This window comes from Mariniflexile ostreae (assembly GCF_042427585.1).
GTDB lineage: Bacteria > Bacteroidota > Bacteroidia > Flavobacteriales > Flavobacteriaceae > Pseudalgibacter > Pseudalgibacter ostreae.
Genome location: NZ_JBHMFC010000077.1, coordinates 57,672 through 115,342 on the forward strand (window position 1 = coordinate 57,672; position 57,671 = coordinate 115,342).

General features: G+C 37.2%; 42 protein-coding genes and 2 tRNA genes (1 of these 44 only partly in view). 32 read left to right on the forward strand and 12 right to left on the reverse strand.

Annotated features, from left to right (window positions below; translation table 11 throughout):
- The 5 genes from ACFFU9_RS12065 to ACFFU9_RS12085 form a co-directional block, all read left to right on the forward strand.
- Nucleotides 1-1,114, forward strand: the 3' portion of a protein-coding gene (locus ACFFU9_RS12065; RefSeq protein WP_379861707.1) for a 3-hydroxyacyl-CoA dehydrogenase/enoyl-CoA hydratase family protein. 1,295 nt of this gene lie to the left of the window's left edge; the window shows 1,114 of its 2,409 coding nt (coding positions 1,296-2,409); the start codon falls outside the window, past its left edge; the stop codon is at nucleotides 1,112-1,114.
- A gap of 108 nt (nucleotides 1,115-1,222) precedes the next feature.
- Nucleotides 1,223-2,413, forward strand: coding sequence for an acetyl-CoA C-acyltransferase (locus ACFFU9_RS12070; RefSeq protein WP_379861708.1), 1,191 nt, complete (start codon nucleotides 1,223-1,225; stop codon nucleotides 2,411-2,413).
- 129 nt (nucleotides 2,414-2,542) lie between these two features.
- The gene (locus ACFFU9_RS12075; protein WP_379861709.1) at nucleotides 2,543-4,345 is read left to right on the forward strand and encodes an acyl-CoA dehydrogenase FadE; all 1,803 of its coding nucleotides are present in this window, start codon (nucleotides 2,543-2,545) and stop codon (nucleotides 4,343-4,345) included.
- 108 nt (nucleotides 4,346-4,453) lie between these two features.
- Nucleotides 4,454-5,581, forward strand: a complete 1,128-nt coding sequence (locus tag ACFFU9_RS12080; protein ID WP_379861710.1) for a GNAT family N-acetyltransferase — start codon at nucleotides 4,454-4,456, stop codon at nucleotides 5,579-5,581.
- A 149-nt stretch (nucleotides 5,582-5,730) separates the two neighbouring features.
- A complete protein-coding gene (locus ACFFU9_RS12085) occupies nucleotides 5,731-7,377 on the forward strand; it encodes a M1 family metallopeptidase (RefSeq protein WP_379861711.1) in 1,647 nt (548 codons plus the stop codon).
- Between the two features lie 106 nt (nucleotides 7,378-7,483).
- On the opposite strand, the gene ACFFU9_RS12090 is transcribed toward ACFFU9_RS12085, so the two are convergent.
- From ACFFU9_RS12090 to ACFFU9_RS12100, 3 genes are all read right to left on the reverse strand, one after another.
- On the reverse strand, nucleotides 7,484-8,950 hold the full coding sequence (locus ACFFU9_RS12090; RefSeq protein ID WP_379861712.1) for a MoxR family ATPase: 1,467 nt from the start codon (nucleotides 8,948-8,950) through the stop codon (nucleotides 7,484-7,486).
- A 115-nt stretch (nucleotides 8,951-9,065) separates the two neighbouring features.
- Complete coding sequence (locus tag ACFFU9_RS12095) at nucleotides 9,066-10,196, reverse strand: vWA domain-containing protein (protein WP_379861713.1); 1,131 nt, start codon at nucleotides 10,194-10,196, stop codon at nucleotides 9,066-9,068.
- An 88-nt stretch (nucleotides 10,197-10,284) separates the two neighbouring features.
- Nucleotides 10,285-10,962, reverse strand: a complete 678-nt coding sequence (locus tag ACFFU9_RS12100; protein ID WP_379861715.1) for a Crp/Fnr family transcriptional regulator — start codon at nucleotides 10,960-10,962, stop codon at nucleotides 10,285-10,287.
- 107 nt (nucleotides 10,963-11,069) lie between these two features.
- On the opposite strand from ACFFU9_RS12100, the gene ACFFU9_RS12105 reads away from it, so the two are divergent.
- From ACFFU9_RS12105 to ACFFU9_RS12140, 8 genes are all read left to right on the forward strand, one after another.
- On the forward strand, nucleotides 11,070-13,463 hold the full coding sequence (locus tag ACFFU9_RS12105; RefSeq protein ID WP_379861716.1) for a heavy metal translocating P-type ATPase: 2,394 nt from the start codon (nucleotides 11,070-11,072) through the stop codon (nucleotides 13,461-13,463).
- A 123-nt stretch (nucleotides 13,464-13,586) separates the two neighbouring features.
- Nucleotides 13,587-13,772, forward strand: a complete 186-nt coding sequence (gene ccoS / locus ACFFU9_RS12110) for a cbb3-type cytochrome oxidase assembly protein CcoS (protein ID WP_379861717.1) — start codon at nucleotides 13,587-13,589, stop codon at nucleotides 13,770-13,772.
- 11 nt (nucleotides 13,773-13,783) lie between these two features.
- The gene (gene ccoN, locus ACFFU9_RS12115; RefSeq protein WP_379861718.1) at nucleotides 13,784-15,976 is read left to right on the forward strand and encodes a cytochrome-c oxidase, cbb3-type subunit I; all 2,193 of its coding nucleotides are present in this window, start codon (nucleotides 13,784-13,786) and stop codon (nucleotides 15,974-15,976) included.
- Nucleotides 15,977-15,995: 19 nt separating this feature from the next.
- On the forward strand, nucleotides 15,996-16,181 hold the full coding sequence (locus tag ACFFU9_RS12120; RefSeq protein WP_379861719.1) for a CcoQ/FixQ family Cbb3-type cytochrome c oxidase assembly chaperone: 186 nt from the start codon (nucleotides 15,996-15,998) through the stop codon (nucleotides 16,179-16,181).
- Entirely contained in the window at nucleotides 16,178-17,062 is an 885-nt protein-coding gene (locus tag ACFFU9_RS12125; RefSeq protein ID WP_379861720.1) for a cbb3-type cytochrome c oxidase N-terminal domain-containing protein, read from the forward strand. Before ACFFU9_RS12120 ends, ACFFU9_RS12125 begins: the two co-directional genes overlap by 4 nt.
- A 40-nt stretch (nucleotides 17,063-17,102) precedes the next feature.
- Nucleotides 17,103-18,527, forward strand: a complete 1,425-nt coding sequence (gene ccoG / locus ACFFU9_RS12130) for a cytochrome c oxidase accessory protein CcoG (protein ID WP_379861721.1) — start codon at nucleotides 17,103-17,105, stop codon at nucleotides 18,525-18,527.
- 161 nt (nucleotides 18,528-18,688) lie between these two features.
- A complete protein-coding gene (locus ACFFU9_RS12135) occupies nucleotides 18,689-19,135 on the forward strand; it encodes a FixH family protein (protein ID WP_379861722.1) in 447 nt (148 codons plus the stop codon).
- 1 nt (nucleotide 19,136) lies between these two features.
- Nucleotides 19,137-19,838 carry a sulfite exporter TauE/SafE family protein gene (locus tag ACFFU9_RS12140; RefSeq protein WP_379861723.1) on the forward strand — a complete coding sequence of 234 codons (702 nt, stop codon included), beginning with the start codon at nucleotides 19,137-19,139 and terminating at the stop codon, nucleotides 19,836-19,838.
- A gap of 67 nt (nucleotides 19,839-19,905) precedes the next feature.
- On the opposite strand, the gene ACFFU9_RS12145 is transcribed toward ACFFU9_RS12140, so the two are convergent.
- Nucleotides 19,906-20,739 carry a universal stress protein gene (locus tag ACFFU9_RS12145; protein WP_379861724.1) on the reverse strand — a complete coding sequence of 278 codons (834 nt, stop codon included), beginning with the start codon at nucleotides 20,737-20,739 and terminating at the stop codon, nucleotides 19,906-19,908.
- 14 nt (nucleotides 20,740-20,753) lie between these two features.
- Nucleotides 20,754-22,118 (reverse strand): oxygen-independent coproporphyrinogen III oxidase, encoded by a 1,365-nt coding sequence (hemN, locus tag ACFFU9_RS12150; RefSeq protein WP_379861725.1) that lies wholly within the window; start codon nucleotides 22,116-22,118, stop codon nucleotides 20,754-20,756.
- Nucleotides 22,119-22,338: 220 nt separating this feature from the next.
- On the opposite strand from hemN, the gene ACFFU9_RS12155 reads away from it, so the two are divergent.
- Together ACFFU9_RS12155 and ACFFU9_RS12160 are read left to right on the forward strand one after the other, a co-directional pair.
- Nucleotides 22,339-22,908: a superoxide dismutase family protein gene (locus tag ACFFU9_RS12155; protein ID WP_379861726.1), complete on the forward strand. Its 570-nt coding sequence runs from the start codon at nucleotides 22,339-22,341 to the stop codon at nucleotides 22,906-22,908.
- A 536-nt stretch (nucleotides 22,909-23,444) separates the two neighbouring features.
- On the forward strand, nucleotides 23,445-24,176 hold the full coding sequence (locus tag ACFFU9_RS12160; RefSeq protein WP_379861727.1) for a YoaK family protein: 732 nt from the start codon (nucleotides 23,445-23,447) through the stop codon (nucleotides 24,174-24,176).
- 137 nt (nucleotides 24,177-24,313) lie between these two features.
- Here ACFFU9_RS12160 and ACFFU9_RS12165 read toward each other — a convergent pair whose 3' ends face one another.
- The 5 genes from ACFFU9_RS12165 to ACFFU9_RS12185 form a co-directional block, all read right to left on the reverse strand.
- Nucleotides 24,314-25,237 carry a mechanosensitive ion channel family protein gene (locus ACFFU9_RS12165; protein WP_379861728.1) on the reverse strand — a complete coding sequence of 308 codons (924 nt, stop codon included), beginning with the start codon at nucleotides 25,235-25,237 and terminating at the stop codon, nucleotides 24,314-24,316.
- Between the two features lie 377 nt (nucleotides 25,238-25,614).
- Nucleotides 25,615-27,279, reverse strand: a complete 1,665-nt coding sequence (locus tag ACFFU9_RS12170) for a pyruvate dehydrogenase complex dihydrolipoamide acetyltransferase (RefSeq protein WP_379861729.1) — start codon at nucleotides 27,277-27,279, stop codon at nucleotides 25,615-25,617.
- A gap of 3 nt (nucleotides 27,280-27,282) precedes the next feature.
- The gene (gene pdhA, locus ACFFU9_RS12175; protein ID WP_379861730.1) at nucleotides 27,283-28,281 is read right to left on the reverse strand and encodes a pyruvate dehydrogenase (acetyl-transferring) E1 component subunit alpha; all 999 of its coding nucleotides are present in this window, start codon (nucleotides 28,279-28,281) and stop codon (nucleotides 27,283-27,285) included.
- Nucleotides 28,282-28,374: 93 nt separating this feature from the next.
- Complete coding sequence (gene cdd, locus ACFFU9_RS12180) at nucleotides 28,375-28,857, reverse strand: cytidine deaminase (protein WP_379861732.1); 483 nt, start codon at nucleotides 28,855-28,857, stop codon at nucleotides 28,375-28,377.
- A 108-nt stretch (nucleotides 28,858-28,965) separates the two neighbouring features.
- Nucleotides 28,966-30,108 carry an acyl-CoA dehydrogenase gene (locus ACFFU9_RS12185; protein ID WP_379861733.1) on the reverse strand — a complete coding sequence of 381 codons (1,143 nt, stop codon included), beginning with the start codon at nucleotides 30,106-30,108 and terminating at the stop codon, nucleotides 28,966-28,968.
- A gap of 84 nt (nucleotides 30,109-30,192) precedes the next feature.
- On the opposite strand from ACFFU9_RS12185, the gene ACFFU9_RS12190 reads away from it, so the two are divergent.
- The 7 genes from ACFFU9_RS12190 (at nucleotide 30,193) to ACFFU9_RS12220 (ending at nucleotide 35,135) form a co-directional block, all read left to right on the forward strand.
- Nucleotides 30,193-31,257, forward strand: a complete 1,065-nt coding sequence (locus tag ACFFU9_RS12190; RefSeq protein WP_379861734.1) for an anhydro-N-acetylmuramic acid kinase — start codon at nucleotides 30,193-30,195, stop codon at nucleotides 31,255-31,257.
- Between the two features lie 187 nt (nucleotides 31,258-31,444).
- The gene (locus ACFFU9_RS12195) at nucleotides 31,445-32,146 is read left to right on the forward strand and encodes a MotA/TolQ/ExbB proton channel family protein (protein WP_379861735.1); all 702 of its coding nucleotides are present in this window, start codon (nucleotides 31,445-31,447) and stop codon (nucleotides 32,144-32,146) included.
- Nucleotide 32,147: 1 nt separating this feature from the next.
- Nucleotides 32,148-32,543: an ExbD/TolR family protein gene (locus ACFFU9_RS12200; RefSeq protein WP_379861736.1), complete on the forward strand. Its 396-nt coding sequence runs from the start codon at nucleotides 32,148-32,150 to the stop codon at nucleotides 32,541-32,543.
- Between the two features lie 19 nt (nucleotides 32,544-32,562).
- Complete coding sequence (locus ACFFU9_RS12205) at nucleotides 32,563-33,411, forward strand: energy transducer TonB (protein WP_379861737.1); 849 nt, start codon at nucleotides 32,563-32,565, stop codon at nucleotides 33,409-33,411.
- A 3-nt stretch (nucleotides 33,412-33,414) separates the two neighbouring features.
- Nucleotides 33,415-34,635, forward strand: coding sequence for a bifunctional folylpolyglutamate synthase/dihydrofolate synthase (locus tag ACFFU9_RS12210; protein WP_379861738.1), 1,221 nt, complete (start codon nucleotides 33,415-33,417; stop codon nucleotides 34,633-34,635).
- 142 nt (nucleotides 34,636-34,777) lie between these two features.
- Nucleotides 34,778-34,852, forward strand: a tRNA-Val gene (locus ACFFU9_RS12215).
- 208 nt (nucleotides 34,853-35,060) lie between these two features.
- Nucleotides 35,061-35,135 (forward strand) — tRNA-Val (locus ACFFU9_RS12220).
- Between the two features lie 53 nt (nucleotides 35,136-35,188).
- Here ACFFU9_RS12220 and ACFFU9_RS12225 read toward each other — a convergent pair.
- Nucleotides 35,189-36,178 carry a DNA topoisomerase IB gene (locus tag ACFFU9_RS12225; protein ID WP_379861739.1) on the reverse strand — a complete coding sequence of 330 codons (990 nt, stop codon included), beginning with the start codon at nucleotides 36,176-36,178 and terminating at the stop codon, nucleotides 35,189-35,191.
- A 160-nt stretch (nucleotides 36,179-36,338) separates the two neighbouring features.
- Nucleotides 36,339-38,471 (reverse strand): catalase, encoded by a 2,133-nt coding sequence (locus ACFFU9_RS12230; protein WP_379861741.1) that lies wholly within the window; start codon nucleotides 38,469-38,471, stop codon nucleotides 36,339-36,341.
- A gap of 294 nt (nucleotides 38,472-38,765) precedes the next feature.
- Here ACFFU9_RS12230 and ACFFU9_RS12235 point away from each other — a divergent pair, with 294 nt between their 5' ends.
- The 10 genes from ACFFU9_RS12235 (at nucleotide 38,766) to ACFFU9_RS12280 (ending at nucleotide 56,847) form a co-directional block, all read left to right on the forward strand.
- The gene (locus ACFFU9_RS12235) at nucleotides 38,766-39,164 is read left to right on the forward strand and encodes a VOC family protein (RefSeq protein WP_379861742.1); all 399 of its coding nucleotides are present in this window, start codon (nucleotides 38,766-38,768) and stop codon (nucleotides 39,162-39,164) included.
- Nucleotides 39,165-39,828: 664 nt separating this feature from the next.
- Complete coding sequence (locus tag ACFFU9_RS12240; protein WP_379861743.1) at nucleotides 39,829-40,530, forward strand: outer membrane beta-barrel protein; 702 nt, start codon at nucleotides 39,829-39,831, stop codon at nucleotides 40,528-40,530.
- Nucleotides 40,531-40,544: 14 nt separating this feature from the next.
- Nucleotides 40,545-41,276 carry an outer membrane beta-barrel protein gene (locus ACFFU9_RS12245; RefSeq protein ID WP_379861744.1) on the forward strand — a complete coding sequence of 244 codons (732 nt, stop codon included), beginning with the start codon at nucleotides 40,545-40,547 and terminating at the stop codon, nucleotides 41,274-41,276.
- A 31-nt stretch (nucleotides 41,277-41,307) separates the two neighbouring features.
- A complete protein-coding gene (locus tag ACFFU9_RS12250; RefSeq protein WP_379861745.1) occupies nucleotides 41,308-43,269 on the forward strand; it encodes a T9SS type A sorting domain-containing protein in 1,962 nt (653 codons plus the stop codon).
- Nucleotides 43,270-43,311: 42 nt separating this feature from the next.
- Nucleotides 43,312-53,049 carry a toxin TcdB middle/N-terminal domain-containing protein gene (locus tag ACFFU9_RS12255; RefSeq protein ID WP_379861746.1) on the forward strand — a complete coding sequence of 3,246 codons (9,738 nt, stop codon included), beginning with the start codon at nucleotides 43,312-43,314 and terminating at the stop codon, nucleotides 53,047-53,049.
- Nucleotides 53,049-53,498: a hypothetical protein gene (locus ACFFU9_RS12260; protein ID WP_379861747.1), complete on the forward strand. Its 450-nt coding sequence runs from the start codon at nucleotides 53,049-53,051 to the stop codon at nucleotides 53,496-53,498. The genes ACFFU9_RS12255 and ACFFU9_RS12260 overlap by 1 nt, the downstream gene beginning before the upstream one ends.
- A 312-nt stretch (nucleotides 53,499-53,810) precedes the next feature.
- Nucleotides 53,811-54,368 carry a hypothetical protein gene (locus tag ACFFU9_RS12265; protein ID WP_379861748.1) on the forward strand — a complete coding sequence of 186 codons (558 nt, stop codon included), beginning with the start codon at nucleotides 53,811-53,813 and terminating at the stop codon, nucleotides 54,366-54,368.
- The gene (locus ACFFU9_RS12270; RefSeq protein ID WP_379861749.1) at nucleotides 54,332-55,486 is read left to right on the forward strand and encodes an RHS repeat domain-containing protein; all 1,155 of its coding nucleotides are present in this window, start codon (nucleotides 54,332-54,334) and stop codon (nucleotides 55,484-55,486) included. The genes ACFFU9_RS12265 and ACFFU9_RS12270 overlap by 37 nt, the downstream gene beginning before the upstream one ends.
- A gap of 7 nt (nucleotides 55,487-55,493) precedes the next feature.
- Nucleotides 55,494-55,823, forward strand: coding sequence for a hypothetical protein (locus ACFFU9_RS12275; RefSeq protein ID WP_379861750.1), 330 nt, complete (start codon nucleotides 55,494-55,496; stop codon nucleotides 55,821-55,823).
- Between the two features lie 184 nt (nucleotides 55,824-56,007).
- On the forward strand, nucleotides 56,008-56,847 hold the full coding sequence (locus tag ACFFU9_RS12280; protein WP_379861751.1) for an RHS repeat-associated core domain-containing protein: 840 nt from the start codon (nucleotides 56,008-56,010) through the stop codon (nucleotides 56,845-56,847).
- The last annotated feature ends 824 nt before the right edge of the window (nucleotides 56,848-57,671 follow it).

The following is a 57,671-nucleotide window of genomic DNA, read 5'->3' on the forward strand; positions in this document are numbered from 1 at the left end:
GGTAAACGAAATGCTAGCAGCGGGTAGCACATCATTTTATACCGTAAAGCACGGTGCTACGTATGCCTATGATGTTAAAAACGAAACTCAAGAAAAAGTTCCTGGACAAGATGCTTTTATCATCTTAGATAATATAAGAACATCAAATAAGGTTTGGCAAAACGCTGGTGTTGTTATTGAAGATTTAGGTGATGGAGTTTTAAACTGTGAGTTTCGGTCTAAAATGAACACAATTGGGGGTGATGTTTTAGCAGGATTAAATAAAGCTATTGATTTAGCTGAAAAAGATTTTCAAGGCTTGATAGTAGGAAATCAAGGTGCAAACTTCTCAGTAGGAGCGAATATCGGCATGATTTTTATGATGGCCGTAGAGCAAGAATACGATGAATTAAACGCCTCTATAAGATATTTCCAAAATACCATGATGCGTATGCGATATTCATCTATACCAACCATTTCGGCGCCCCACGGCATGTCATTGGGCGGGGCTTGCGAACTATCCATGCATGCAGATAAAGTAGTAGCAGCTGCAGAAACATATATGGGATTGGTGGAATTTGGAGTAGGCGTTATCCCTGGTGGTGCGGGCTCTAAGGAAATGGCTTTAAGAGCTTCTGATCTGTTTAAAAAAGATGACGTAGAATTGAACACATTAAGAGAATACTTTTTAACCATAGCTATGGCAAAGGTCTCCACTTCAGCTTACGAAGCCTTTGATTTAGGTGTGCTCCAAAAAGGCAAAGACCTTGTAGTGGTTAATAAAGACCGACAAATAGCAACAGCCAAAGCACATGCAATACTTATGGCAGAAGCAGGTTACACCCAACCTCCTACACGCCATAACGTAAAAGTATTGGGCAAACAAGCATTGGGCATGTTTCTAGTAGGCACAGACGCCATGCAAGATAGCAATTACATTAGCAAACACGACCAAAAAATTGCCGATAAGCTGGCCTATGTTATGGCTGGAGGCGATTTATCTGAACCGACTTTAGTATCAGAACAATATTTACTCGACTTAGAACGGGAAGCCTTTCTGAGCTTAGCTACAGAACGCAAAACATTGGAAAGGATCCAACATATGTTGAAGACAGGGAAACCTTTAAGAAATTAAATCTATCTAACCTCCCAAAAAGAGGTGTTGAAGATTAAAAAAAAATGTATAACTAATAATTTACCCGTAACAGCCCCCTTTTTTTAGAGAGGGTTCAGGGAGAGGAAAATGAAACAAGCCTATATAGTCAAAGCATACAGAACCGCCGTTGGCAAAGCGCCAAAAGGCGTATTCCGATTTAAACGAACCGATGAATTGGCTGCTGAAACCATTCAGCATATGATGAAGGAATTGCCGAATTTAGACGTTAAAAAAATTGATGATGTTATGGTAGGCAATGCCATGCCCGAAGGTGCCCAAGGACTGAATATGGCACGTTTTATTTCTTTAATTGGATTAAAATCTATAGAAGTTCCAGGGGTTACGGTTAACCGGTTTTGTTCATCGGGAATAGAAACCATTGCTATGGCTACCGCTAAGATCCAATCTGGCATGGCAGATTGTATTATTGCCGGTGGTGCAGAAAGCATGAGCTCCGTACCCATGTCTGGTTATAAGCCCGAATTAAATTATGATATCGTTACCTCTGGACACCCCGACTATTATTGGGGAATGGGCAATACGGCAGAAGCGGTTGCAAAACAATTTAAAGTATCTCGTAACGATCAAGATGAGTTTGCATATAACTCCCATATGAAAGCTTTAAAGGCACAAGCCGAAAACCGTTTTCAAGACCAAATAGTACCTATTAAGGTTGAACAAATTTATGTGGATGCTAATGGAAAGAAAATCACAAAAAAATACACCGTTACCAAGGATGAAGGTCCTCGAGCAGGAACAAATGTAGAGGTATTAGCAAAATTACGTCCTGTTTTTGCTCAAGGCGGAAGTGTTACAGCTGGTAACTCCTCACAAATGAGCGATGGCGCAGCGTTTGTAATCGTTATGAGTGAAGCCATGGTGAAAGAATTGAATTTAGAACCTATTGCCCGTTTAGTGAATTATGCTGCAGCTGGAGTAGAACCCCGAATTATGGGCATTGGTCCCGTAAAAGCCATTCCTAAAGCATTAAAATTAGCAGGCTTAAAACAAACCGATTTAGAATTGATCGAGTTAAATGAGGCCTTCGCATCGCAATCTATAGCGGTAATGCGGGAACTAAACCTCAACCCCGATATTGTAAATGTAAATGGTGGCGCCATTGCCTTAGGCCATCCTTTAGGCTGTACTGGCGCAAAACTATCCGTACAACTATTTGACGAAATGCGAAAACGAGATATGGTAGGAAAATATGGAGCAGTAACCATGTGTGTAGGCACAGGACAAGGGGCTTGCGGTATTTTCGAATTTCTTAAATAAGAAAAGCCCCACCTAACCTCCCCGAAGGGGAGGAACAATTGTGAAAACAAAAAATTTAAAATAAATGTATAATTAAAAATCTACCCGTAACAGTGCTCCCCCCTTTGGGGGAGTTAGGGGGGGCTTATCATGGAAAAATCAAACAAAGACCTTCTAAGAGGCGGTCAATTTATAGTAAAAGAAACCCAGTGCAAAGACGTGTTTACTCCAGAAGATTTTTCTGAGGAACAAAAAATGATGAAAGAAGCGGTTATTGAATTTAACGACCGAGAAATCATACCTAATAGAGCTAAGTTTGAAGCTAAAGACTATGCTTTAACCGAAACCTGCATGAAAAAAGCTGGAGAGCTAGGATTCTTAGGCGTATCTGTTCCGGAAACCTACGGCGGATTAGGGATGGACTTTGTCTCTACAATGCTTACTTGCGATTATATTTCAAGCGGGACAGGCTCTTTTAGCACTGCTTTTGGGGCGCATACGGGAATTGGCACGATGCCCATTACCTTATACGGAACAGAAGAGCAGAAACAAAAATACGTACCTAAACTGGCCACTGGCGAATGGTTTGGAGCCTATGCGCTTACAGAACCTGGTGCTGGTAGTGATGCCAATTCGGGAAAAACTACGGCAACACTTTCTGAAGATGGTAAAAGCTATAAGATTAACGGACAGAAAATGTGGATTTCAAACGCTGGTTTCTGTCAATTGTTTATCGTTTTTGCCCGTATCGAAGATGATAAAAACATAACAGGATTCATTCTTGAAAACGACCCTAATAATGGCATCACTTTAGGTGAAGAAGAACACAAGTTAGGAATTCGTGCCTCTTCTACACGACAAGTGTTTTTTAACGATACCATTATACCTATCGAGAATATGTTATCGGAAAGAGGAAATGGTTTTAAAATTGCCATGAATTCTTTAAATATTGGACGAATTAAATTGGCTGCAGCCTGTTTGGACTCCCAAAGACGTATTACTACAACAGGTGTACAATATGCCTTAGAGCGCAAGCAGTTTAAAACACCTATTGCAGATTTCGGAGCTATTAAAGTGAAATTAGCAGAAATGGCTACCAACACCTATGCTGGAGAATCGGCTACTTATAGAGCTGCCAAAGATATTGAAGACCGTATTGCTTTACGGAAGGCTGCTGGCAATACAGACCAAGAAGCAGAACTTAAAGCTGTAGAAGAATATGCTATAGAATGCTCTATTTTAAAAGTAGCTGTTTCTGAAGATGTACAAAAGTGTGCCGATGAAGGCATTCAGATATTTGGTGGCATGGGCTTCTCTGAAGACACTCCCATGGAAGCCGCATGGCGAGATGCTCGAATTACAAGAATTTACGAAGGCACAAACGAGATAAATCGTATGCATTGTGTGGGCATGTTAGTAAAAAAAGCGATGAAAGGCCATGTAGATTTACTTGGCCCTGCCACAGCAGTAGGGAATGAACTGATGAGCATCCCCTCTTTTGATACACCGGATTATTCTGAATTATTTTCAGAAGAAAAAGAAATGATTGCCAAGCTTAAAAAAGTCTTTTTATTAGTTGCTGGTGCTGCGGTTCAAAAATTTGGGACAGAAATTGATAAAGAACAACAATTATTATTAGCAGCGTCGGATATTTTAATTGAAATCTATATGGCAGAATCTACCATATTACGAACAGAAAAAAATGCAAAACGTTTTGGAGAAGACACCCAGAAAACACAAATTGCGATGGCTAAATTATATTTATACCACACCGTAGATATTGTTGAGAAAAACGGAAAAGAAAGTATTATTTCTTTTGCTGAAGGTGACGAACAACGTATGATGCTTATGGGCTTAAGACGCTTTACTAAATACGTAAACTATCCTGATATTGTAGATATAAGAAGAGAAATTGCAGAAAAAGTAAAGGCAGAAAAACAATATTGCTTTTAAAAATTAAAAAAACGTAATTCTAACTCCAAAAACGCTTTGAAATGTTCGAAGCGTTTTTATATTTGACGAGGCCTAGTCATGCTTAAAGTTAAATAATAACATTGTTTTATGAACGCAATACATCGCGTGGAGTTTATATGGAACTTCACAAGAAAAAACAAACCAGATGATTGTTTCGATAAAATTTATTTTAACAATTCACCTTTACACATCCATTATAAGACGAACCATTTAGCTCCAAAAGTTATAGCCATCAGTCTATTCCCTTCTTATTTAACACATAAAGTAATTAAACATGATGCGTATCATTTAAAAAAAATAAAGCAATTCAATCTTAAGGGCGCCGGAATAACATTTGATAACTCCTTCAAATTAAAAAAATTAATTCCAAGACTTGAACATGCTTTTAATATTTCATATGAATATAATTTCGGGCATATAACAGAAAAAAAATGTGCATTTTTGTTAAATACATTACATGAAATGCTTAAGAAACGTTTTGACCAAAAAGAAGAACAAAACAATTATCTTCTATTCTGGGATACCTTTACCAAAGACATCTTTAATTCTATAAACCAAGGAAAAACCTCATTATTTGTTGCTTATGACGACAAAAAACCTATAAGCATTTCTTTGAATTACCATATAGCAGACTGCATGATGCATAGTGAAATTAATGCTTTTGATGTCGATTACAGTAAATATGGATTAGGACATCTAGGCAATAAGCTACTCATAAATTGGTGCATCCATAATAAATATCGTTTTTTAGATATGGGCAATGGACTTATGGGCTACAAACAGCATATATGTAATACCTTCTATGATTTTGAATACTACATTTACTATAAAAAAAAATCAGTTTTTGCTTTTGTTTTAGCGCATAAAGAGGTTTTAAAACTCCATACAAAAAATCTAATAAAACTATTAATACTAAAATTAAACACCATAAAACAAAAGATCACTAAAATAAGAATAACAAAAAAACCTAATACTAAAAACTTAAATTACACTAGGGAAACCCTCCATGCGAAACCTCAGATAAGAGCCCATGATTTAAAATCTATCCATATAGACGATTATAAATATTCCTTTTTAAGAAAACCGATTTACGATTATCTGTATGACACTAAACAGCACATTAACACTATTTCAGTATACGAAATAACCTCAAATAAAAATAGTTTCTTAATAAAAGGAAGTACTGGCGATTTAATACTTAATTTCGAATACTAACTATTACAGAAAACAACATGTTTTGTTAAGCCGTCCATTTAGAATACACATGCTTTTTAAGCTGACAATTTAGTAAGTTTAAAAAAAATGGTACATGCATATAAAAACACTGATAAAAAATTTGGTTTAAATCTGCTAACAAGACCATCATGATATTTAAAATTTACGTTTTAATCGCTTCTCTTCTATGCGCTACCTTCAGTGCCCAAGGACAATCCTTTTCAAGAAAAGAAAATTTCACCAGACAAGACACTCTAAGAGGAAGCATTACACCAGAGCGGTCGTGGTGGGACTTAACTTACTATCATTTAGATATACAGGTAAAACCTGAGCTGAAATTTATTTCAGGAAAAAACACCATTCAATATAAAGTTTTAAAAACCAACTCGGTCATGCAAATTGATTTGCAAGCCCCTTTAAAGATCACAAAAGCGATTCAAAACAATAAGGTCTTGAAAATAAAACAAGATGGAAATGCCCATTTTATAACACTAATTAAAAACCAAAACATAAACGACATCAACACTCTTGATATTTACTATGAAGGCCACCCAAAAGAAGCCATTAACGCCCCATGGGATGGCGGTATCTCTTGGAAAAAAGACCATAAAGGCAACCCGTTTATAGCCTCATCATGCCAAGGTTTGGGCGCTAGTGTTTGGTGGCCTTGTAAAGACCATATGTATGATGAAGTAGATAGCATGTTAATAAGTGTTAATGTACCAAAAAGTCTCATAAATATTTCTAATGGGAAGTTAAGACGTGTAGAACAATATGGAGATACAAAAACTTACCATTGGTTTGTAGGAAATCCAATAAATAATTACGGCGTAAATATAAATATAGGAGATTATGCCCATTTTTCTGAAACGTATAATGGTATCGCTGGGAACTTGACCATGGATTACTACGTACTACAAGATCATTTAAAAAAGGCCAAAACGCATTTTAAACAAGCTCCAAAAATGATGGAAGCTTTTGAACATTGGTTCGGTCCATATCCTTTTTATAAAGATGGCTATAAGTTAGTAGAAGTACCCTATCTAGGAATGGAGCACCAAAGCTCTGTAACCTACGGCAATCAATTTAAAAATGGCTATTTAGGAGCAGACTTATCTGGCACTGGTTGGGGATTAAAATTCGATTTTATAATTATCCACGAATCTGGGCACGAATGGTTTGCAAACAGCATCACGAACAAAGATATTGCCGATATGTGGATTCATGAAAGCTTTACAACTTATTCTGAAAATCTGTACTTAGAGTATTATTACGGTAAAGAAGCGTCTTCCGCCTACGTTGTGGGCACACGTAAAAATATTAAAAATGACACACCCATTATAGGGTTCTACAATGTGAATAAAGAAGGCTCCACAGATATGTATTACAAAGGAGCCAATATGCTGCACACACTGCGCCTATGGATTAATGATGATGAAAAGTGGCGTCATATTTTACGTGGACTAAATGCCCGTTTTTATCACCAAACCGTTACTACACAAGAAATCGAACATTATATTAGTGAGGCATCTGGCATAGACCTTGAAGCTTTTTTCAATCAGTATTTAAGAACTGTAAATATTCCAACTTTAGAATATAGTATTGAAAAAAAACTATTAAAATACCGGTGGACACAAACTGTTGAGAATTTTGAAATGCCTGTTAAAATGACCGTAGATGGTGTAGAGCACTGGATCCTCCCAAAACCAGCATGGCAAACATTAAAACTTCCGTCCCCTATACCGTCCATTATCTTTGATGAGGGTTTTTACATAAAAAAAAATAGATCCCGATAGTCTGCTCTTTAAAACGTTTAAAAAGAATCACAAAACGCAAATAAAAAACGCATAATCCAAAAACTTTGAATTATGCGTAAATAGTTTGATATTGAGTTGTTATTATCTAAATACCACTTATAAAACGACCATAAGGATCTTTAAACTGTATGCCTTCGGTAAATCGAGACTTACTTAATTGCTTAAATTCCACTAAAGCCCAAAGCACAAACTCCTTAAGAAAATAGGAATCTGCCTTTGCTAGATTGGGCTGATATTTTCCTAATAAGTCATCTAATGGTGTTATGGCCTCTAAAATGGCTTTATATTCTTTGTCGCGTAAATCATCTAAAAGCTCAAATCCTTCTTTCTGATTAAAAAACCAAGATACAATAGCATCATAAGGCCCTTCATCCTCTTGCTTCATCAACTTGTCCAACTTCGGAAAAAACTCTTCAAACAAACGTCCTACAGCCTGACCTATTAGATTATAGGCTACCATGGCCGCTCCTTCCTGTTCGCCTTCATAAACCAATTCCACTTTACCTGTTATAGATGGTATAATCCCAATAAAATCACTTAACCTTAGAGTTGTTTTCTCATCACCGCTCAATAAAGCACGACGTTCGGCAGTACTCAACAGGTTTTCTAAAGCAGTGATACTTAAACGCGCGCTTACCCCACTTTTAGCATCTATCCACTCACTCTCTCGGGCTTCGAAAACAATTTGTTCTAATAAATCTCGTGCTAGGTCCGGTATGCTTACGGCTTGGCTTTGCCCTTCCATCACTCTCGCCTCTTGCTCGGTTATTAATCTAGCAGTTTCAATATCTGTTGGATAATGCGTTAATATTTGCGATCCAATCCTATCTTTCAAGGGAGTTACAATACTACCTCTATTGGTATAATCTTCTGGGTTTGCCGTAAATAAAAACTGAATATCCAAAGGCAAGCGAAGTTTAAAACCTCTAATTTGAATATCCCCTTCCTGCAAAATATTAAATAAAGCCACTTGAATTCTGGCCTGCAAATCGGGAAGCTCATTAATAACGAAAATACACCGATTTGCCCTGGGAATCATACCATAATGGATTACACGATCATCGGCATAGCTCAATTTTAAATTAGCCGCTTTAATAGGATCCACATCTCCTATAATATCGGCAACCGTTACATCGGGAGTGGCTAGTTTTTCGGCAAAGCGCTCGCTTCTGTGCAGCCAGCCTACAGGAGTATCATCACCCTTTTCATTAATCAATTCTTTGGCATATCGCGAAATCGGATTTAGCGGATCATCGTTAATTTCAGAGCCTTCAACTACAGGAATATAATCATCTAGCAAATTGAGCATTAAGCGTGCTAAACGTGTTTTTGCCTGTCCTCGAAGACCTAGTAAATTGATATTATGCCGAGATAAGATAGCTCGCTCCAGTTCTGGGATTACGGTATTTTCATAACCGTGCACCCCTTCAAAAGTGACTTCTTTGTTTTTTAATTTCTGAATTAAATTTTCTCTTAATTCATCTTTTATAGATCTGCTTATATAACCTGCCTTTTTAAGTTCACCTAATGTTTGTATGTTTTCTGTATTCATATATTATTTTTCCTCGTGCTTTTCGCTCTCCAATGAAGAGAGAACCACTATGGATATGTTTTTAGTTATTCCATTCATTTTAATGAGCCTTCCTTTTCGGAAAGCTGTATACGGATTAACCTCTAATCCGTTTTCTTCTATTCGTTTCATAATCCTCAAAAATCATCTCGCCCAAGCCCTTAAGTCCGGTATAAAACGCCTTTCCTTGATTAGCATAGGTAAACGCCTTTACAAATTGCATTAAATATGGATCTTGCGCTATCATAAAAGTGGTAATGGGAATGTGCAGTTTTTGTGCTTGTTGCGCCATCATATAACATTTGTTCACGATATGCGTATCTAGTCCGTTACTGTTTTTATAATACGCACCGTCTGGTAAGCGCAAACAACTCGGTTTTCCATCTGTTATCATAAAAATTTGTTTATTGGTGTTGCGTTTTCTTCGAAGCAAATCCATGGCCAACTGTAAGCCCGCAACGGTATTGGTATGATAAGGCCCCACTTTTAAATAAGGAAGATCTTTGATTTCTATCTGCCAAGCATCGTTACCAAAAACCAAGATATCCAAGGTGTCTTTGGGATAACGCGTCGTGATTAACTCGGCCAATGCCATAGCTACTTTTTTAGCAGGCGTAATACGGTCTTCACCATAGAGAATCATACTATGGCTGATATCAATCATTAACACGGTACTCATTTGCGATTTGTGAAGGGTTTCTTCTATCACTAAATCATCTTCTGAAAGCATAAAATCAGAAATACCATGATTAATTTGTGCGTTTTTAAGACTTTCAGTCATCGAGACTTTATCTAAAGCATCACCAAATTGGTAATTTCTAAAATCACCCGTATGTTCATCCCCCAAACCTGGGCTTTTACTTTTATGATGGCCTTGACCGCTACGTTTAATTTTTCCAAAAATATGATCTAATGCCTGTTGCCTTATAGCCCGTTCGGTTTTTCCTGTTATGGCCATACCGTTACCGGTTCCGTCATCATCAATCTCCTGCTTTATATACCCTTTTTTAGTTAGGTCTTCAATAAAGTCATCAATGGTATAGTCTGGTGTGGTGAGCTTATATTCTTGATCTAATTGCCGAAGCCAATCTATAGCTTCGTCAAAATCACCCGAAGTATGGGTAATGAGCTCTTTAAATATTTCAAAAAGCTTATCAAATGGTGATTGAAGGGGTGTTTCATAGTTCCTAAACACAAAACCCTTTCTAAAAGTCGATTTGTTTTTCATAGCATTATAAAAATACTATTTTTTTAATGATAAATCCGCGATGCCCCATTGGATTTATCTATACTTAGAGAAGGATAACCAATACCGGCTATTCGACTCGTTTTAAACCCTCTATATCTAGAATTTTTATTTGTTTACCAAGGATAGCGATAAGACTTTCTTTTTTAAATTGAGAAAGCACACGGATTGCAGACTCTGTGGCTGTTCCAACAATGTTAGCAAAATCCTCTCTAGAAAGCATAACACTTAACGTTCCATCTGGGTTCGCCCCGAAATTATCCTGAATGTAAATTAAAGTCTCTGCTAAACGTTGGCGCACCGTTTTTTGTGCCATATTAACAATAACATCATCGGCTTCCTTTAAATCTTGTGCCATATCTTTCAGCACATCAAATGTAAAATCGGGATTTCTGCGCAAGTTATTCAAAATCTCATTTTTAGGGATAAAACAAACTTCCATATCATTTAATGCAACAGCTTGAAGATTCGATCTTTCGTCACTTATAATGGACCGCTGCCCCAGCAAATCGCCTTTAACAACCATTTTAACAATTTGATCTTTCCCATTTGCACTTAATTTAGTAAGCTTACAAATACCATCTTTGATACAGTAAACACCATTAAGCACTTCTCCTTCCTCAAAAATAACTTCGCCCTTTTTTATGATCCTTGATGTTTTACAGCCCGAAATACGCACCAACTCGTCTTTAGTCAGCGCTTTTAGCGAATTAAACTGCTTTATAATACATTGTTCGCACTTGCTCATACCTAACATTTGAATAAGTCACAAAAGTACAGAAAACATGACAATTATCATATTTTAAAACCAGTTGTTTTCATACTTTTGCACTAGGTATAAATGAGCAAATTATAATGGGCAATAACACGTGTTTTCACTGTGGTTTAGATGCTTCATCTTCTGGTATTATATTTGACGATAAGTCATTTTGTTGTAACGGCTGTAAAACTGTTTACGAGATATTTTCTGTAAACGATCTAACCTGTTATTATGACTTACAGCAAGCACCCGGTGCAACACCAAAAGAAATTGAAGGTAAATATAACTTTTTGGACAATACCAAGATTGTTGAAAAGCTTTTAGAATTTAACGATGGCAAAACACAAATCATCACGCTTTACATTCCACACATCCATTGCAGTTCTTGTATTTGGATTCTGGAAAACTTAAGCAAATTAATGCCTGGAGTAGGCGCCTCTATCGTTAATTTTGGAAAGAAGACCGTTCGTATTACTTTTAATAGCGAAACTGTTACTTTAAAACAATTAGTAAAGCTACTAAGCAGTATTGGCTATGAACCATTTATAAGTTTGGATGATTTTAGTGTTGGAAAGAAAAATACCGACCGATCCTTAATTTACAAACTGGCTGTGGCTGGTTTCGCTTTTGGAAATATTATGTTTTTATCGTTTCCAGAGTATTTCCCTATTAAAGACGTATGGCTAGAAGAGTTTAAACACCTTTTTAGATGGCTCATGTTTGCCTTCTCCCTTCCTGTTGTTTTTTATTCGGCACAAGATTATTTTATATCCGCGTACAAAGGCCTTCGTTCTGGCATATTAAATATTGATGTCCCCATTGCACTGGGCATTGTCGTTTTGTTTTTACGAAGTACTACAGAAATTGTTTTTAATCTTGGTGCTGGTTTTTTCGATAGTCTAGCTGGGTTACTTTTTTTCTTGCTCCTTGGCAGGTTCTTTCAATTAAAAACGTATAATTTCTTATCCTTTGAACGCGATTACAAATCATATTTTCCTATTGGGGTCACCAAAATTAATGCAGATGGCACTGAAACATCCATACAAGTTTACGACATCCAAAAAGGAGACCGTCTGCTCATTAGAAATGAAGAGCTTATTCCCGTAGATTGCATTCTTATAAAAGGAGATGCCCATATCGATTACAGTTTTGTAACGGGCGAATCTGAAGCAGTTACAAAAACATCTGGAGATAAATTATTTGCTGGCGGCAAACAACATAACGGCAGTATTGAAGTAGATGTTTTAAAAACCGTAGAACAAAGTTATTTAACACAATTATGGAGCAATGATGTGTTTAACAAAAATAAAGAAGATGGCTTCACTACTCTTATCAATAAAATAAGCAAGCGCTTTACTTTTGCTGTACTTAGTATTGCCGCAGTATCAACCACGTTTTGGTTATTTAATGATAGCTCTAAAGCATTAAATGTATTTACCTCTGTACTTATTATAGCCTGCCCCTGTGCTATAGCACTGGCAACACCCTTTACTTTTGGCAACCTACTCCGAATTTTTGGCAAACTTAAGTTTTATGCTAAAAACGCTTCTGTTATTGAACAAATGGCCACTATAAACACTATTATTTTTGATAAAACAGGCACCATTACAGCCAATAAAGAAACATCTATAGAGTATGAGGGCCTTCAGCTTTCTAAGGATGAGGAATCGCTATTAAAAAGCACCTTAAGAAATTCCAACCACCCGTTAAGCAGATCGCTATATGATCTTTTAGATGCTCACAACATAGTACCCTTAAACCGCTATGAAGAGTACATAGGCCAAGGTATTGAAGCGGAGCGCGACAAGGATTCGATTAAAATCGGCTCTGCGCCTTTTGTAGGGTTTACTTCCGAAAAAACAGCCTTAAATACCGCTGTCCATATAAGCACTAACAATACTTACAGAGGTAAGTTTACTTTTTATAACCGATACCGAAAAGGGCTTTCAAAGCTTTTCAAAACGCTAGAAAAAGATTATGATTTAGTAATTTTGTCGGGTGACAATGCCGGTGAAATGGAAAATTTGACTAAATTACTGCCTTCGAAAACAAAATTATTTTTTAATCAAAAACCTGAAGATAAACTCGAATATATTAAACACCATCAAAATGAAGGAGCTAAAATCTTAATGATAGGAGACGGATTAAATGATGCGGGTGCTTTAGCGCAAAGTAACGTAGGTATTGCTATTTCTGAAAATGTTAATGTTTTTTCACCAGCATGCGATGTTATTATGGATGCTACAAAGTTTAGCCAATTGTACGGGTTTATTATGGCTTCAAAAAGTGCCATAAAGATTATAAAATGGGGATTTGTGCTTTCTTTTATGTATAATTGCATTGGTCTTTATTTTGCCGTAACCGGACAATTAGCTCCTGTTATAGCCGCTATTTTAATGCCATTGAGCTCTATTAGTATTGTAGCGTTCACAACAATAGCTACAAACGTTCTGGGAAGAAGGCTAAACCAACATCCTAACCCTATGTAGCGCTTACAGAGCATTTGTAGCCAGAAACCAGGCCAAACCATTGAGAATAATTGAGAAACATGATAAATGTCATTTTTTGAAAAACCGTATAAAAGTATTTTTGAACCGTAACTTCAGATAGGTATGAGCGTTATATATCTTTTACTAGCTATAAGCATTATTGTAGCTGTCGCATTTTTTATTGCCTTTATTGTAGCAGTAAAAAACGGGCAGTTTGATGACAGCTACACTCCTTCTGTTCGCATGCTTTTTGATGACGAACTCATTAAAGAAAAATCCAATAAATCGATACTAACCAAAAAAGAATAACAAGTAAGACTATGGAAATGCAACAATTTCATTACGATAATAAGATTGTAAAAAACTTTATTTATGCCACTATGTTTTGGGGCGTTGTGGGTATGTTGGTTGGTTTATTGCTAGCTTTATTGTTTTTATTTCCCAATCTTACCGATGGTATCTCATGGCTAAGTTTTGGTAGATTAAGGCCTCTACACACCAACGCTGTTATTTTCGCTTTTGTGGGGAATGCTATTTTTGCAGGGGTATATTACTCTAGCCAGCGTTTACTAAAAGCCAGAATGTCTAGCGATCTACTAAGTAAAATAAACTTTTGGGGATGGCAACTTATTATCGTTGGTGCGGCCATTACACTTCCTTTAGGCTATACCAGTTCTAAAGAATACGCAGAATTAGAATGGCCTTTCGATATTGCCATTGCTGTAGTTTGGGTGGTGTTCGGGTGGAATTTAATAGCTACTATTTTAAAACGTCGCCAACGCCATCTATATGTGGCGCTTTGGTTTTACATTGCCACGTTTGTAACCGTTGCCGTACTTCATATTTTCAATAGCTTAGAACTGCCTGTAAGTGCCTTTAAAAGCTATTCTGTTTATGCAGGTGTTCAAGACGCTTTAGTACAATGGTGGTATGGCCATAATGCTGTAGCCTTCTTTTTAACCACACCTTTTTTAGGCTTAATGTATTATTTTGTTCCTAAAGCAGCCAATAGACCTGTCTATTCATACCGCCTTTCTATTATTCACTTTTGGTCCTTAATCTTTATTTATATTTGGGCAGGACCTCACCATTTACTATACACAGCGTTACCAGAATGGGCTCAAAACTTGGGCGTTGCCTTTTCAATCATGTTGTTAATGCCTTCTTGGGGAGGTATGATAAACGGATTATTAACCCTTCGTGGTGCTTGGGACAAAGTACGAACCGATCCTGTTTTAAAATTTATGGTGGTAGCCATTACGGGGTATGGTATGGCCACTTTTGAAGGGCCTATGCTATCGCTTAAAAGTGTGAATGCCGTAGCACATTATACCGATTGGATTATTGCCCACGTACACGTAGGTGCCTTAGCTTGGAACGGGTTTCTTACTTTCGGAATGATATACTGGTTAATTCCTCGTTTATTTAAAACGAAATTACACTCTATGGCTCTTGCCAATGTACATTTTTGGGTAGGAACCTTAGGTATTATCATGTATGCCTTACCACTATATGTTGCTGGTTTTACTCAATACTCGATGTGGCAACAATTTAATCCAGATGGCACTTTGGTTTATGGAAACTTTTTAGAAACGGTTACAGAAATCATGCCTATGTATGCGATGCGCGCTATTGGAGGCACATTATACTTAACCGGTATGTTGGTTATGGTGTACAACATGATCGCTACTATAAGAAAAGGAAGTAAAGTAGAAGACGAATTGGCTGAAGCTGCTGCGTTAGAGCGAGTATCCAAACATCGTGTTGCAGGAGAAGGCTGGCATAGCTGGTTAGAGCGTAGACCCGTTCAACTAACTATTGGCGCTACTATTGCCATTTTAATAGGCGGGATTGTGCAAATTATTCCCACCATTATGATAGAGTCTAACATTCCTACTATTGCAAGTGTTAAGCCTTACTCTCCGTTAGAGCTAGAAGGACGAGACATTTATATACGAGAAGGTTGCGTGGGTTGCCATTCCCAAATGGTACGTCCGTTTAGACATGAAGTAGAGCGTTATGGTGAATACTCCAAAGCAGGAGAGTATGTTTATGACCATCCATTTTTATGGGGAAGCAAACGTACAGGGCCAGATTTACATAGACTTGGTCAAAAATACTCTGATAACTGGCACTTTAACCACATGTATGATCCTCAGAGCACATCATCAGGCTCCATCATGCCACGTTATCCATGGCTAATTACTGGTAAGAGCAGTGAGTTGGACAAATCTTTGACTGAAAGAAAAATGAGAACGATGGTAAAGCTTGGCGTACCATATACCGATGAAGACATCGCGAACGCACAACAAAGCATGTTAGAACAAGGCTCGCAAATTGAAGAAAACCTACATTCCGATCCTGATTTTGCAGAAACCTATAAAGCAGATAAAGAGTATGCTGCAGAAAACGGCGAAGATTTTATCGAAATGAAAAATAGAGAAATTGTAGCCCTTATTGCTTATTTACAACGTTTAGGTACCGATATAAAAGTAGACACCGCACAACAGTAACCATAAAACAAAACACATTATGTTAAAATATATAAAAGGACATATGGAAACTATAGCGGGGATAGAGATTTACCCTATCATTTCCCTTCTTATATTTTTTCTCTTTTTTGCAGGCCTTTTTTGGTGGGTCTTTACAGCTAAAAAAGAGTATATAAACAAGGTTAGCAATCTGCCATTAGATAACGAAAACGACGATATATCATGATCAATAACATTCCTTCCTGGGTTCGTGTCCCTGTAGCATTCTTTATTATTTTTGGAGCCGTAGAGTTTTTTATAGACTCAGGCGACCTCCCTGCATTTATAGAGCAACCCGCAGTATTGTTGTTCCTCCTGTTGGTGCTTTTAATATTAGTGGCCATAGAGGCTATTGTGGGGGCTTTAGAAAACATCATGCTCCACAAATTAGATGAAGAAGCAAAAGCTCGGTTTTTAGCCGAAAAAGAACATCAATATCAATTTACTTGGCTTAAAACCACATACCGTAAGCTTTTAGGTCAAAAACCTATAGAAAAAGAAGGTGAAATTATTTTAGACCATAATTACGATGGCATTAAAGAATTAGATAATGATTTACCACCATGGTGGTTATATGGCTTTTATGCCTCTATCGTTTTTGCTGCATTATATTTGGTTAAGTATCATATTTTTAACGGTGATAACCAAATGGATGAATTTGAAACAGAATTGGCGGAAGCTAAAATCGCTATAGAAGCCTACAAAAAAACAGCAAAAGATTTAGTAGACATCAATACGGTTACCCTACTTACAGACGCTTCAGATTTAAGTGCTGGAAAAGCGGTTTATGAAACCAATTGTGTGGCATGCCATATGGCAGATGGCGGTGGTGGTATTGGTCCGAATTTAACGGACGACCACTGGATTTTAGACGGCGATATTAAAGGTGTTTTTAACACGATTTCTGAAGGTGGGCGTTCTGGAAAAGGAATGATTGCATGGAAATCACAATTAAAACCGCTTCAAATGGCACAAGTTGCCAGTTATGTTTTAAGTTTACAAGGCACAACACCTGCCAACCCTAAAGCAGCCGAAGGTGATGTTTGGGTAAGCAAGACCGAACAATAAAACATTTTAACTAAAGCATTTAAACAGAAAGACCCAAGTTTTGGAAACGCCAGAAAACGAAATATTTAGAGACTCACTTGGAACGGTTACCGAAGAAGGTAAACGCGCATGGGTTTTTCCTAAAAAACCTAACGGAAAGTTTTACAAGTATCGAAAATGGGTGAGTTATGTTTTATTGGCTTTTTTATTGATTGCGCCTTTTGTCAAGATAAATGGCAATCAGTTTTTAATGTTCAATGTACTTGAAAGGCGTTTTAATATTTTCGGTTTTCCTTTTTGGCCTCAAGACTTTCATTTATTTGTGATATCCATGTTAATCGGCGTGGTGTTTATCACGCTTTTTACTGTTGCTTTTGGTAGAATTTTTTGCGGATGGATTTGTCCGCAAACTATCTTTATGGAAATGGTGTTTCGCAGAATCGAATATTGGATTGAAGGAGACCGCGGTAAACAAATGCGTTTAGCAAGACAACCATGGAATGCTGAAAAAATAAAGAAAAAAGGATTTAAGTTTTTCATATTTGCCGTTATATCTTTTATTATAGCCAATGTGTTTTTAGCATATTTAATTGGAAGCGACCGCCTTATATATTATATCCTTGCAGGGCCTTCAAGCAATTTAAGTACGCTTATTTCCTTGCTCATATTTACAGCTGTATTTTATTTTGTTTTTGCTTGGTTTAGAGAACAGGTCTGTATTATTGCTTGTCCCTACGGAAGGCTCCAAGGCGTATTATTGGATACAAAATCGATAGTTGTAGCTTACGACCATAAACGTGGTGAAGGAGAAAGTGGTAGGAAAAAGTACAGAAAAGATGAAGATAGAGACGCTTTAGGCCATGGCGATTGCATCGATTGTTTTCAGTGTGTAAATGTATGCCCCACCGGTATCGATATTAGAAATGGTACGCAATTAGAATGTATAAACTGTACCGCTTGCATAGACGAATGCGACCATATTATGGAAAGCATTAATCTTCCAAAGGGTTTAATCCGCTATGCTAGTGAAGAGAACATACAAAAGAAAGTTCCTTTTAAACTAACTGCCCGAATTAAAGGGTATATCGCAGTATTAATTATTTTGATAGGTTTATTAACGGGTTTGCTTTTTTTAAGAAACGACCTAGATGCCAACATCTTAAGACTACCTGGACAACTGTATGAACACAAAGACAATAATATTATAAGCAATGTATTTACTTATAAGCTGGTAAACAAAACGACGAAAGACATTGAAGACGTTCACTTTGAGTTAATGTCGCATAAAGGTGACTTAAAATTGGTCGCCACACAAAACAGTTTTGTTGTTCCAAGCCAAGGAATTGCAAAAGGCACTTTATTTGTTGAAATTAATAATGCAGCATTGTCGGGGGATAGAAACAAAATAAGGATTGGTGTTTATTCGGGTGAAACCTTAATTGAAACTACAACTGCGAATTTTTTAGGGCCAAGAAGTTACAAATAAGGTAACGGAGCTTATGATGTAGGGGCGCATTAGGGATTGAGGCCTTGTTGGAGCTCCTTGAAAAGAGCGACTGCCGAAAGCCCGACCCGAGGCACGAAGGGAAATGCCATAAGAACGAACTATTAATTAAAAAAAATTCCTGGAAACACAGGGACAAAGAGATGAAAATAAATTGGGGTACTGGTATTGTATTAGCTTTTGTTGCGTTTATTTCATTTATCATGTATTTCGTAGTGACGATGCTTGTAGATAAAAAATATGAAACGGAATTGGTGGTAGAAGACTATTATGGTCAAGAATTAAAATTTCAAGCGGACCTTGACAAGCTGAACCATGCTAATACATTAACAGAAAACATAAAATACGAAAAAACAACAGAAGGGATACGCTTTACATTCCCTAAAGACTTTGATTATAAAAACATTACAGGAAATGTGTTCCTATATAGACCATCTAACAAACAACTAGACTTTGAAAGTGCTATTTCATTGTCTGATCCATATTTGCTCATACCTGACAAACGTTTGGTAGATGGTCGTTGGAACATTATGATCGACTGGCAATATAAGGGAAATTTTTATCTCTTCAAGCAGTCTATAAACTATTAACATGCTGGCCTCTGCATTTATATTAGGGCTGTTAGGGAGTTTCCACTGCGTGGGCATGTGTGGCCCTATAGCCTTTATGCTGCCTGTAGACCGATCCAATACGCTAAAAAAAATAGCACAAATAGCCATCTACCATTTTGGAAGACTATTATCTTACACCCTGATAGGACTTGTTTTTGGGCTAATAGGGAGAAGTCTTTATCTTTTTGGGTTTCAACAACAACTCTCCATTGCTATAGGAGTTTTAATGATTTTAGTGGTTATTATTCCTCAAAAAACATTTAACCATTATAATTTTTCAAAACCTATCTATAGGTTGGTCTCCAAAATTAAATCTGGCTTAGGAAGTGCTTTAAAGAAGAAAACACTAGACACCTTTTTAACTATTGGGTTTTTAAACGGCTTTCTTCCGTGTGGTCTGGTTTATATGGCTGTGTTTGCTGCCATTGCAGGAGGCAGTGTACTAAACGGCATGGGGTATATGGCTGCTTTTGGATTAGGCACTATTCCCTTAATGACTACAGCTATTTATTTTAGTCATTTTTTAAAAGGTACAGCACGGCAGAAAATCCAAAAAGCGATTCCTGTTTTTGTGGTTTTTATAGGTGCTTTATTTATTCTTCGCGGTTTAGGTTTGGGTATTCCATACCTCTCCCCTGCCCCGGTTTTTGAAATGGTTTCGGGTGATATAGACTGTCACTAAAACACTAAAAAAAAGCTGTTTTATACATTATAAAACAGCCTCTTTACAAAAAAACTTCTATTGTGCTTTATATTTTAAAAGTCATTACAGGCAATGTAGCATGGTTTGCCACATCTTCACCTATACTCCCTTCAAAGAAACGAGCTAAACCTTTTTTGCCATGTGTGGGTATTGCAATCATGTCTGCCCCTATTTTATTGGCTAAATTCAGTATACCATCTTCTACCGTATAATCGGACACATAATGCACATCTTTCATTCTATCTAAACTACGTTCGGCTTTAGTGAAAAAGTTTACTACAGTTTTCTCGATTTCTAAAGAACTCTTAAACCTATCGCTGGGCAAATTCACATTAACGAAAGACATCTTAGCACCAATTTGATCAAAGAGCTTAACAGCTTTTAAATAAGGTTGTATAGCGTTTTCTGAAAAATCTGAAGCAAATACAACCGAATCAAAATTAGAGTCTATTAAATCATTTTTCACGACCAAAACAGGGATATCGGCATGGCGTACCACCCGTTCTGTATTAGAGCCAACAAAAAAACCATTTTCAGCATTTGTGCCTTGAGAGCCCATAACAATTAAATCGGCACCATTTTTTATAGCCACATCATTAACCTCACTAAACACTTTAAAATGTTTAATAATAGGGACTATCATTAATCCGTTCAAATAGTCTTTTGAAAGAAACTCTTTAAATTTCTGTTCTGCCAATTGGAGAAAAAATAGCGTTTTCTGGTTTTGAAGTCCGCCAGAAGCTGTTAACATAATATCAGACATTTCTAACATGTGTAACACCAATAACTCGGCATTGTGGTTTCTTGCCAGTTTTGCTGCTGTTCTTAAAGCAAATTCTGAGTGTTCAGAGAAATCGATTGGGACAATTATTTTTTTCATAATTTTTATTTTAATTAAACAGTCATCGAAAACAATTGGGTATCTGGCTGTTTTCTTTGTAATAATAAATCGAATGCCATACAAACATTTCTAACAAAAGGCTGGCCTTTTGTGGTTACTTCAATAGTGTTTTCACCTAAAATAAGTAAACCATCCTCTTCCATTTCTTTCAACTTCAACAAGACTTCTGGCAATTCTGGAACATACAATTCATCTACAGTCCAAGAAGTCCTAAACTTACACATTAAATTTAAGATATGTTTTCTAATAATCAAATCTTCTTCATTTAAAATGTGGCCTTTATAAACAGGCACTCTATTATCATCTAATATTTTATAATAATTTTCGATTGTTTTTACATTTTGGGCAAAGCCATACCAGCTATCACTAATAGAAGACACCCCCAACCCAATCATAGCCTGTGTTTTCGAGGCTGTATACCCCATAAAGTTTCTATGCAGCTTATCTGTTTGCATCGATTGGTAAAGCGTATCTGTTTCCAAAGCAAAATGATCCATTCCTATTTCATGATAACCCACTTCTGCTAGTAAGCGTTTTCCTAATTCGTATTGTTCTCTTTTTAATTCGGGAGAAGGTAAATCGGAATCCTGAAAACCGCGTTGTCCATTTCCTTTTATCCAGGGCACATGTGCATAGCTGTAGAAAGCCAAGCGGTCTGGCAATAGTTCTTTTGTTTTTAATATGGTTTCTTTTACATGGTCTAAAGTTTGAAAAGGAAGGCCAAAAATAATATCATGCCCAACAGAATTATAGCCTATCTCCCGCGCCGTTTCCGTAGCTCGTTTTACATTTTCGAAGGGCTGAATTCTATGAATCGCCTTTTGAACTACAGCGTTATAATCTTGAACGCCATAACTTACACGATTAAAACCCAAATTGTATAACGCTTGCAAGTGCTCTTGTGTGGTATTATTGGGGTGGCCCTCAAAACTAAATTCATGATTATCGGCACGTGTGGCACCATCAAAAATTCCATCAATTAAACGTTTTAAGTTATCAGGGCTAAAGAACGTGGGGGTTCCACCGCCCAAGTGCAATTCCTTTATTATCGGTTTTTCATCGAACCACTCTAAATACAAACGCCATTCTTTCAAAACAGCTTCAATATATGGCGATTCTACACTGTGTTGTTTCGTTATTCGTTTATTGCAACCACAAAACGTACATAAACTTTCACAAAACGGCAAATGGATATAGAGACTAATACCTTCTTCTGCATTCGTTTCTTTAAAAGATTGAATTAAAGCTCCCTTCCATTTTTCAAAAGAAAAACTTTCTTCATCCCAGTAAGGAACGGTTGGATAACTCGTATAACGAGGTCCCGCAATATTATATTTATGGACTAAAGATTTTAACATACTTAACATTTATAATTCAAAAATAAGGGATTTGGGATTAAAAACATATGACTTTTGTCATTTAACTCACGTACTATTTAATGAAATAAAAACCTATCCGCTCTCTTCTATAAGTTCCATATTTTTTTTTATTTGAATCCATTAAAACAAAAATGAGTAGTAATATTTGTATTTGATTTATGAATACATTAACTTTCAAAAACTAAAAAATCGACATAACATGAAAAAAATAAGTTTAGTAATTATAGCCATGGCAATTACGATGGCCTCTTGTAAAGACAATAAAAAAGAAACCGAGACTATAGATGCGGAAAAAACAGCAGTAGCTGTTGTGGCACCTAAAAAAATTAAAATAGCTTTATCTGCAAAAAGCGATAGTAATGTAAGTGGGCATGTGGTCTTTACCGAAGAGGACGGCAAAGTAACCATGACGGCCATAATAGATGGGCTAGAGCCTGGACAGCACGCAATACACCTTCACGAATCGGCAGATTGTTCTGCTGAAGACGGTACATCGGCGGGAGGACATTGGAACCCAACAGCGCAGCCACACGGTAAATGGGGCGATGCCACAGGCTACCATAAGGGCGATATTGGCAATTTTAATGCCGATGAAAACGGAAATGGCACCATAACTTTTACTACAGACGAGTGGTGTATTGGTTGCGATGACACGACCAAGAATATTTTAAATAAAAGTGTGATTGTTCATGCTGGAACAGACGACTTCACCTCACAACCTTCTGGTGATGCAGGGGCAAGAGTAAGCTGCGCTGGTATTATAAAATAATACGCTTCTTAAACTGAAAAGTGTTTAAAGCTGCTGTAATAGGCAGCTTTTTTGGTTTTATAAAAGATATTGTTACGTTAACGGTATGTTTATAAATACACCTACTTTAGTTTTTAGCTAAAAAAATAAATATCATGAATACAACTGGGTTTAACATAAATATAGCCTCTTTTTTAAAAGAAGTCTATAAGATAACTTCTCGATAGTATGATTTGCTATAGCTTCGTAATAACTTTTCTAAAAACAGAAGTTACTTAAGTTTTCTTATGATGGGATTTTCAAACCTGCACTGTGCTTTATAAAGGTTCCTCTTGCTATCGTTTGTAAAGCAAGAGAATTGCTGAGTAATCTTGCAAAAAAACTATAATAAAGAGAACATTCGTGTATGTTTTACAAAAGCGATTACTAAGAAATTACTAAATTTATACTCTGTAAACCGTCCAAGTTTCATCATAACTTTTAGAGGTCTTACATCAATCTACTATTCATAAATCAGTGTTATATTCTCTTTTAAAAACCAACTAAAATGATTAAAAATGTTTATACATCAAGGTAAAAGCAGAACTTTAAAACATAATTTACGAATCGCCACTATTCTGTCTTTTGTCGCTGGAATTGTAAATGTAACAGGGTTTTTGGCCTTTAAGCAACTTACTACAAATGTTACAGGTCATTTTGCGTTGTTTATTTACGATGTAGCCGATTTTGAATTTTGGAAAGGTACCATTTACTTTCTTTATATATTTTCATTCCTCTTAGGATCATTTTTATCCAGTTTTTTAATTGATAAGTATAGAGAAAACAAACGGTTCAATATTTTTCTTGTGCCCTCTATAATTGAAAGCTTCATTTTAATATCTATTGGCCTTGTAAGCAATTTTATTGTGATGGCATATCCCGACCTTGTTATCAGCCTCTTGCTATTTGCAATGGGGCTTCAGAATTCTTTTGTTACTAAAATCTCAAATGCGATAGTAAGGACGACACATCTCACCGGTCTTTTTACAGATTTAGGAATTGACCTTTCACATTTATATTTTCCTAAACTTCATAAGAATAGAAGGGAACTAAAATCAAATATTAAACTTAGAATTTTTATTATCGCGTTCTTTTTTGCTGGAGGACTCGTTGGCGGTTTCCTATACTCACGATACAACTTAAAATTAAATACCTTGGTTTTTGCAGGTGTATTATTACTGGCTAGTTTGTTTTATGATGATTTAAGATACCGGATAATAAAAACAAAAAGAAGGTACAAAAACTACTAAAAACAGCTGAATATACTATTAAATTAACCAACCGCCCCCCTGTTGCCCAATAGGTTGCTACAGCCTAATTAAATACTAAGATAAAACTCTAGTAAGCGTGTTAGAAAATAAGAAAAACCTCAACATTAGGCCCTTGTTTATCGGCGTGTGCCCTCTGGGAATTTAACTTTATCGGGGGCCTCGTTTAATAATGGTAAAGCATATCTCAAGATACGATTTCGTCTATCTGTAGTGTCTTTTGGCTCTACGGGATAAGAAATTACAGCTTCCATCCAAGCAAAGCTATTGATCCTAAAGTAAACAGAGGGTGCCCATAAATCATTATCGGAAGTAGCGTACTGTGAGTAGCGTTCTTTAAAATCTTTACTGGAAGCTATTAAGAGACATTCTTCCACAAACTGAAGGTCGCTAGTATAAGCAATCTGTATTGGCGTTTCATTCCATATAAATGGCGTTTGAGGGCCTGAATAATTAATAATTTCCTCTCTTAATATCAAACTGTTTGGAAACCTAACCACTCTACCACTAGTTCTGTCGTTCTCGAGATAATCGCCACTACATTCTAAAATAGAAGTATCCAAGTAACTTATTTCTACAACATCTCCGCGAAAACCTTTTATTTGAATACGGTCGCCGACTAAATAAGACCGTCTGAAAACCAAATAAATCCAAGCTATAAAAGATGCTATGGGTGCTTGTAACGCAAAACCCAAAACCAAGGAAATCAATCCAAAGCTAACGGCTGCAGCATAAAGGTTCTGAAACAAAAAAGAAGCGACTACTATAAGACTGAAAACAATGGCTAGAAATCGGGTAATCCGCAATAAATTATAGCGATCGCCTTCCAAATGGGTTTGAGCATTAATAACTTTGGTCATGATTTTACTAATCAGAAAAATTAAAGCAATTAAAAACAAACTGATGCTTAATTTTTTCATAAACGGAATGTACTCTTCCCATGAATCAAAAAACCGCAAATCCAAGAGATAATAAAGAGCCACTAATACGGTTGCTATTATCCCGTACACCGCAATCCATCGTTTATTATTATTTATTTCCATAAGGTTTATTCTATATTAACAAGTGAAAATAGCACTTCTATTTAAATTATTAACCGCTTTTAAACTAAAATCATAGTAGATTTACAAAAAACCATAAGGTTTTAGGGCCATATCAATAATTTAATTAACACATATAAATGATATAACTTTGTGTTTATACAAAGCTATGGAGAGCATATCCATAACAAGTAAAGCAAATAAAAAAATTTATTAAAATAGAACTAGATCAACACAAAAATAAAAATCAGCTTACAGTCTCTAGTACCATCTTGCTTTTTAGATAGCCTAATGTAGGGAAATAAAAAAACACTATTTACATAATAAATAGTGTTTTTTTATATATAATTTCCATTACTTGAATGGAAAAATTTAAATAATTATACCAGCATGGTTACCGGGTTTTCAATATATCCTTTTAAAGTTTGAAGGAATAAAGCCCCTGTGGCACCATCCACTGTTCTATGGTCGCAAGCTAAAGATAATTTCATCGTATTTCCAACCACAATCTGTCCGTTTTTAACTACTGGCTTTTCAACAATATTTCCTACTGAAAGTATCGCTGAATTTGGTTGGTTTATTATGGAGGTAAATGTATCTATACCAAACATACCTAAGTTAGAAACAGTAAACGTACTGCCTTCCATCTCTTGCGGAGTCAATTTCTTATTTTTAGCTTTTCCGGCAAGTTCTCTAACTTCTGCACCTATTTGCTGTAAAGATTGCTCATTGGCAAATTTAACAACAGGCACGACTAAACCATCAGGAACTGCTACTGCAACACCAATGTGTACATGGTTATTTAATCGCATCTTATCTGCAAACCATTGTGAGTTTACTTGAGGGTGTTGTTTTAAAGCTAAAGCACAAGCTTTAACCACAATATCATTATAGGATATTTTAGTATCTGGTACTGTATTGAATTGTGCTCGGAACGCTATCGCATTTTCCATATCAAACTCGACACTTAAATAATAATGCGGTGCAGAGAATTTAGAATTAGTCAATGCTTTTGCAATCGCTTTACGCATTTGCGAGTTTGGAATTTCTTCAAAATCTTCTTGCCCCGTAGGCAAAAACTTTCCAACAGAAGCTGTGGCTCCTGGTGTATAGTTTTCGATATCTCGTTTAACAATACGCCCTTGTTCTCCTGAACCTTGGACTTGTGTTAAATTAATCCCTTTTTCTTCTGCCAATTTCTTTGCAAGTGGCGACACAAATAAGCGTCCATCTGCAGTTGTTGGTGTTGGCGCTGGTGCTTTTGGCTTTTCTTTTTGAGCCGTTCCTGAAGGTGCAGGCGCTGCCTTAGGAGTCTCTTTTTTAGCCTCTGCTTTAGGAGCTTCTTCTTTTTTGGCAGGTGCTTCTTCTGTTGAGAAATTATCAGCAACTCCAGACACATCGGTACCTTCTGGCCCAATAATAGCCAATAAAGCATCTACTTTTGCAGACTCACCTTCTTGTAGACCAATTTCTAATAAAGTTCCAGACTGAAAGGACTCAAACTCCATAGTGGCTTTGTCCGTTTCAATTTCTGCAAGAATATCGCCTTCTTCAACTTTATCACCTACTTTTTTAAGCCAAGTTGCTACTGTTCCTTCTTCCATGGTATCACTTAAGCGTGGCATGGTAACCACGATAACACCTTCTGGAAGTTCTTTTTTATCTGATGTTTTCTCTTCAGTAGTAGCGCTACTTTCAGCATCTTTCGCTTCTGATTTAGACGCCGCTTCTTCTGATCCTGCATCATCTTTATTAGTTTCCTCAGAAGCTTTTCCTCCTCCGTTTATAAGATCAGAGATATCTTCACCCTCATCACCTATAATGGCTAAAAGCTCATCCACTTTAGTGGTTTCCCCTTCTTGAACGCCTATGTGAAGTAAAGTGCCTTCGTTAAAAGACTCAAATTCCATGGTCGCTTTATCCGTTTCAATTTCAGCTAAAATATCACCTTCTTCAATTTTATCTCCTACTTTTTTTAACCAAGCCGCAACGGTACCCTCTTCCATTGTATCGCTTAAACGCGGCATATTTACTACTATAGCCATAGCTTATATTTTATGTTGTATAAATGGATAATCTTTTTGTTCGTACACCGCATCGTACATAACACGTTTCTCTGGATATGGGGATTCATCTGCAAATTTCTCGCATTCTGCCACCAACTCTTTAACACGTTTATCGATTACTTTAATATCTTCTTCAGAAGCGTACTTTTTATCAAGAAGCACCTCTTTTATTTGCGTAATAGGGTCGATTTTCTTGTACTCTTCTACCTCATCTTTCGTTCTATAGTGCTGTGCGTCACTCATAGAGTGCCCTCTATAACGATACGTCTTCAGTTCTAAAAATGTTGGCCCTCCTCCTTTTCTCGCACGTTGTATTGCTTCATCAAAAGCCTCCGCTACTTTTATAGGGTTCATTCCATCTACAGGGCCACAAGGCATATCATAGCCTAAACCAAGTTTCCAGATTTCGGTGTGGTTGGCAGTTCGCTCAACAGACGTGCCCATAGCGTAGCCATTATTTTCACAAACAAATACTACGGGTAATTGCCAAAGCATAGCCAAGTTAAAGGTTTCATGTAAGGAACCTTGTCTTGCAGCACCATCACCAAAGCAACATAAAGTAACGGCATCACTATCGTGATATTTATCACCAAACGCAATACCTGCTCCGAGTGGAATTTGCCCTCCTACGATACCATGACCACCGTAAAAACGGTGCTCTTTGGAAAAAATATGCATAGAACCTCCCAAACCTTGAGATGTTCCAGTGGCCTTTCCAAACAACTCTGCCATAACACGTTTTGGGTCTACCCCCATACCAATAGGTTGGACGTGATTTCGGTAAGCCGTAATCATTTTGTCTTTAGTCAAATCCATAGCATGTAAAGCACCTGCTAAAACAGCTTCTTGACCATTGTATAAATGAAGAAATCCTCTAACTTTTTGTTGTATGTATACTGCAGCTAGTTTGTCTTCAAACTTTCTCCAGAATAACATGTCTTCATACCATTTGAGGTAAACCTCTTTTGTGATTTTTTGCATGGATTATAATTAAATTCTACTTAAGCGAATTACAAAAGTAATACATTGTTGGGTATTGCAAAAACGTAAACTAATTTAATTTAAACTAAAAAGTTATAGTGCCGATTTATCAAACATAAATGGCAATAAATTTTTTAGGGAATCTGACTTTAAAACTTGCCCTGTTTCTCCCATAAAATAAATAGCGATTGGAGACGCTTGTTTCATCTCATACTCTGCAATAGCCTGCCTACAAGCACCACATGGCGGAATGGGCACTGATGATGTTTTAAGTTGTGACCCTCCAACAATAGCCAGTGTTAACATCTTAGCACTTGGATATTGCGACGCCGCATAATATACCGCAGTTCTTTCTGCACATAACCCAGACGGATAAGATGCGTTTTCTTGGTTGCTTCCGGTTATAATTTCGTTATTATCTAATAATAACGCTGCACCCACATTAAATTCGGAATATGGTGCATAGGCATTCTTCCTAGCTTCTATCGCTCTTTGCATTAGCATTAAAACCTCTAAAGGCAAGGCCTCCATGCTATCAAAAATATCTAAAGTGGATTCTATTTTTAAAGATTTCATAAGCAATAGTACCTAATTGTTTTTTGTAAAATAAGAATCATTGTTCTTTTTACTTTGTTTTAATATAAACGTACTGTTTAGGTTTGGTTTAAAAACTTCCAAACACCGTTATACTTTTAAAATACTTCTAGAAATGACTATTTTTTGTATTTCTGACGTCCCTTCATAAATTTGGGTAATTTTAGCGTCACGCATCAAGCGCTCCACATGATACTCTTTCACAAAACCATTTCCTCCAAAAATCTGTACCGCCTCCACCGTATGAACCATAGCCACTTTGGAAGCATATAGCTTTGCCATAGCACTAGACACATCGTAATTAAGATTTTGATCTTTATCCCAAGCTGCTTTCATAACCATATGGCGTGCAGCAGAAATTTCAGTATACATGTCGGCAAGTTTAAAAGCGATAATCTGGTGTTGTGAAATTACTTTTCCAAAAGCCTTCCGCTGGTTGGCGTATTCCAAAGCAAGCTCATAAGCCCCTTGTGCAATCCCTAAAGCTTGTGCCGCAATACCGATACGGCCTCCAGATAAGGTTTTCATAGCAAAACTAAAACCAAAGCCATCTTCGCCTATTCGATTCTCCTTAGGCACCTTAACATCATTAAATTGTAATGTATGGGTATCGCTCCCTCTAATTCCTAATTTATTTTCTTTTGGTCCTACATGAAAACCTTCCATTCCTTTTTCTACAATAAACACATTTATGCCATGCGACCCTTTATCCCTATCGGTTTGGGCAACTACTAAATATACATCGGCCCTCCCTCCGTTTGTTATCCAATTTTTGGTGCCATTAATAAGATAATGGTCACCCTTATCGATAGCTGTCGTTTTTTGAGAGGTAGCATCACTTCCCGCTTCTGGCTCACTCAAACAAAACGCCCCAACAAACTCGCCTGTAGCCAATTTAGTAAGATACTTTTGTTTCTGTGCTTCTGTACCAAAAGCTTCAAGTCCATAACATACCAAAGAATTATTAACGGATACAATTACAGAGGCAGAGGCATCAACTTTAGACAGTTCTTCCATAATAAGGACATAAGACACCGTATCCATACCACTTCCCCCATATTCTGGAGCCACCATGACCCCCATAAAACCAAGCGCAGCCATCTTTTTCACCAATGCCTCTGGAAAGTGCTGCTGCTCATCGCGCTCAATCACCCCAGGCAATAATTCATTTTGTGCAAAATCACGAGCAGCATCTCGAATCATGATGTGCTCTTCTGTAAGATTAAAATCCATAAGCAACGGTAAAGCGTTATGTTAACAATAAATAACACACAATATAGTTTTTTTTATGAAGATATTTTTATTTTTACTTGAAATATGACAAAGCAGAAGTATAAGGTTATAGGGGTAATGTCTGGAACATCTTTGGATGGTATCGATTTGGCATTAGTAAGTTTTAATAAAGATTCAAATTGGACATTTAAGATCAGTCACTCCGAAACCGTTCCTTATGAAAAAGAATGGCGATTAAAACTATCCCGTCTCGTAGATGTTACGCTTTCTGAATTAAAATCTATAGATGATGCATACACCGTTTATCTGGCAAATGTAATTGCAAATTTTATAAAAAAACATAATATTAAAAACTTAGATGCTGTTTGTTCCCATGGCCATACAGCTTTGCACCAACCAGAAAAGAAATACACCTACCAAATTGGAAACAAACCAGGCCTAGCGACCTTAATTAAGCAAACTGTCGTTTGCGATTTCAGGGTTGAAGACGTAGCATTAGGGGGGCAAGGCGCGCCACTAGTTCCTATAGGCGACCAATTGCTCTTTTCCGAATATGATTTTTGCATTAATCTTGGAGGATTTGCAAACCTGTCATTCGACAAGGACAAAACCCGAGTAGCATATGATATTTGCCCAGTAAACCTTGTATTAAACCATTATGCAAACCAACTAAATCTAGATTTTGATGCTGGAGGCACGCTGGCTTCTAAAGGAAAAATCGATAAAAACTTACTTCAGAAACTAAATGCTTTAAGCTTTTACAAAACGCCCCCTCCAAAGTCTTTAGGCCTAGAGTGGGTTCATAAAAACATATTTCCAGTAGTAGATAGCCTAAAGCTCGACACGAATACTGTATTAAGAACCTTTGTAGAACACGTCGCTATACAAATCACTTCCGAAATAAACACCAAGGAAAACGCTTCTGTTTTAGTAACAGGCGGCGGCACTTACAATACGTTTTTAATCTCTAGAATTAAGTCCTTAACAAAAAACACCATATCCATTCCTTCGAACAGCATTATAGAATATAAAGAAGCCCTTATTTTCGGTTTTTTAGGCGTCTTAAAACTTAGAAAAGAAAATAATTGTTTGAAGTCTGTAACAGGCGCAATCCACGATCATAGTTCAGGGCTTGTTTTTCATTATTAAAAGTAGTGGGAAATTAATTTTTTAACCGATTTAGTTTTTATATTTGTTTGTTTTTACCATCAATCTAAGTTAAAAAACGGAATTCAATGATGTGTCTTATTAGACATTTACCTAAGCATCATTTTAATTTTCTATACTTAAGGGACAAAACAAACGTTATACATTTGCAAGAAACTAATTTAAACCTATGTTAAATACATTATTATTTTTAAACCAAGAGACGCCAGAGTTACCCCTTGAAGGAGAACCTGTTGAAAAAACACTATCTATAATTGAGCTTATTAGCAGTGGCGGTGCTGCTGGACAAGTTATTATAGCTATTTTATTTGTATTGCTCGTTGTTGCTATTTACATTTATTTTGAACGCATATTCGCTATAAAGGCAGCCTCTCAAGTTGATGCTAATTTCATGAACCAAATAAAAGATCATGTAAGTAATGGGAAAATAGATTCTGCCCAAATGCTTTGTGCTCAAGTTAATTCGCCAGTTTCTAGACTCATAGGAAAAGGGATTACACGTATTGGCAAGCCTTTAGCAGACATTAATACGGCCATTGAAAATGCTGGGCGTTTAGAAATTTATGGCTTAGAAAAAAACGTAAGCGTTCTGGCTACCATTTCTGGAGCAGGCCCCATGATTGGTTTTTTAGGTACGGTTGTGGGTATGATATTGGCTATATTTGAACTGGCAAATGCCGGTGGAAGCATCCAGATGGATGTTCTGGCAAGTGGATTATATACTGCAATGACAACTACAGTTGCTGGTTTAATTGTAGGTATTGTAGCTTATATTGCATACAACCACCTCGTTGTTAAAACAGACAAGGTTATCTACAAAATGGAAGCCCACTCCCTAGAGTTTTTAGACCACTTAAACGAACCATCTTAATATGAATTTTAGAGGACGAAATAAAGTAACACCAGAATTCAATATGTCGTCTATGACTGATATTGTATTTCTGCTTCTTATCTTTTTTATGATTGCTTCTACTTTGGTTACAACCAATGCTATTGATATTTTATTACCAAAAGCCAGCGGAAAAACGGAGAACCTAAAATCTGTTGCGGTAAGCATTCAAAAAGATTTGACTTATTATATCGATCAAAAACGTGTGGGAGAAAGCGTGCTTGAAAATGAGTTATTAAAAGTCTTGGCATCTAAGGAGAAACCCACCATTGTTTTAAGAGCTGAAAAATCTGTACCTGTTGAAAACGTAGTTAAGGTAATGGATATTGCCAATAGAAATAAATTCAAGGTTATTTTGGCGGTAAAACCTAACAATTAGAAAGACGCATAGGGCACGCATGAGATATTTAGAAACAAAACATGAGAGAGATTCCGCAAAGATAACCACATTAATTATAGTTATCATTGTGCTGTTATTGTTTGTAGTAGGACCTCCATACATGGATCCTCCAGAAGAATATGGCGTGGCAGTTAATTTTGGCACTACCGATTTTGGAAAAGGCGACACACAACCTTTAAAGCCAATAAAGTCGGAACCTCAAAAAGTAGAAACACCTCCACAGCCCGAAGTTTCAAAAGCAGAACCTTCAAAGCCATCTGAGACAAAAGAAGACGTCTTAGCGGCAGATAATGCTGAAGAAATCGCTATTAAAAAACAGAAAGAGGCAGAAAGTAAAGCAAAAGCGATTGCCGATGCCAAAACAAAGGCTGAAGCCGAAAGAATAGCCAAAGAAAAACAAGAACAAGACGAGAAAAAGAAAAAACTCGATGCTTTAATAGGAGGCGTTAGCAAATCTGAAGGCACAGAAACTGGCGGTGAAGGCAACGATAACAAGCAAGGTGATAAAGGGCGCCATCCAGGCGACCCATACGCACCAAGCGACTTCGGTGCTCCTGGCACAGGAAGCGGCGGTGTGGGCTACGGATTGAACGGGAGAGGCTCGCCATCATACAAAACTATAAAACAAGATTGCAACCAGTCGGGAATGGTTATTGTTAAAATTACGGTAAACCAAAATGGTAATGTTATAGAAGCGGTTCCTGGTTCTAAAGGTACGACCAATACAGACCCGTGCTTATTAGAACCTGCTAAAAAAATAGCTTTATCGCACAAATGGCAACCCGACCCCAAAGCCCCTGCAAAACAGTATGGCTTTGTTAAAGTAAACTTTAATTTAGGTCAATAACCCATGGCAACATATCAAGATACTGTTCATTGGATGTTTTCGCAACTCCCCATGTATCAACGAGAAGGAAAATCGGCATTTAAAGAAGATTTATCCAACACCTTAAAATTAGCCCAACACTTAAATTTTCCTGAAAAAAAATTCAAGTCAATTCATGTGGCAGGCACTAATGGAAAAGGCTCCACCAGCCATATGTTAGCCTCTATCTTACAGGAAGCAGGCTATAAAGTTGGACTCTATACATCGCCTCATTTAAAAGACTTTAGAGAACGCATAAAAATCAATGGAAAGGAGATTGAAAAATCTTTTGTTATCGATTTTATAAAAAAAAACGAAACCTTTTTTAAAAAAAACGCACTTTCCTTTTTTGAAATGACCGTTGGAATGGCTTTTGAATACTTTTCTATAAAAGAGATAGACATTGCTATTGTAGAAGTGGGATTAGGCGGAAGATTAGACTCAACCAACATTATAACCCCTGAACTATCTGTAATAACGAATATAGGATTAGACCATACACAGTTCTTAGGCGAAACACTTCAAGCTATTGCTTTTGAAAAAGGAGGTATTATAAAAGACAATATACCGGTAGTAATTGGTGAGACCCAAAAAGAAACCACCTCTGTTTTTAAAGCATTAGCTAAAAAACATAACTCTAAAATAATATTTGCCGATCAAAACGCTGGTGAGCATTTTCCATCCGATTTGATTGGGAGCTACCAAACCAAAAACATACAAACAGTTGTACAGAGCATACAAGAACTTCAGCAAAAAGGGTACCAGATATCGAATGATAATATAAAGCAAGGCCTATTACAAGTCATAAAAAACACAGGATTAAAAGGCCGTTGGCAGGTTTTAAATGAAAACCCTAAAACAGTATGTGATACAGGGCACAATAAAGAAGGGCTTACGTATGTAATGAAACAGCTTTCTGAACAAACCTATAATGCATTACATATTGTTTTTGGAGTTGTAAATGATAAAGATTTAAATAGTATTATAGCCTTATTACCTAAAAATGCGACTTATTATTTCTGTAAGCCCGATATTCCTCGAGGATTAGATGCAGAAAGCTTAAAAAGCTTTTTTAAAGCACACAACCGCCACGGAAACACCTACAAGTCTGTTATTGAGGCCTATAAATCGGCACTAGCTAATGCAGAATCCAATGATTTTATTTTTATTGGCGGCAGTACTTTTGTGGTTGCAGAAATAATTTAAATTTTTATTGAAAAAGCTTTTGCAAATTGAAAATCTAGTTTATATTTGCACACCGATTCGAAGCACACAACGCTTTTTCATTAAAAGCATTAAAACTAAAAATCGGAACGTTCTTGGGCAGCCGAATGCCTTAATAAAATTCGGGCGCATAGCTCAGTTGGTTCAGAGCACTTGGTTTACACCCAAGGGGTCGGGGGTTCGAATCCCTCTGCGCCCACAGAAAGATAAAGCTTCCAGAAATGGAGGCTTTTTTTATGCACTATTCCCAGAAGTTGTGGGTGGAAATTAAATTGTTTTTAATATAAATAAGATACGTTCTAAAGTGTCAACTTTTCTAAATTTAATCCCTCATAATAAAAATCAAAGTTTCACTTCAAGATTTTTTAATTCGAGAGTTTACTAATATCTTTGCACAAAGATTAAAGGGGTCATTAACTCAGTTGGTTCAGAGTGTCACGTCGACAACGTGGAAGTCACTGGTTCGAATCCAGTATGACCCACTTTTTTTAAAACATTCAAAACACTTTCTGGTTTAAACAAAAAGTGTTTTAAATCATTTCTTTTTTAAGCGGTTTCGAAGCATACACAAAACCCCTATTTCTTCCTTAGATAGGTTTTCTGCTTTCTTTAACAACTTATTTATTTCTTTATCAAAATACCTCAGCGTTCGTCCTTGAGTGTAATCATCAATAACCCTAGGATCTATATAAGAACTTCGGGCTACTGAAGGTGTATTTCCAAGCCGTTCAGAAACACGATTTACAGCCTCCTTAATATTGTTATCTAATGCCTCTTGGTCTTTTTTGTCTACAACACCCAATTCATCTAGGGCAATGGCAGCAATCATAGTTCCCGCCCAAGTTCTAAAATCTTTTGCTGAAAACTCATCCCCCATAACTTCATGAATATAAGCATTCAAATCGTCACTTTTAACATCGACGATATGGTTATCTTCATCTAGGTACTTAAAAACCTCATACCCGCTCATATCATCGATTTCTTTAACAATTTTAGCTAATTTTTTATTTACAATATTTTTCTTTTGATCTTGTCCAGACTTTCCCTTATATTGAAATAGTATTTCATCACCATTAATCGTTAGGTGTTTGTGTCTTAATGTAGTTAGTCCGTAGGTTGCATTGTCCTTAGAATACGTTTCATTTCCTGGTCTAAAAAAAGCAGATTCCAGTAACCGAAGCATTGTAGCCATTACTTTCTCACGATTCAGCTTGCGCTTTCTTAAATGCTGTCCTGTAACACGTCTCATGTGCTCCAATTGATCTGCAAAATGAACAATTCGATCAAACTTTTTAGAATTTTGCCTTTTTACATGGTTTGGGTGATATATATATTGTTTACGCTCTTTATCATCTCGTCCTGTTACTAAAAGATCCGCATTACGGTTTTCGTTTATCTCCACACAGGTCCAAGCTGGCGGGATAACAAGTGAGTTTATCCAGTCGCGGGTGTCTTTATTTTTTATAACTTCACCATTCTCATCCTGATATGTAAAGCCTTTTCCTTTCTTTTTCCTGTAATACATTTGCGGATTTTATTTTAAAATTAAATGACCCACTGTACGTCGCTATAAAATATTTTATAGAATTCCACATTCATAAACAAAGAATCTTATTAAGTCTCACCCTATTTCTATCTTCTTTTTAGAGAGCGATTCGAACCTTTACTTTTCTCTTAACGGAGCGTTAAGCCGGAACTTTAGAAGCCGTTTCCATTCTATCCCAATGGCGATGTTTTGCGATTGCATCTCTAAACGCTTCCGGCTTAGCATTTATAAAAACAGCTTTATCCGCTTTATAATCTTTCACGAATGTATCATCTAATAAAATGTCGCCTTCATTATCAACAGCAATGGCCTTACAATGTTTGAAAGCTTCATTTATAAACTTTTTGTACTTGGATACGCCTCTTAACGTTTCAATCGATGCTTTTCCACCAGGAATATAAATAGCATCGTAAAGCACACTTTCTGTAGTCATTATTGCTGCATCAACGTTATGCTCCATATTTTGGTCGCAGTTAATTTTACCACCATGAGGCGCTACAATTTTAAACATCGCTCCCTCTTTTTCTAAAATTGTTTTTATATTTTGATAATCGCTCATGGAAAACCCATCGGCAGCCAAAACTGCTATTTGCCGGGTCGCAATACTATTAAATCTAGTATTCGCCTGACTTAAAGCAGGATCGCTCTCTAAATAGTTTTTCTTCGCAGGGGGTTGGTGTTGCGTAACATCTGCATCTGCACCAATAGCTTGGTTGATAGGTTGATCAATTGTATCTGGAACTCTTAAACCTAATCCTTTAGCCACCTTTTGTGCTAAAGCTGTATCGATTTGGGAAACAGCCCATAACATACGCTCTTTAATATGTGTATAATAACACTTTCCTAATTCAAATATATACGCATCGGCCACATGCTCTTTTTCCCAATTGGCAAGACTTCTATAAAATAGAGCCGGTTGAGAAAAATGGTCATTAAAACTTTCGCTACGCGTCCTTATTTTTTTGGCATCAATACGTTCTTCGTAAGAATGAAATGCACCTTCGGCCATTTTAGACAAGTGCGGACAACCGCCTCCTAAACTGTTTGGAAAATAAGCTGTTTGACCTTTTGGAATATCCATTTGCATATGACCGTCGCGCTGGTTATTATACACTTCGCCAAGAGGACGGTTTATGGGAATTTGATGGAAGTTCGGACTCCCTAATCTAGATAATTGGGTGTCTCTATAAGAAAACAATCGCCCCTGTAATAACGGGTCGTTTGTAAAGTCAATTCCAGGAACTATATGCCCAGGCAAAAAAGCCACCTGCTCTGTTTCTGCAAAAAAGTTTTCTGGATTTCTATTTAAAGTCATTTTTCCTATGATTTCGACAGGAACCATTTTTTCAGGAATTAATTTTGTAGGGTCTAATAAATCAAAATCAAATTTATGTTCGTCTTCTTGGGGCACAACTTGTATTCCAAATTCCCATTCAGGGTAATGTCCTGATTCAATAGCATCCCATAAATCTCGTCTGTGAAAATCTGAGTCTGCACCGTTTATCTTTACAGCCTCATCCCAAGTTACCGAGTGCACTCCCAATTTTGGTTTCCAATGAAATTTTACGAAATGCGACTCCCCCTTATCATTAATCAACCTAAAGGTATGGATTCCAAAACCTTCCATCATTCGAAAGCTACGAGGTATGGCACGATCGCTCATTGCCCAAATTTGATTATGAAGCGTTTCTGTAGTACGCGAAACAAAATCGTAAAAGGTATCATGGGCAGATGCAGCCTGAGGAATATCCTTATTTGGTTCTGGTTTTACAGCATGAACTAAATCTGGAAATTTCATAGCGTCTTGTATAAAAAAAACCGGCATATTGTTTCCTACTAAATCCCAGGTTCCTTCTTCCGTATAAAACTTAACCGCAAAACCACGCACATCTCTTGCCAAATCTGCCGAACCTTTAGACCCTGCTACTGTTGAAAACCGAACAAAAACAGGTGTTTTCCTTTCGGTATCTGTAAATATTCCTGCCTTACTGTATTTTTCTATACTATTATATAGCTCAAAATAACCATGCGCCCCACTACCTCTTGCATGAACGATGCGTTCTGGAATGCGTTCATGATCAAAATGGGTTATTTTTTCTCGAAGCAAAAAGTCTTCTAGGAGCGTTGAACCTCTTTCGCCAGCTTTCAAAGAATTATTGGTGTCGTTTACCTTTAAGCCTTGATTGGTGGTCATTGCTTTATTCTCTGCGTTTTTTTCAAACTGCTTTAAATCTTTAGTTTTTTTATTTTCAGTATTATCATTTTTAGCCATGATATAATTGTTTTGAAAGTTTACATTAAGGTTTTGAAAATTATCAATTCTAAATTAGTGGGGACCCAACCACTTTATTAGCATAAATCGTTTTATTATTTGCTCAATTGAAAAATTGAAAAAAATTGCAGCACTAACACTATCACTAACAGAACAATGAAGAAAAACACGCAAAATTAAAGAAAACAGAAAAATGGAATAAAGCAAATTATTTTATTAAACCAGCTAACGATTAAACCTCGTTTGAAATACCTTTAGAACTATTAAATGTTGAATCTATAAATAAAAGAAATAATGAAAATACAAGCATATTTAGCGTTTGGAGGAAATTGTCAAGAAGCACTTAGTTTTTATAGTGATTTATTTAACGCCAAAATCATTAATCGCAAGACCTATGAGGATAAAAAAATTGATGTTCCATCTTCTTATAGAAACAAATTACAACATGCTGAGATAAAAGGAGATCATATTTACTTTATGGCCTACGATGCCTCTCCGGATACACCACTTAATAATGGAAACCAAATTCATATGAGCATTGAAGCTTCAGATATCAACGAAGGCAAAGAACTCTTTGAGAAATTATCGAAAGGCGGACAAGTGCACCATAACTATAGAGAAAGAGAGTGGGGTTACTTTGGTCGATGCACAGATAAATATGGTATTGGCTGGATGGTTAATCATAATCAATAAATTATATATTTTTAAAAACATTAAAAACCTTCTGAATTAAAGTTCAGAAGGTTTTGTTTTTTATAATTCTGTTTTTCATTACTATATATTTAGTGAAGCCATCGTAGAAACGCCAACTCTTTCAAAACTTTTCACAACACCCATTAGGCACTACACAACCAGAAACAAGATTTCAAATCTTATTAAAAAAGCTCATAGCTTACATAAGTATATTGCTATGGTGATACAATGGGTTTTTATAGCCAAAGAGAATAAGGAAATCTCAGATCTTTCAAAAAAAAAAAAAAAAAAAACGGCAACCATCAAAAAACATTTTTTTAAAATGGTTTTTATTATTTCCTATTCTAACACCCCTTTATAATACGCTTATTTTTAAAAGCATAGATATGAGCAACCAATATGATAAGACGTGAAACTTAAATCGTAAGGCTTCAATTTAGAACACACTAGTTAAATATGAATATGCCAAGTTTGAAATTAAAATAATTTCTAATAAAAACATAGTGTATTTGTAAGATTAACACACAACAACTAAACCATAATCAATAAAAACTACCGTTAATCGATTTTAAAGAATTTTATCAACCAAAAAAGATGCTTTAACCTACAGAAAAAACATATTGTTCTCTATTAATACATATATTCGCACAATATTTTTTTGTAAATGAAAGCCATATTATACCTACTAATATTTAGTTTTTTTTTCACTATTGTACTCCACTCCCAAAACGAGACCAATATTACTTACGGATTAAAGCTCGGAGGATTGCATTCTAAAATCAGTCACTTACCAGAAAGTATTAAAGGAAGGGACAACACCTATAGCCATAGTGTTTTAAAAAGTGAAGGCGCTTATGGTATGGAAGCTGGTTTTTTTATAAACTGCAAGCTTAACGACACAAGAGTTGCTATACAACCAGAAATCCTTATAAGGCAATCTAGCGAAACCATTAATTATTCCGATACCACCGGCAAAACATTCGAATTAGGACTTAAATATTCCTATTTACAACTGGGCGCGCTTTATAAAATATATCCTTTTGAAGGATTAAACCTAGGGTTTGGTGCCTTTTATGGCATCAATTTATCTCCTAACCATATTTCGTATGCGTCTAACGAAGCAGACGGCATATATGATGTGGCCACAAGGCAGTTTTATCAAGACGGTCTTGATGGTGCAGACGATTTTGCTTTGTGCATTAGTTTAGGCTATGAGTTGCGCAAAAGCATCCACTTTGATTTACGTTATTATCTAGGTGTTAAAGATGTTGTTAAAAGCAACGCCTCTTCTTTCCAATTCATTGAAAACCAAAACAAAAGCAGTGTTATTAGTTTCTCTATAGGCTATAGTTTTCATCAGTGGTAATTACAATAAAAATTATGAAAAAACTTACTCTCCTTATCTTTTTGTTTAGTCTAAAATCCCTGTATGCACAAGGCGGAAGGGAGATTACATATGGTCTTTTTGCAGGCGGCCTCTACTCCACCATGTCCAATCTCCCAGACGTTATTGTTCCCAAAGGCGTTTATGAAGGTTACACTTTAGAAGAAAAAGGCAAGTTTGGAGCTACAGCAGGTATTATGATCAATTGGAAATATCCCTATGCCAAAATAAGTGTGCAACCCGAATTATCCTATTCTTTTCAGGCTACAGATTTGGCCTATGAAGACATTCATGGCCTAAATTATAAAATGACCTTCGCCTACAGTTATCTTAATGCGGGTATGCAATTTAAATACTATCCTATAGAAGGAATGTACGTAGGCATTGGGCCATCTATGGCATTTAATATAACCAGCGACAATATAACATACAGCTCTAACGCAGAAGACATCTTTGGGGGCTCCGGCACTTATTATGAGCCAGACACGGAGGTTCAAAATGTACTAAACGCATCCTTAACAGGTAAAAACTATTTTTACGGAACCTTTTCGCTAGGGTATGAATTCAATTCCCAGTTCTTTATAGGAGCACGCTATGCATTAGGAATTTCCGATGCTTTAGCTACAGAAGAAAATGGGCATCGTTATCAGGAAAACACTAATAAAATCAATAGCATATCATTATATATAGGGTATGCCTTTGATTTTGATGACCTTACCAATTTCTAATAAGACATGTCCTTTTAAAACATCGGATTTTATGTGCAAAATATATTTTTTAATAGCCAACCTTATATTATTAACAAGGCCTTACGTCGTTTTTTCTCAACAAAACATACTACCTGGCGCTGTAGAATATCCTATTTTTTGGATTAAAGCAAAACATAATAAAACAGATTTTTACTGGGAGAATCTTACAGGGAATCCTTCTGGAATTACACAAAAAAAACATAGTGGCGCGCTTCTTAATTTCAACCCCAGTATTGCATTGAGCACCAACCAACTCCCTATAACCCTGCCCTTAGGCACAACAAGCCAAAAGCGGCACACCTTATTTTTGGTATACAAAGCAGAAGACAGTATAAAAGAACAGTTTTTATGGACCATAACAGATGCTAAAAAAACCCAATCATTAGCCACTACCAAGCGCTTAGTCGATTTAAGGACATATGCGTACCAGACCTATCCAGAAACGGTTTCCCCCCAGAAAGCAAACATTCACTTTTTTCAGCAGCATGTTACAGATAGCATAGCAAAACCCACATTTTTAACTATAGGGCAACACTCTAAACTCGAAAGCTTACCTCCAGAAGCATTTAAAGGACATATTAGTGAAATTTTGGTGTATAACAGGATTTTATCAGGACAGGACATCCAAAAAATAGCGAGTTATCTCAGTATTAAATACGGTATTTCACTACTCCCATTCGGAATTAAAAACTATCTAAACAGCCAAGGCGAAACCATTTGGGAACTCGAAAAACACAAAGACTTTAGCACACGCATAACAGCTGTAGGACGAGACGATGCTAGCGGATTACGGCACTTAAAAAGCAGTAATATGACGGATGAGGGGCTTTTAACCCTAGAGCTTTCTAGTAAAAGCAATCACATTCCAAATACGTACTTTGCTTTTTGGAGCGACAATGGCCAAGATCTTTTAGTTAAAAAACAAGAGCAGGGTGAGCCTATAGGAATTTCAAGAGCATGGCAATTAGACTTTTCTAACCCTACCGATCTAGTACTGGATTGGGTGTTTAATCCCAATTTTATAAAAGGAAGTCTACCAAAAGACACCTACTATTGGTTACTGGTAGATTACTCTGGAACTGGAAATTATAATGAAAATGATTCAGAATATATTCGATTAGCAAGCACCTCATCCCGTGAAAAACTGGTGTTAAGAGATTTTAATTGGGACAAACACCAGACAGGAAAAACAAAATTCACCATTAAAATTGCACCCGAACTGTTTAGCCGGGTGTGGATTACCGAGGCCAGTTGCGACGGGTTAGCTTCTGGCGCACTACGTTATACCATAGAAGGCGGACAAGCCCCATACACGATTACCGTTAAAAAAACCGATAGTAACACAATTTTAAAACAGTGGACCCAAAATGCCAAAACCGACACAAGTTTACCTGTATCTTCTGGCAACTACACATATATCGTACGTGATGCCAAAGGGCGTTTATATAGCGAAAGTGTATTTGTGGCCGATAAAGAAGGGACGTTCTCTAATTTAAAACCTGAATATCTTTTAAGTTCTAAACATGCGTTGGTTTTAGATGCCAGTACAGCTCTTACAGAAGCAAACACATCTTATATGTGGTATTACGAAGGCACCTTTATTAATAACACCCCAAAAATAACAATCGATCAAGCTGGCGATTATGAGCTACGGTTACGAAACGACCAAGGATGTTACACTAGTAAAAAAATTAAGGTTATTAGTGATGGAAGCGCTCAAAACAACGCTAGCACCATGTATGTATACCCAAACCCTGCAGTAGATGGGCATTACAATATCGCTTTACAGTTTCCTTCAAAAACAAACGCCATAATAACCATTTATTCACCAACAGGCGCCCTGTTAAAACAAGAAACACTCTATAACATAGAACATCATATGTATACAGATACAATAAAAGCTACCGGTATGTATATGATTACGGTGGTCTCTAATTTCGGAACCAAAACGCTAAAATTAATCATCGAATAAAAAACAACCCTATACGATTGCCCCCAATCGCCATTCCTACTTATGAAAACGAACATTATATTAATCCTTTTTCTTGTTGGCTCTTTTTTGTTCGCCTCAAAATTAGCCCACCACCCTACGCCACTTTTTTTCAAGACACCTCTTAATGAAGACAAACCAAATCCACCTCTTAAGTCCTTAGGTTCAAGCCCTATAGCAGAAAAAACAAAGGTTTTTACTGCCGATATTGCCCAAGGTACTATTGGTGTATACGATGCTTTAGAAATAGATGATGCATTCGACAATGTTTTTCATCTTAACATCACAACCCTGCCATCACCACACGAAAGTGCTTATTTAGAGTATGAATTGTTCGGTTACAGCCAAAGTGCATCCATTTCTAGAAGTTTAAACAACCAATCGAGTATCGGGGGCCTTTTTCTATCTCACAATAAAAAATGGACAAAACAATCAGAATTACTTTCTGAACAATCCTTACGTACTGGAGATAATGTGTTATTATTTACTGCTCCAGAAGGCACTTCCAATGCCTATAAAATTAAAAATGTGCGGATTATCTATAAACCAGCAGTTCCTAAAACCAAGTTTACGCTTTTACAGTTTGAAAATAAACGCTACATTAAAGGCGCTAATTTCCCTTCGCAAATAAAAAAGATGACGATTGGAGATATAGCGATTAACATGAATGAGCCTGAATTTGAATTGGTTTTTGAAGCCAAAACATCTGAGGATTTTATCCTGGTAACCAAAGAGACAATTACCGGAGTGCTTAGTACAGAAAAACTGGAGTTTAAAGATTTTTTAAAAGTGAATCATTTCCGACAACTAGAACGTGCAAAAGCGCGCCTTTTTAAAGTTATTCATGCCGACACCCAAAACACACTAGCCTATAATCCTTTTTCAGCTATTTTTCCAAGCGGTGCCTTAAAAAACACTCTTACGGTTTCTGTTGGTGCTTTGCGAAAAATAGACATCGCCCCTTTAAACTCGGCCATGGTAAATGTTACGGGAACCCATGCCGGTTTCCGGTTATTACCCCACGGAACTGTTTTCGATAAAGCGGTAACCCTTACACTTCCCTACAATAAAACTCTAATTCCTGAAGGCTATACCGAACAGGATATTCAGGTGTTTTACTTTGATGAGCATAAAAAATTATGGCAAAATGTTCATAAGGATTCATTGGATGTTAAAAATGAAATCGTTACAGCCAAAACAACGCATTTTACCGATTTTATTGCGGGCATCATTAAAATGCCTGAGTCTCCTGAAACTTCAGGATATACGCCTACCAGTATTAAAGATTTAAAAGCCGCCAGTCCTTTGATAGGCATTCAATCTATCGCTCCGCCCTCTGCAAACGGAAGAGGAACGGCGCGTACAGAATTCGGTATTGCCATTCCAAACGGACGTGGCGGCATGCAACCGTCTTTAAATTTACAATACGATAGCGATGGCGGCCACAGTTGGGCAGGAACGGGATGGGATATTTCCATTCCCGCAGTTACCATTGAAACCCGTTGGGGTGCGCCACGCTATGATGCCGATCGGGAAACCGAATCCTATGCGATTGCTGGCGAAGCTTTAATTCCCAACACCCATCGGGCCGCTTGGATAAGCAGAACGGCAGATAAACAGTTTTACCCGCGCCGCGAGGGTGCCTTTCAACACATTACCCGGAAAGGTTCATCACCTAAAAACTATTATTGGATTGTAAAAGACAAAAGCGGTGTAACCCATTATTACGGCGGAACACCTTCTGGATTAGCAGCTAATCGAATTTTACAAGATGCCTCTGGAAACATTGGGCATTGGGCATTGGCCATGCAAATAGATTTAAAGGGAAATAGTGTTGCATATGAGTATGATAAAATAGACGGGGAACTCTATCTTAAAAAAGTATATTATACGGGGTTTGGTTCAAATAAAGGACACTACAGTGTCACTTTCCTTAAAAACTCCGATTTAGGAGAACCCAACCGACCAGACGTACAGCTATCTGCGCGACTGGGCTTTAAACAGTTGAACAATCAATTACTGAGAAAAATAGAAGTGCGTTACAAAAACGAGAGGGTTCGTAGTTACGAACTGCATTATACCGAAGGCGCTTTCAAAAAAACCTTACTCAAATCGGTTTCTGAATATGATTCGGAATCCAAATTATTCTACACCAATACCCTCGATTATTTTGATGATATTCGGGATGCATCGGGAAAATATGTACCTTTTGGGCCGGAAGAAAAATGGAACGTGGCTTCAGATAATATTACCCAAGGATTTACTGGAATTAAAGATTTTGAGAGTAATCATACTTTAGCAGGTAGTACCAATGGTTTGTCTCAAGGAATAAGCTATAGATTAGGAGTTGGTCTTCCTGCTTTAGGTTTTTTTAAATCCAATACATTAGGGCCTCATGGTGGAAATTCTTGGGGAACCTCTAATGTATCACTCGTGTTAGAAGATATAGACGGCGACTCTTTTCCTGATAAAATATTTAAAGTTGGCAATAAGGTTTACTACCGAAAAAATTTATATGGTTCAGGGCAGAATGGTTTTGGAGAAGCCATTCGCATTCAGAATTTGGATAACTTAGGGTTTACTAAATCAAAAACATTCAATTGGGGCGTAGACGCCACAGTAGGTTATGGAAAAGCTTCAGCAAATGTGGGCTATGATGAGCAACGCTCCACCAATAAAACCTTAAGCTATTTCATGGACTTTAATGGAGATGGTTTGGTTGATTTCGTAGACGGCGGACAAGTGTATTATAACCGTATTATAGATGGCGTACCTCATTTTATTGCACACAGCTCGGGCACCCCTGCACCTGTGTCTGGCGAAGGCCTACTAGACTTAAGCAGTCCTGATCGCACAAAAGAATTACAGGAATTATTAGACAAAAATCCTTTACATGATGTTGTAAGAGTATGGCAAGCGCCTGCTAAGGGTGATATTGTTATTACGCAAAGTTTTGCGTTGCTAGAAGATTTCTCAGAAGAACGTCAGCACTACAAAACGCGAGATGGACAGGAAAAAGCAGATGGTGTACATCTGTATTTTCAAAAAGGCCAAACATTAATTTGGGAGGAAACCATTGCTGCCCATGATTATACTTTAAAAACAAAACCTGCTGAAACTTTATCGGTTGAAAAAGGAGAACGCTTATATTTTAGAGTAAGTTCTTTAAAAGATGGCAATTACGATAAAGTGATTTGGGATCCAAAAATAGAATACACAAAAGTAATCGATTATTATAAGGATGCTGGCATTATAAAAAACAAATGGATAGAGATAGAGGGTGCTGTAGATGCGAATTTACTACCTCTCAAAACCTATCAAGCCTCAACAGATTTTTTTGTTAGCGCCTCTAATGCAGTAGTTATTCCCAAAGCAGGTATCATTAAATTTTCTGGTCAATTTAAAAAACCTATAACTTCAGATCACGTGACTTTAAAAGTGATTAAAACCGTAATAGGCACAACAACAGAAACCATACTGTATCAAAAATTATTTCTAGCTTCTGAAATTGTAGATTTAGACCTCGCTACACTTCATTTTAATATTACCGAAGATCAAGCTTTTGTAAACATGCAACTTGAAACGCTTACTAATATTGATGTAAAAGGATTGGTAACAGCTTCCACACTTACAATTCCTGCTATATCTGGTACAAAGCCAGAGGAAAACATTAAAAATGTAGATATTTCTCATTCTTTTTACACAAAACGAGATGGGAATTATAGTATTACTGAAAAAAAACCAATCAATTCTGGCACGTTAGAGTTGTCTATAGATCCGGACGATTACCCATTGATTTCAGGAATAATGGGAACCAAATATAATGGTGAAATTATCATTAGTGCTAAACAAAATAATAATTTAATCGCTAGAAAGACCTTTCACGTAAACGATGGCGTGTTAGAAGAAACGACTTCTGCATTCGATAAAGATTATAATTATGTTAATGCAAAAAAAGACCTCCCGATTGCGCTAGAAATATACGTTAGCAATCCAGTTTTATTAGACATTATAAAAGCATATCCAAATAACAAAGCTTTAAAAATCAACTATTATATAGAAGAAATTATTGAAGATCCTAAGCAGGTTATAATATGGGAGGAAACAACGGATGAATTTTCTATATATACGGAAGTGCCAGCGGAATCTCTTACTTTAGGAATATTATATAGAAACTGGGGAAGTTTTATCATTAACGGAAACCTCGCCGATAAAACAATCGACCAGACCAAATTAAAGGCAGAATCCAGTACTACTAACCCAGGTAATCTTCCCGATTTAAGCAATTTAGACCCAGACAGTATGCCTTCAGGCTTTGAGAGCAGCAATCATTACTTTATTCAAAGTACACCCGTATATTCAGAAAATATAGTTTACGGCTCTGAAAAAGCATGTTTTATTCAAAATGAGTTTATGGGTACATCACGCTTAGGCGAAGATGACTTTACAGAATATATTGATTTTTCTTTACCCAACACTAGTACAGTTGGTGGCGCTACTACCGCCCTAGACATGGTTTCTGAAAGCAAAAGTCGTAGTTTTTCTGCTGGAGTTAGTGGCCAAGTAGGCATTGGAGGTGGTGTTAGCACTTCTAAGGGCGATTCTTATGTCGTACAAACGATGAGCGATTTTAATGGCGATCGTTACCCCGATTACATTAGAGATGGCGAGCTGCAATACACGTCTCCTACGGGAGGCATAACAGACCAAAAAATTACTATTGGTAATTTTAGCCATTCCGAAAACAGCGCTCTGGGTGGTAGTTTATCAGGCAGTTACAGCCACGGTGCACCTGCAAATTCATTACAATTAAATATTAGCAAAGCAGCAGTTACAAAAAACTACACACAATCTGGAGCTGCCAATGAAGCTGAAAAAGGAGGAAAAGCCGTTTCATTAGGCGGAAATATAGGTTCAGGTAGCGACCATTCTGAAAAAATATTTTCAGATATAAATGGAGACGGTTTGGCAGATAAAATAGAAGCCAACGAAACCGTGTCTTTAAACAGCGGTTATGGTTTTCTACCAGCAGAACACTGGCCCAATATGAATGTTATTAATAAAGGAGAATCAAAGGATTACAGTGCCAATTTAGGTTATAGTATTTATAATGGTTCCTTTTCTGGAGGATTAAATTATGGAAGTTCTACCTCTAATAGTACAAATTCTTTTTTAGACATTAATGGAGACGGATTAGCCGATAAAATAAGCTACCAAGAACACCATGTTTTAGTAGAATTTAATATGGGTAATTATTTTGACGCCCCTGTGTCTTATCCCAAATATAGTGCTATGGCACAAAATACATCTGTGAGTTATGGCTTTAGCGCTAATGCTTCTTATGATATCCCTTTAGTGCCTCCTATCATTGTCATGAAATTGACCCCAAGTTTTGGTGCTAGTTTAGGAGCCAGTACGTCGCGTTCCGAAGCCTCCTTCTCAGACATCGATGGCGACGGAAACCTAGACTACATCTTATCTACCGATGAAGACAATCTTACCGTGCGGCTTTCCAACATCAAAAGAACCAACAAACTAAAAGCGGTAACCAATGCCGCAGGGAATAGTTATGAAATCGATTATGCATTGCTAAAGCCAACCTATGAAAACCCTTCCGCCAAATGGGTTTTACAGTCCGTAGATATAAACGATGGTCATGTGGGCGATGGCATCGATCATGCGGTAGCTAAGTTTACATATGAAGACGGTTATTACGACCGTCGTGAACGTGAGTTTTATGGCTTCGGAAAAATAATCCAAGAACAAATAGATGCGGCTGATAATTCGGTTTTTACAACCACCATTCAAGAGTTTTACAATCAGGATTATTTCCGTAAAAACATATTGAAACGTACTGCTACATTAGATAAAAATGGTAAAATACGTCAAGAATCCACTCATACCTATAGTTTTATAGATGTAGCGACACAAACAAGCGTTCCTGTTGCGACTCTAAATGCACCTATACAAGACAGTAAACGCATTTTTATAGGCTTAATTCATACCAACCAAAAAATGTACGAAGGCGGTAGTGCATATCTCGAAACCAACAGCTTCAACACCTACGATGCCCAAGGAAACATCATCCAATATGAAGATTTAGGTAACGGTACACCCGACGATAAAGTAACGGCAAAAATTAGCTACCACGAAAGCACCACGCCTTATTATGGCGGCATTCCAAAACAATTGGAAGTCTTTACTGTAGATGGGTTGCGCCGTAAAAGAGCTACCACCATCAACCCGACCACGGCAGAGGTTACCCAAATTAAAAACTACAGTGCTGCCGATAAGGTGGCCGTAACCGATTTGGTATATGATCCCTACGGAAACCTTCAAAAAATTACAGGGCCTGCCAACCACAAAGACCAGCGTATGACTTTGGACTATGTTTACGATACCGACAACCATCAATTTCTATTAGAAATTAAAGATGCCTTTGGATATCAAAACAAAATGGAATACGATTACCGTTTCGGGATGCCACTAAAAAGCACAGACAGAAATGATCAAAGCACTGAATATACGATGGATGCCGTTGGTCGTCCAAAAACCATTCGGGGGCCTTACGAAATTGCTAGCGGCAAAGCCTATACGATTGCCTACGATTATTTTCCAGATGCTGATGTTCCCTTCGCCATAACTAGAAATTACGATCCCGAATTAGACAAAGACATCGAAACCTACACCTATACCGATGGATTGGGCAGAGCTTTACAAATTAAGAAAACGGCAAGTTTATTTACCACTGCAGGAAGCCCCGACCAGGAAGCGCATATTGTTTCTGGAAAAGTTATTTATGATGGGCTGGGCAGGCCAATAACCAGTTATTATCCAACAACCACAACCGCTATAGATGCTACTTTTAGTACTGCGGTATCCAACGTACCCCCTACCCAAACCGAATACGATGAAGTAGGCCGTGCCGTAAAAGTAATCCTGCCAGACAGTAGTACGAATACCACGACTTTTAAAATTGATGAATTTGAAGGCGTTCCTACGATGCTCACCACGCAAACCGATGCCTTAAACAAAACCGTGCAATCGCAAACCGATGTAAAAGGAAGAAACCTGGCCAGCATCCAGAATACTTTAGTAACCCAGTTTGGGTACAATGCCTTAAGCGAACTGGTACAGGTAACCGATGCTATGGAGCATTTAACCCTTAGTACTTACGATTGGTTGGGCCAACGCACCGAGTTTACACATCCCGATGCAGGAACCACCACGATGCAATACGATTTGGCGGGCAACTTGACCAAGCGCATTACCCAAGACATCAAGAACACCGTACCTAATGGAGGCGCTATCCAATACGAGTACGATTACAACCGTTTGGAAAGCATCAAATACCCCAAAAACCCACAGAACAATGTACAATACAATTATGGCAAAGCCGATGGTACCGCTTCTCGCCGAGGCAGATTGTGGTTTGTGCAAGATGCCAGTGGCGGTCAGGAATTTTTCTATGGTAAACTAGGTGAAGTCGAAAAAGAGATTCGCACGCTTCGCATGACCCCTACCGATGTGCAAACCTATATTTCACAGTTTGAATACGATACTTGGAACCGCATCCAAAAAATGACCTATCCCGATGGCGAAGTGGTGGATTACACCTACAACCGAGCAGGGAATTTGCAAAGCATGCAGGGTAAAAAAGAAGGGCATACCTATGATTATATCAAACAATTGGCCTATGATAAATTTGAACAACGCAAGTATTTAAAATACGGCAACGATACCGAGACCAATTACACCTACGATCCTACGATGCGAAGGTTGCAGCAGCTGCAAGTAAAAAGCGGCACGAGACAGGTGATGAATAATTCGTACCGCTATGATTTGGTGGGGAATGTATTGGGTATCAACAACGCAGCACCCATTATCAATAATACCTTGGGCGGAACGGCTATGCACGAATACCAATACGATGATTTTTATCGATTAAAATCGGCCAAAGCCCTTTACAACGGCGAGTTTACCGAGGCCAAGTACGAGCTGAACATGAGCTACAACGATATGCACAACATCATCAAAAAAGACTTAGTGCATACAGTAAACAACGAGCAAAAAGGCTATGTTTTAGATTATAATTATGACAATGCACTGCACCCCAATGCCCCCAATAAAATTACAGAGCTAGGAAAACCCGACGCACGCGAGTACGTGTACGATGGCAACGGAAACCCAACCAGTTATACCGAAACCCAAAGTTTCCGTAAAATGACTTGGGACGAAGAAAACCGTTTAATGGGAATTAACGACAACGGCAGGATTCACCAATACACCTATGATGCCGGTGGCGAACGCGTGATAAAAAGTTCTGGCGATTCTCAAAATGTTGCTATTAACGGACAAACGGCTGCCACCATTGTGCATACCGATGATTATACGGGCTATGTCTCGCCCTATTTTGTAATAAGCAAAGGTAAATTTACCAAGCATTATTTTGAGGGCGCAGGGCGTATCGTAAGCAAATTGGGCAACGGAACCTTTGCACAGCCCTTGGGCATTACCGCTGGAGGAGTAAACTATACAAAGCTGACTGCCGAACAGCAAAAAGCCATGGACACCTATGTACGAGCGTTGGGCGTGCCACCAGGGCCTCCCACCCAGCAAGGGATTTATGCTACACCAGAATTTACTGGTAATCCATACCCAAGTGACGTTTTAAGACCAACCGAGGAAAACCAAGAACCCCCAGAAGGCTGGCCCAGAAACCCTATCTGGAACAAGAACGGCGACGTGCCAGGGCCACCTGTACAGTTTGGCCCACCCGTAAATCCCGAAACCGTAAAACCTGCCGAAGGTTTTACAGATATTGGGTTACCCGAAAATGATATTTTTTATTTTCACCCCGATCATCTCGGAAGTACGTCGTATATTACAGCCCAAAATGGAAGCATAAGTCAACACGTGGAATATATCGCTTTTGGAGAGATTTTGTTCGAGGAGCATAGCTCGAGTTTTTCAAGTCCATATTTGTTTAATGGGAAGGAGTTGGATCCGGAAACGAATTTATCGTATTTTGGTGCGCGTTATTATGATGCGAAGGTGAGTTTGTGGTTGAGTGTGGATCCGTTGGCGGAGAACTATCCTAATGAAAGTCCATATGTTTTTGTACATAACAGCCCTTTGATTTACGTAGATCCAGACGGTAGAGACGCAATACTGGTTGTATTCCCAGACTATAAAGTAGATACAGAAACAAAATTATTTGGAAAGCAGCCTTTAGGACACGCAGGAGTACTTTTGATTAATAATAAAACTGGTTATACTCGTTACTATGAATATGGGCGTTACCGTACTGATGATGGAACAAAAGGTAAAGTAAGGAATGTTAGAGTATCTAATGTTGTTATTGACCCAGAAACGGGAAAACCTACTCTAGCTTCTTTAAACAAAATTCTTGGTCAAATTTCTAAAGCATCAGGACAAAATGGACGAATACAAGGTGCCTATGTTACAGGAGATTTTGATAAAATGAATGAGTATGCTCAAGGGAAATTAAATGAAAGTAGTGACCCTAATCATACTGATTATAAAAAAGATAGAGAGCCGTATTCATTAATTGGAAATAATTGTGGTACGTTTGGTTGTGATGTTTTAAAGCAAGATGAAGGAGCAAAGAAAAAAGCACCTTGGATATTTAACCCGACGCCTAATAATATTGCAGAGGAATATCAAGACAATTTTCCAAAGGTTGATTACACCCCGAAGACAAAAAACACTACAAGTGATATTTATAAAAAAGAAAATTAATGAAGAAGTGGTTAATAATTATTGCAATAATTAGTTTTTTAGGGTTTGTACTATTTAAGTATATTTTTGATAAGCAACCTTGCCTCCCTCCGGAAAGACACGAACTTGTTCCTTTAGTTGCGATTTGGAGTGGTGGTTGTGATGGAGGTGAATGGATAGAATTAGTTGAAATTAAAGAAGATAAATATCGATTTAGAATTTATCAAGATTGGAATGGAGAGTTAAAAATGGATGCTGATTTTGAGTTTAGAGAAGATAGAACTAATTTAACTCGTGTAAATTGGGAAAGCATAGTATGTTGTTATTCACAGTCGTTAGATTCATTAGTAACTTTAAGTGTTGTTGATAATGTAGAAGGTAAAAAAAAATACTACCGGTTACAATCTATTTATCCAGCTTATGGCGGTAACGATTGGGGTATAATTAAAGAGAAGTATAATCTTGAATAAAACAGAAGCCTTAAATAAATTCAAGGCTTTTTCATTACATAATGCTCTGAAGCTTAGTCTGCTTCAATAAAGCATCAAGGAGAATAAAAATGTATTATTTTTCGTTCTCTTTTAGTTGTTGGATATCAAAGACACGATTAATAATACTTTTTCTAAAAGTGTATCTGTAGCCCCACTTTTCGAAGAGTTCGAATGCTGCGCAAATACCTCTGGCTTTGCGTATTTTTTTTTGTTCTTGAAAATCAAAAATAGTGATAAAAGTCCCCAACTTTTACAGTAAAGATTTTAAGTCCGTCACAAAGTTTCCGTAAAATGACTTGGGACGAAGAAAACCGTTTAATGGGAATCAATGACAACGGCAGGATTCACCAATACACCTATGATGCCGGTGGCGAACGCGTGATAAAAAGTGCTGGCGATTCTCAAAACGTTGCTATTAACGGACAAACGGCCGCCACCATTGTGCATACCGATGATTATACGGGCTATGTCTCGCCCTATTTTGTAATAAGCAAAGGCAAATTTACCAAGCATTATTTTGAGGGCGCAGGACGTATCGTGAGCAAATTAGGCAACGGAACCTTTGCACAGCCCTTGGGCATTACCGCTGGAGGTGTAAACTATACAAAGCTGACTGCCGAACAGCAAAAAGCCATGGACACCTATGTGCGAGCGTTGGGCGTGCCACCTGGGCCGCCCACCCAGCAAGGCATTTATGCCACACCAGAATTTACTGGTAATCCATACCCAAGTGACGTTTTAAAACCAACCGAGGAAAACCCAGAGCCCCAGAAGGCTGGCCCAGAAACCCTACCTGGAACAAAAACGGAGACGTGCCAGGGCCACCTGTACAGTTTGGCCCACCCGTAAAACCCGAAACCGTAAAACCTGCCGAAGGTTTTACAGGTATTGGTTTGCCCGAAAATGATATTTTTTATTTTCACCCCGATCATTTAGGAAGTACGTCGTATATTACAACCCAAAATGGAAGCATAAGTCAACACGTGGAATATATCGCTTTTGGAGAGATTTTGTTTGAGGAGCATTCCAGCTCGTTTTCTACGCCTTATTTGTTTAATGGGAAGGAACTCGATAGAGAGACGAACCTTAGCTATTATGGGGCTAGGTATTTGGATATGAAGACTAGTTTGTGGTTGAGTGTGGATCCGTTGGCGGAGAACTATCCTAATATGGGTAGCTACATATATACAATGCAAAACCCTATTAATTTAATAGATCCTACAGGCATGGCTTCGGAAGACCCACCAACTGAAGAGGAACTTAATAATATTGGTGTTGATGTAAGCAATATGGTAGATGGATACAACTGGACAGATAATGATGGAAGCTGGAATTACAACAGACAAAGCGAAACTTGGGTTGGACAAGGTAATACAGATTATAATGTTAAAGCAAGAACCGAAAAACTTGATGAAGTTGTTGTAACAGCAAGTCGTAAAAATTCTACATCTCTTTTTGGTAATATGTTAAATACGGCTTCAGATTTATGGAATAGTCCTAGTGCTAGAATGACAGTTCCTGATAAAATTTCTTTATCATTTTCATCTTCAGCAACTGCAATTATAGGAAAAAGCACCGATTTTTCTCTCAATTGGATTACAAGAGGACACGATGCACAATTTACCCCCTATGGAATATTAACAGTTGGCATGCAAGGTGGCACTAAGGTGTCAGGTGATGCTTTAATTAATTTTAATGCGGGTTATTATACAACTACAGATATGCGAAATTTACAAATAGGACAAGCTAGAGACGGTTTACTTGGATGGAGTGCTTATGGTAGTGTCGATGGTGGCCTTGGTTTAGGCGGTTCTATTACTGGTTCGGTTGGATTTCAAGATTTACCTTTTATTAGTAGGCCTACTTGGATTTCTGGAGGTGTAGGAATTGGCGCTTCTATTGGAGGAGGTGCAACTGGAGGAGTAAGTTACAGTTGGCCAATTGTTTCAAGTCAATTCAAAAAATAAATTTTAAATGAAAAAAAAATCAATAATGTTCTTGGTTGTTTTTGTAATAATAGTAACTTTTTCGACTATTTATTTTTCTATAAGGATAAATAATTTAGAAAAAAAAATGGAAATTGATTTTAAAGTAGAAAGAGTAGAAATAACACCTGCTTTCAGAGTTGTGTTGTATGATAAAAGTGGGAATAAATTGAGATTGCAAAGATTTGTTTTTTTTGAAAGACATGGGATTCTACCAAATGATATTGTAATAAAAGAAGCAGGTTCAGAAACTCTTAATGTCTATAGAATAGATAGTTTAGGAAATAACGTTATTCATTTAAAAATGAATATGGATTAAAATTTTCCGATCATTTAGGAAGTACGTCGTATATTACAGCCCAAAATGGAAGCATAAGTCAACACGTGGAATATATCGCTTTTAACTCCCTTTTTTATTGCTTTTTTGGAGTCGTTGAATCTCATAAAATCGATTTGGAGAGGTCTTATTTGAAGAGCATAGCTCGAGTTTTTCAAGTCCTTATTTGTTTAATGGGAAGGAACTCGATAGAGAGACGAACCTTAGCTATTACGGGGCTAGGTATTTGGATATGAAGACTAGTTTGTGGTTGAGTGTGGATCCGTTGGCGGAGAAGATGCCTAGTTTTGGAGGATATGTTTATGCTTTTAACAATCCTGTTAGGTTTATTGACCCAGACGGTATGGAGCCGGATGATTGGTATTTAAATTTAGATAATGGTAATTATGAATGGCACGATGGTTCTGCGGATAAAGCAGGATATTGGAATTTAGGTACTTCGACAGATGTGGCAGTAGGTAAAGGATATTCATTACAAAATAATGGCGCTTTTTCTGATAACAATACTGGTAGGTCATATGGAAAGGGTGATGAATTAGCTGTTGGCAAAACAGGCTCATTTATACAATCTAATGGGACATTTTTCGAAGAAACACAGACTTGGGTAAATCACAATAAATCAGATTTATTGACTTTTGCTGATGATTTAAAAACTGCTGGAAATGTTATTGCCGTAGGTGGATACGGTGCTGCAGTTGTCGGTTCAGCGGTTGCTGGAGTAGGAGCTGCGCCTGGAGCTGCAATTGCGGGTATTGGTAACGGAGTGGGTTTAACAGGTTCACTTTTAGAATTTGGTGTGAACTTAATGACGGAAGATTATGGTAATGCTGGAGAAAATGCAGCCTTTATGATTGGAGGACAAGCAATAGATATGACCTTTGATAGGATACTTCCAGGCCCTACACCGAATATTTCTAATGATGCGTATCATATATTAAAACAAAACTTCACTACCATTAAGCCGATAATTATTGAAAATGCTTATGAACAAAAAAAACAGAAATAAAACAGCTCCAAATGACCAATTTAATTATAGCTATATTAACTTTTATCTTTTTTGTTTTACAAATTTTCTATTTAATCCATTGGAGTAATAGACGCGGAAAATTTAATAAAAGCGGAAAAGTTGAATTATCTGACACGTCGTCAATAGTTAAAATGGTTGCAGTATTGGCAGCTTTATTAATTAGCTCAATATTTTTCTTTTTGAATTTTTTAAATACAACCTCATAAACATATGGATCTAATATACAAATTGCTTGTACCTTTATTTGCGATATTATTTGGAACAGTACTTAAACTAACTAACCACAAACAAAATGAGAGTTTAAAAAAATACTGGTGGTTATTTGTAATGATAGGTATATCAATATTCGCTATTAGGCTTATAAATTATCTGCTCTTTGAATAAAACTTAAGCATACTTTATATCAACCGCCCACAATGACGGTTTCCTTTTGTCTTTTCCTGTAGAGAACTGCTACATCTGTCAGACTCTCTTTCTAGACTTTTAGTCTATCTATTTTAGGCAGTATCGGGTAAAAGCACGGCTGTATCTTATATAAACGTGGCTCGTAATGATAAACCTTTGTAGTGTCTTTTTTGACAGTCTTTTTCTCCTGTGCGCAAACCTCATAAAAGGCAAGCAGAACGATAAGTTAAATCAGCAATCTGACAACGTCGCCGCGTTCTTGCTGAAAGAACCCTTAAAGGTCTTGTTGGCAAATACCTTATCGATTATGCGGAAGATGTTCTGCCGACCCTTGTTCCTGTAAAACCTGCCGAAGGTTTTACAGGAATTGGGTTACCCGAAAATGATATTTTTTATTT

Bases quoted from the DNA above. Each gene is read 5' to 3' on its own strand.
- ACFFU9_RS12070 (WP_379861708.1), top strand. From the start codon at position 1,223: ATGAAACAAGCCTATATAGTCAAAGCATACAGAACCGCCGTTGGCAAA.
- ACFFU9_RS12075 (WP_379861709.1), top strand. From the start codon at position 2,543: ATGGAAAAATCAAACAAAGACCTTCTAAGAGGCGGTCAATTTATAGTA.
- ACFFU9_RS12080 (WP_379861710.1), top strand. From the start codon at position 4,454: ATGAACGCAATACATCGCGTGGAGTTTATATGGAACTTCACAAGAAAA.
- ACFFU9_RS12085 (WP_379861711.1), top strand. From the start codon at position 5,731: ATGATATTTAAAATTTACGTTTTAATCGCTTCTCTTCTATGCGCTACC.
- ACFFU9_RS12090 (WP_379861712.1), bottom strand. From the start codon at position 8,950: ATGAATACAGAAAACATACAAACATTAGGTGAACTTAAAAAGGCAGGT.
- ACFFU9_RS12095 (WP_379861713.1), bottom strand. From the start codon at position 10,196: ATGAAAAACAAATCGACTTTTAGAAAGGGTTTTGTGTTTAGGAACTAT.
- ACFFU9_RS12100 (WP_379861715.1), bottom strand. From the start codon at position 10,962: ATGAGCAAGTGCGAACAATGTATTATAAAGCAGTTTAATTCGCTAAAA.
- ACFFU9_RS12105 (WP_379861716.1), top strand. From the start codon at position 11,070: ATGGGCAATAACACGTGTTTTCACTGTGGTTTAGATGCTTCATCTTCT.
- ccoS (WP_379861717.1), top strand. From the start codon at position 13,587: ATGAGCGTTATATATCTTTTACTAGCTATAAGCATTATTGTAGCTGTC.
- ccoN (WP_379861718.1), top strand. From the start codon at position 13,784: ATGGAAATGCAACAATTTCATTACGATAATAAGATTGTAAAAAACTTT.
- ACFFU9_RS12120 (WP_379861719.1), top strand. From the start codon at position 15,996: ATGTTAAAATATATAAAAGGACATATGGAAACTATAGCGGGGATAGAG.
- ACFFU9_RS12125 (WP_379861720.1), top strand. From the start codon at position 16,178: ATGATCAATAACATTCCTTCCTGGGTTCGTGTCCCTGTAGCATTCTTT.
- ACFFU9_RS12135 (WP_379861722.1), top strand. From the start codon at position 18,689: ATGAAAATAAATTGGGGTACTGGTATTGTATTAGCTTTTGTTGCGTTT.
- ACFFU9_RS12140 (WP_379861723.1), top strand. From the start codon at position 19,137: ATGCTGGCCTCTGCATTTATATTAGGGCTGTTAGGGAGTTTCCACTGC.
- ACFFU9_RS12145 (WP_379861724.1), bottom strand. From the start codon at position 20,739: ATGAAAAAAATAATTGTCCCAATCGATTTCTCTGAACACTCAGAATTT.
- hemN (WP_379861725.1), bottom strand. From the start codon at position 22,118: ATGTTAAAATCTTTAGTCCATAAATATAATATTGCGGGACCTCGTTAT.
- ACFFU9_RS12155 (WP_379861726.1), top strand. From the start codon at position 22,339: ATGAAAAAAATAAGTTTAGTAATTATAGCCATGGCAATTACGATGGCC.
- ACFFU9_RS12160 (WP_379861727.1), top strand. From the start codon at position 23,445: ATGTTTATACATCAAGGTAAAAGCAGAACTTTAAAACATAATTTACGA.
- ACFFU9_RS12165 (WP_379861728.1), bottom strand. From the start codon at position 25,237: ATGGAAATAAATAATAATAAACGATGGATTGCGGTGTACGGGATAATA.
- ACFFU9_RS12170 (WP_379861729.1), bottom strand. From the start codon at position 27,279: ATGGCTATAGTAGTAAATATGCCGCGTTTAAGCGATACAATGGAAGAG.
- pdhA (WP_379861730.1), bottom strand. From the start codon at position 28,281: ATGCAAAAAATCACAAAAGAGGTTTACCTCAAATGGTATGAAGACATG.
- cdd (WP_379861732.1), bottom strand. From the start codon at position 28,857: ATGAAATCTTTAAAAATAGAATCCACTTTAGATATTTTTGATAGCATG.
- ACFFU9_RS12185 (WP_379861733.1), bottom strand. From the start codon at position 30,108: ATGGATTTTAATCTTACAGAAGAGCACATCATGATTCGAGATGCTGCT.
- ACFFU9_RS12190 (WP_379861734.1), top strand. From the start codon at position 30,193: ATGACAAAGCAGAAGTATAAGGTTATAGGGGTAATGTCTGGAACATCT.
- ACFFU9_RS12195 (WP_379861735.1), top strand. From the start codon at position 31,445: ATGTTAAATACATTATTATTTTTAAACCAAGAGACGCCAGAGTTACCC.
- ACFFU9_RS12200 (WP_379861736.1), top strand. From the start codon at position 32,148: ATGAATTTTAGAGGACGAAATAAAGTAACACCAGAATTCAATATGTCG.
- ACFFU9_RS12205 (WP_379861737.1), top strand. From the start codon at position 32,563: ATGAGATATTTAGAAACAAAACATGAGAGAGATTCCGCAAAGATAACC.
- ACFFU9_RS12210 (WP_379861738.1), top strand. From the start codon at position 33,415: ATGGCAACATATCAAGATACTGTTCATTGGATGTTTTCGCAACTCCCC.
- ACFFU9_RS12225 (WP_379861739.1), bottom strand. From the start codon at position 36,178: ATGTATTACAGGAAAAAGAAAGGAAAAGGCTTTACATATCAGGATGAG.
- ACFFU9_RS12230 (WP_379861741.1), bottom strand. From the start codon at position 38,471: ATGGCTAAAAATGATAATACTGAAAATAAAAAAACTAAAGATTTAAAG.
- ACFFU9_RS12235 (WP_379861742.1), top strand. From the start codon at position 38,766: ATGAAAATACAAGCATATTTAGCGTTTGGAGGAAATTGTCAAGAAGCA.
- ACFFU9_RS12240 (WP_379861743.1), top strand. From the start codon at position 39,829: ATGAAAGCCATATTATACCTACTAATATTTAGTTTTTTTTTCACTATT.
- ACFFU9_RS12245 (WP_379861744.1), top strand. From the start codon at position 40,545: ATGAAAAAACTTACTCTCCTTATCTTTTTGTTTAGTCTAAAATCCCTG.
- ACFFU9_RS12250 (WP_379861745.1), top strand. From the start codon at position 41,308: ATGTGCAAAATATATTTTTTAATAGCCAACCTTATATTATTAACAAGG.
- ACFFU9_RS12255 (WP_379861746.1), top strand. From the start codon at position 43,312: ATGAAAACGAACATTATATTAATCCTTTTTCTTGTTGGCTCTTTTTTG.
- ACFFU9_RS12260 (WP_379861747.1), top strand. From the start codon at position 53,049: ATGAAGAAGTGGTTAATAATTATTGCAATAATTAGTTTTTTAGGGTTT.
- ACFFU9_RS12265 (WP_379861748.1), top strand. From the start codon at position 53,811: ATGACTTGGGACGAAGAAAACCGTTTAATGGGAATCAATGACAACGGC.
- ACFFU9_RS12275 (WP_379861750.1), top strand. From the start codon at position 55,494: ATGAAAAAAAAATCAATAATGTTCTTGGTTGTTTTTGTAATAATAGTA.